Source organism: Pseudoalteromonas sp. SCSIO_11900 (genome assembly GCF_000576475.1).
Taxonomy (GTDB): Bacteria; Pseudomonadota; Gammaproteobacteria; order Enterobacterales; family Alteromonadaceae; genus Pseudoalteromonas; species Pseudoalteromonas tetraodonis.
Map to the genome: position 1 here is coordinate 746,264 of NZ_KK070023.1, position 57,671 is coordinate 803,934.

49 protein-coding genes and 4 tRNA genes (1 of these 53 cut by a window edge) are annotated in these 57,671 nt (G+C 40.3%); 29 read left to right on the top strand and 24 right to left on the bottom strand.

Annotated elements, in window-relative coordinates; translation table 11 throughout:
• A protein-coding gene (gene sthA / locus BG00_RS03500; RefSeq protein WP_016900074.1) for a Si-specific NAD(P)(+) transhydrogenase crosses the window boundary here: on the top strand, positions 1–932 show its 3' portion. 499 nt of this gene lie to the left of the window's left edge; the window shows 932 of its 1,431 coding nt (coding positions 500–1,431); its start codon lies beyond the left edge, outside the window; the stop codon is at positions 930–932.
• A gap of 273 nt (positions 933–1,205) precedes the next feature.
• On the opposite strand, the gene hemE is transcribed toward sthA, so the two are convergent.
• Entirely contained in the window at positions 1,206–2,270 is a 1,065-nt protein-coding gene (hemE, locus tag BG00_RS03505) for a uroporphyrinogen decarboxylase (protein ID WP_036980553.1), read from the bottom strand.
• Between the two features lie 522 nt (positions 2,271–2,792).
• On the opposite strand from hemE, the gene BG00_RS03510 reads away from it, so the two are divergent.
• A complete protein-coding gene (locus BG00_RS03510) occupies positions 2,793–3,263 on the top strand; it encodes an Rsd/AlgQ family anti-sigma factor (RefSeq protein ID WP_013466164.1) in 471 nt (156 codons plus the stop codon).
• Positions 3,264–3,325: 62 nt separating this feature from the next.
• Here BG00_RS03510 and fkpA read toward each other — a convergent pair whose 3' ends face one another.
• A complete protein-coding gene (gene fkpA / locus BG00_RS03515) occupies positions 3,326–4,078 on the bottom strand; it encodes an FKBP-type peptidyl-prolyl cis-trans isomerase (RefSeq protein WP_036980556.1) in 753 nt (250 codons plus the stop codon).
• Positions 4,079–4,273: 195 nt separating this feature from the next.
• Between fkpA and BG00_RS03520 the strand changes: the two genes are divergently transcribed.
• Positions 4,274–5,272, top strand: a complete 999-nt coding sequence (locus BG00_RS03520) for a WD40 repeat domain-containing protein (protein ID WP_036980559.1) — start codon at positions 4,274–4,276, stop codon at positions 5,270–5,272.
• The gene (locus BG00_RS03525) at positions 5,259–5,474 is read left to right on the top strand and encodes a SlyX family protein (protein WP_036980562.1); all 216 of its coding nucleotides are present in this window, start codon (positions 5,259–5,261) and stop codon (positions 5,472–5,474) included. Before BG00_RS03520 ends, BG00_RS03525 begins: the two co-directional genes overlap by 14 nt.
• A gap of 11 nt (positions 5,475–5,485) precedes the next feature.
• On the opposite strand, the gene BG00_RS03530 is transcribed toward BG00_RS03525, so the two are convergent.
• The gene (locus BG00_RS03530; RefSeq protein ID WP_008114218.1) at positions 5,486–5,689 is read right to left on the bottom strand and encodes a YheV family putative zinc ribbon protein; all 204 of its coding nucleotides are present in this window, start codon (positions 5,687–5,689) and stop codon (positions 5,486–5,488) included.
• Between the two features lie 132 nt (positions 5,690–5,821).
• On the opposite strand from BG00_RS03530, the gene BG00_RS03535 reads away from it, so the two are divergent.
• Together BG00_RS03535 and BG00_RS03540 are read left to right on the top strand one after the other, a co-directional pair.
• On the top strand, positions 5,822–7,741 hold the full coding sequence (locus BG00_RS03535) for an ATP-binding cassette domain-containing protein (RefSeq protein WP_036980564.1): 1,920 nt from the start codon (positions 5,822–5,824) through the stop codon (positions 7,739–7,741).
• Complete coding sequence (locus BG00_RS03540; RefSeq protein ID WP_036980566.1) at positions 7,728–8,144, top strand: TIGR02444 family protein; 417 nt, start codon at positions 7,728–7,730, stop codon at positions 8,142–8,144. Before BG00_RS03535 ends, BG00_RS03540 begins: the two co-directional genes overlap by 14 nt.
• Positions 8,145–8,241: 97 nt before the next feature.
• Here BG00_RS03540 and BG00_RS03545 read toward each other — a convergent pair whose 3' ends face one another.
• Both BG00_RS03545 and BG00_RS03550 read right to left on the bottom strand, forming a co-directional pair.
• Positions 8,242–8,463 carry a helix-turn-helix transcriptional regulator gene (locus BG00_RS03545; protein WP_010392331.1) on the bottom strand — a complete coding sequence of 74 codons (222 nt, stop codon included), beginning with the start codon at positions 8,461–8,463 and terminating at the stop codon, positions 8,242–8,244.
• Complete coding sequence (locus BG00_RS03550; RefSeq protein ID WP_010392329.1) at positions 8,456–8,956, bottom strand: hypothetical protein; 501 nt, start codon at positions 8,954–8,956, stop codon at positions 8,456–8,458. Before BG00_RS03550 ends, BG00_RS03545 begins: the two co-directional genes overlap by 8 nt.
• A gap of 588 nt (positions 8,957–9,544) precedes the next feature.
• On the opposite strand from BG00_RS03550, the gene BG00_RS03555 reads away from it, so the two are divergent.
• The 4 genes from BG00_RS03555 to BG00_RS03570 all read left to right on the top strand — a co-directional run bounded on the left by BG00_RS03555 (position 9,545) and on the right by BG00_RS03570 (position 13,113).
• Positions 9,545–10,531, top strand: a complete 987-nt coding sequence (locus BG00_RS03555; RefSeq protein WP_036980569.1) for a hydrolase — start codon at positions 9,545–9,547, stop codon at positions 10,529–10,531.
• Between the two features lie 2 nt (positions 10,532–10,533).
• Complete coding sequence (locus tag BG00_RS03560; RefSeq protein WP_036980572.1) at positions 10,534–10,779, top strand: YheU family protein; 246 nt, start codon at positions 10,534–10,536, stop codon at positions 10,777–10,779.
• A gap of 60 nt (positions 10,780–10,839) precedes the next feature.
• The gene (locus BG00_RS03565) at positions 10,840–12,030 is read left to right on the top strand and encodes a dipeptidase (protein WP_036980575.1); all 1,191 of its coding nucleotides are present in this window, start codon (positions 10,840–10,842) and stop codon (positions 12,028–12,030) included.
• Between the two features lie 174 nt (positions 12,031–12,204).
• Complete coding sequence (locus BG00_RS03570; RefSeq protein WP_036980578.1) at positions 12,205–13,113, top strand: hypothetical protein; 909 nt, start codon at positions 12,205–12,207, stop codon at positions 13,111–13,113.
• A 253-nt stretch (positions 13,114–13,366) separates the two neighbouring features.
• Here the strand turns inward: BG00_RS03570 and tuf are convergent, their stop codons facing one another.
• The 8 genes from tuf to murB all read right to left on the bottom strand — a co-directional run bounded on the left by tuf (position 13,367) and on the right by murB (position 17,914).
• Entirely contained in the window at positions 13,367–14,551 is a 1,185-nt protein-coding gene (tuf, locus tag BG00_RS03575) for an elongation factor Tu (RefSeq protein WP_036980581.1), read from the bottom strand.
• A gap of 135 nt (positions 14,552–14,686) precedes the next feature.
• A tRNA-Thr gene (locus BG00_RS03580) sits at positions 14,687–14,762 on the bottom strand.
• 10 nt (positions 14,763–14,772) lie between these two features.
• Positions 14,773–14,847 (bottom strand) — tRNA-Gly (locus BG00_RS03585).
• 46 nt (positions 14,848–14,893) lie between these two features.
• Positions 14,894–14,978 (bottom strand) — tRNA-Tyr (locus BG00_RS03590).
• A 39-nt stretch (positions 14,979–15,017) separates the two neighbouring features.
• A tRNA-Thr gene (locus tag BG00_RS03595) sits at positions 15,018–15,093 on the bottom strand.
• Positions 15,094–15,219: 126 nt separating this feature from the next.
• Entirely contained in the window at positions 15,220–15,918 is a 699-nt protein-coding gene (locus BG00_RS03600) for a type III pantothenate kinase (RefSeq protein WP_036980583.1), read from the bottom strand.
• Positions 15,915–16,907, bottom strand: a complete 993-nt coding sequence (gene birA / locus BG00_RS03605; RefSeq protein WP_036980585.1) for a bifunctional biotin--[acetyl-CoA-carboxylase] ligase/biotin operon repressor BirA — start codon at positions 16,905–16,907, stop codon at positions 15,915–15,917. Before birA ends, BG00_RS03600 begins: the two co-directional genes overlap by 4 nt.
• Before the next feature lie 5 nt (positions 16,908–16,912).
• A complete protein-coding gene (gene murB / locus BG00_RS03610; RefSeq protein ID WP_036980586.1) occupies positions 16,913–17,914 on the bottom strand; it encodes a UDP-N-acetylmuramate dehydrogenase in 1,002 nt (333 codons plus the stop codon).
• 142 nt (positions 17,915–18,056) lie between these two features.
• Here murB and BG00_RS03615 point away from each other — a divergent pair, with 142 nt between their 5' ends.
• Complete coding sequence (locus BG00_RS03615; RefSeq protein ID WP_036980588.1) at positions 18,057–19,898, top strand: M1 family metallopeptidase; 1,842 nt, start codon at positions 18,057–18,059, stop codon at positions 19,896–19,898.
• 57 nt (positions 19,899–19,955) lie between these two features.
• Here BG00_RS03615 and BG00_RS03620 read toward each other — a convergent pair whose 3' ends face one another.
• Positions 19,956–20,558, bottom strand: coding sequence for a DUF2057 domain-containing protein (locus tag BG00_RS03620; protein WP_036980590.1), 603 nt, complete (start codon positions 20,556–20,558; stop codon positions 19,956–19,958).
• Positions 20,559–20,650: 92 nt separating this feature from the next.
• Here BG00_RS03620 and BG00_RS03625 point away from each other — a divergent pair, with 92 nt between their 5' ends.
• The 3 genes from BG00_RS03625 to BG00_RS03635 all read left to right on the top strand — a co-directional run bounded on the left by BG00_RS03625 (position 20,651) and on the right by BG00_RS03635 (position 24,131).
• Complete coding sequence (locus tag BG00_RS03625; RefSeq protein WP_036980592.1) at positions 20,651–21,022, top strand: histidine triad nucleotide-binding protein; 372 nt, start codon at positions 20,651–20,653, stop codon at positions 21,020–21,022.
• Positions 21,023–21,237: 215 nt separating this feature from the next.
• Positions 21,238–21,894 carry a helix-turn-helix transcriptional regulator gene (locus BG00_RS03630; protein WP_008108518.1) on the top strand — a complete coding sequence of 219 codons (657 nt, stop codon included), beginning with the start codon at positions 21,238–21,240 and terminating at the stop codon, positions 21,892–21,894.
• 80 nt (positions 21,895–21,974) lie between these two features.
• Positions 21,975–24,131, top strand: a complete 2,157-nt coding sequence (locus BG00_RS03635; protein ID WP_036983337.1) for a response regulator — start codon at positions 21,975–21,977, stop codon at positions 24,129–24,131.
• Between the two features lie 89 nt (positions 24,132–24,220).
• Here BG00_RS03635 and BG00_RS03640 read toward each other — a convergent pair whose 3' ends face one another.
• Genes BG00_RS03640 through BG00_RS03650 form a run of 3 tightly spaced genes read right to left on the bottom strand, consistent with a single transcriptional unit; the run spans position 24,221 to position 27,607 of the window.
• Positions 24,221–25,645: a mannose-1-phosphate guanylyltransferase/mannose-6-phosphate isomerase gene (locus BG00_RS03640; protein ID WP_036980594.1), complete on the bottom strand. Its 1,425-nt coding sequence runs from the start codon at positions 25,643–25,645 to the stop codon at positions 24,221–24,223.
• Positions 25,646–25,703: 58 nt separating this feature from the next.
• The gene (locus tag BG00_RS03645; protein ID WP_036980596.1) at positions 25,704–26,477 is read right to left on the bottom strand and encodes an amidohydrolase; all 774 of its coding nucleotides are present in this window, start codon (positions 26,475–26,477) and stop codon (positions 25,704–25,706) included.
• Entirely contained in the window at positions 26,465–27,607 is a 1,143-nt protein-coding gene (locus tag BG00_RS03650; RefSeq protein ID WP_036980598.1) for a methionine aminotransferase, read from the bottom strand. Before BG00_RS03650 ends, BG00_RS03645 begins: the two co-directional genes overlap by 13 nt.
• A 101-nt stretch (positions 27,608–27,708) precedes the next feature.
• Between BG00_RS03650 and BG00_RS03655 the strand changes: the two genes are divergently transcribed.
• Complete coding sequence (locus BG00_RS03655; RefSeq protein ID WP_036980600.1) at positions 27,709–28,344, top strand: methylthioribulose 1-phosphate dehydratase; 636 nt, start codon at positions 27,709–27,711, stop codon at positions 28,342–28,344.
• Positions 28,345–28,359: 15 nt separating this feature from the next.
• Here the strand turns inward: BG00_RS03655 and BG00_RS03660 are convergent, their stop codons facing one another.
• Both BG00_RS03660 and BG00_RS03665 read right to left on the bottom strand, forming a co-directional pair.
• Entirely contained in the window at positions 28,360–29,841 is a 1,482-nt protein-coding gene (locus BG00_RS03660; RefSeq protein ID WP_036980601.1) for an FMN-binding glutamate synthase family protein, read from the bottom strand.
• A 76-nt stretch (positions 29,842–29,917) separates the two neighbouring features.
• Positions 29,918–31,696: a DUF885 domain-containing protein gene (locus BG00_RS03665; protein WP_036980603.1), complete on the bottom strand. Its 1,779-nt coding sequence runs from the start codon at positions 31,694–31,696 to the stop codon at positions 29,918–29,920.
• 334 nt (positions 31,697–32,030) lie between these two features.
• Here BG00_RS03665 and BG00_RS03670 point away from each other — a divergent pair, with 334 nt between their 5' ends.
• The 14 genes from BG00_RS03670 to mdoH all read left to right on the top strand — a co-directional run bounded on the left by BG00_RS03670 (position 32,031) and on the right by mdoH (position 48,625).
• Positions 32,031–32,990 (top strand): GGDEF domain-containing protein, encoded by a 960-nt coding sequence (locus tag BG00_RS03670; RefSeq protein ID WP_036980605.1) that lies wholly within the window; start codon positions 32,031–32,033, stop codon positions 32,988–32,990.
• 107 nt (positions 32,991–33,097) lie between these two features.
• Entirely contained in the window at positions 33,098–33,853 is a 756-nt protein-coding gene (ubiE, locus tag BG00_RS03675; RefSeq protein ID WP_036980607.1) for a bifunctional demethylmenaquinone methyltransferase/2-methoxy-6-polyprenyl-1,4-benzoquinol methylase UbiE, read from the top strand.
• 12 nt (positions 33,854–33,865) lie between these two features.
• Positions 33,866–34,525, top strand: a complete 660-nt coding sequence (locus BG00_RS03680; protein ID WP_036980608.1) for a ubiquinone biosynthesis accessory factor UbiJ — start codon at positions 33,866–33,868, stop codon at positions 34,523–34,525.
• Positions 34,526–34,542: 17 nt separating this feature from the next.
• Positions 34,543–36,144, top strand: coding sequence for a ubiquinone biosynthesis regulatory protein kinase UbiB (gene ubiB / locus BG00_RS03685; RefSeq protein WP_036980610.1), 1,602 nt, complete (start codon positions 34,543–34,545; stop codon positions 36,142–36,144).
• Between the two features lie 79 nt (positions 36,145–36,223).
• Positions 36,224–36,484, top strand: coding sequence for a Sec-independent protein translocase subunit TatA (tatA, locus tag BG00_RS03690; RefSeq protein ID WP_013466200.1), 261 nt, complete (start codon positions 36,224–36,226; stop codon positions 36,482–36,484).
• A gap of 5 nt (positions 36,485–36,489) precedes the next feature.
• Positions 36,490–36,822 (top strand): Sec-independent protein translocase protein TatB, encoded by a 333-nt coding sequence (tatB, locus tag BG00_RS03695; protein WP_036980612.1) that lies wholly within the window; start codon positions 36,490–36,492, stop codon positions 36,820–36,822.
• Positions 36,823–36,871: 49 nt separating this feature from the next.
• Positions 36,872–37,612 (top strand): twin-arginine translocase subunit TatC, encoded by a 741-nt coding sequence (gene tatC, locus BG00_RS03700; RefSeq protein WP_013466202.1) that lies wholly within the window; start codon positions 36,872–36,874, stop codon positions 37,610–37,612.
• Position 37,613: 1 nt separating this feature from the next.
• The gene (locus BG00_RS03705; protein ID WP_036980614.1) at positions 37,614–38,123 is read left to right on the top strand and encodes a hypothetical protein; all 510 of its coding nucleotides are present in this window, start codon (positions 37,614–37,616) and stop codon (positions 38,121–38,123) included.
• Positions 38,123–38,914, top strand: a complete 792-nt coding sequence (locus BG00_RS03710) for a TatD family hydrolase (protein WP_036980616.1) — start codon at positions 38,123–38,125, stop codon at positions 38,912–38,914. Before BG00_RS03705 ends, BG00_RS03710 begins: the two co-directional genes overlap by 1 nt.
• On the top strand, positions 38,914–40,773 hold the full coding sequence (locus tag BG00_RS03715) for a sensor domain-containing diguanylate cyclase (RefSeq protein WP_036980619.1): 1,860 nt from the start codon (positions 38,914–38,916) through the stop codon (positions 40,771–40,773). The genes BG00_RS03710 and BG00_RS03715 overlap by 1 nt, the downstream gene beginning before the upstream one ends.
• 13 nt (positions 40,774–40,786) lie before the next feature.
• Positions 40,787–41,794 carry a porphobilinogen synthase gene (hemB, locus tag BG00_RS03720; RefSeq protein ID WP_036980621.1) on the top strand — a complete coding sequence of 336 codons (1,008 nt, stop codon included), beginning with the start codon at positions 40,787–40,789 and terminating at the stop codon, positions 41,792–41,794.
• 274 nt (positions 41,795–42,068) lie between these two features.
• Positions 42,069–44,732: an ExeM/NucH family extracellular endonuclease gene (locus tag BG00_RS03725; RefSeq protein ID WP_036980623.1), complete on the top strand. Its 2,664-nt coding sequence runs from the start codon at positions 42,069–42,071 to the stop codon at positions 44,730–44,732.
• 337 nt (positions 44,733–45,069) lie between these two features.
• The gene (locus tag BG00_RS03730) at positions 45,070–46,689 is read left to right on the top strand and encodes a glucan biosynthesis protein G (protein ID WP_036980625.1); all 1,620 of its coding nucleotides are present in this window, start codon (positions 45,070–45,072) and stop codon (positions 46,687–46,689) included.
• The gene (gene mdoH, locus BG00_RS03735) at positions 46,661–48,625 is read left to right on the top strand and encodes a glucans biosynthesis glucosyltransferase MdoH (RefSeq protein ID WP_036980627.1); all 1,965 of its coding nucleotides are present in this window, start codon (positions 46,661–46,663) and stop codon (positions 48,623–48,625) included. The genes BG00_RS03730 and mdoH overlap by 29 nt, the downstream gene beginning before the upstream one ends.
• Before the next feature lie 182 nt (positions 48,626–48,807).
• Here the strand turns inward: mdoH and fusA are convergent, their stop codons facing one another.
• From fusA to BG00_RS03760, 5 genes are all read right to left on the bottom strand, one after another.
• Positions 48,808–50,892, bottom strand: a complete 2,085-nt coding sequence (gene fusA / locus BG00_RS03740; protein WP_036983338.1) for an elongation factor G — start codon at positions 50,890–50,892, stop codon at positions 48,808–48,810.
• Between the two features lie 432 nt (positions 50,893–51,324).
• Positions 51,325–51,963: a sodium:solute symporter family transporter gene (locus tag BG00_RS03745; RefSeq protein WP_036980629.1), complete on the bottom strand. Its 639-nt coding sequence runs from the start codon at positions 51,961–51,963 to the stop codon at positions 51,325–51,327.
• A 735-nt stretch (positions 51,964–52,698) separates the two neighbouring features.
• Positions 52,699–53,652, bottom strand: coding sequence for a ribosome biogenesis GTPase YlqF (gene ylqF, locus BG00_RS03750; protein ID WP_036980631.1), 954 nt, complete (start codon positions 53,650–53,652; stop codon positions 52,699–52,701).
• A 761-nt stretch (positions 53,653–54,413) separates the two neighbouring features.
• Positions 54,414–55,979 carry an ATP-binding cassette domain-containing protein gene (locus tag BG00_RS03755; protein WP_036980634.1) on the bottom strand — a complete coding sequence of 522 codons (1,566 nt, stop codon included), beginning with the start codon at positions 55,977–55,979 and terminating at the stop codon, positions 54,414–54,416.
• Positions 55,980–55,983: 4 nt separating this feature from the next.
• A complete protein-coding gene (locus tag BG00_RS03760; RefSeq protein ID WP_036980635.1) occupies positions 55,984–57,576 on the bottom strand; it encodes an ATP-binding cassette domain-containing protein in 1,593 nt (530 codons plus the stop codon).
• Positions 57,577–57,671: the final 95 nt, after the last annotated feature.

The window sequence follows — 57,671 nt, forward strand, 5'->3', positions numbered from 1 at the left end:
TCACCCACTCACGAATTTACGAAAGTGACACTATTTTAGGCCTTGAACATGACCCTCATCGCGTACTTATATACGGCGCGGGTGTAATTGGTTGTGAATATGCATCTATCTTTAAAGGGCTAGGTGCCAAAGTCGACTTAGTGAATACTCGCGATCGCTTATTGGCGTTCATGGATGCTGAAATATCTGATGCATTAAGCTATCACTTTTGGAATAGCGGTATTGTAATTCGTCATAACGAAGAATTTGATCGCATTGAAACCCGTGATGACTGCGTTGTTATGCATTTAAAATCGGGCAAACGTGTTAAAGCTGACTGTATTTTATTTGCCAATGGCCGAACCGGTAACACTGACACCCTTAATTTAGAAGCCATTGGCTTAAAAGCAGATAGCCGCGGACAGATAAAAGTAAACGAAACCTACCAAACAGAAGTAGACAATGTATACGCGGTAGGTGATGTTATTGGCTATCCAAGTCTTGCTAGTGCTGCCTTTGATCAAGGTCGAATTGCCGCAGATGCCATCGCGTGTGGTAATTGTGATGAAAAGCTGATTATTGATATTCCAGCCGGTATTTATACTATTCCTGAAATGAGTTCTGTCGGTAAAACAGAGCAGCAATTAACTGCTGCAAAAGTACCGTATGAAGTGGGACGTGCGCAATTTAAACATTTAGCCCGCGCGCAAATTGCAGGCACAGATGTGGGCAGTTTAAAAATATTATTTCATACAGAAACCAAAGAAGTACTCGGCGTGCACTGCTTTGGTGAGCGTGCCTCTGAAATTGTACATATTGGCCAAGCTATTATGGAACAAAAAAATGGTGGCAACACCATCGACTACTTTGTAAATACCACGTTTAACTACCCAACGATGGCAGAAGCCTACCGAGTTGCGGCGTTAAATGGCTTAAATCGCTTGTTTAAGTAATATTAAGCACTAGGTAACAAAAAGCCCGCTTGAATCAAGCGGGCTTTTTTAATAACTCATCATTATTTAGAAACTATTTAACCTGAACTTTGATTAAGAGACTTACTAACATATTGAATCAAAATTGATATTTATATTTATTTTCTCTAGCCAGAGATTTCCAGTGAAAACAAGGCGAAATTACGCGTCAATAGCTCGTCTATTGCAAGTAAATTCAACGTAGTTAGCGCTGTAAATAGCTGCTTGAGATAGATTTATTATCCAGAGTTCAGGTTATTTATGATATTGCGCACTTAATTCATGCACGGCGTTAATGAATACACCGGCATTTTCTGGATCAACATCTGGTGTAATGCCGTGGCCTAAATTAAATACATGGCCATTGCCAGTACCAAAGTCTTCTAAAATAGTACCAACCTCTTGGCGAATACGATCAGGCGTACCATGAAGCATTGATGGGTCCATATTACCTTGCAGTGCTACTTTATCGCCAACACGACGTTTAGCATCACCAATGTTAATAGTCCAATCCAAACCTACTGCGTCACAGCCCGTTGCGGCAATCGCTTCAATCCACTGACCACCATTTTTGGTAAATAAAGTAACCGGTACTTTACGGCCATCGTATTCACGAATTAAGCCATCAACAATTTTATGCATGTATTGCAATGAAAACTCATTGTAATCACGCGGGCTTAGTACACCGCCCCATGAGTCAAATACCATTAGCGATTGCGCACCCGCTTTAACTTGCGCGTTTAAGTAATCTATCACCGAATCAGCTAGTTTATCGAGTAATAAATGCAGTGTTTGCGGCTCAGCAAACGCCATTTTTTTGATTTTACCAAATACTTTACTGCTACCACCTTCAACCATGTAAGTTGCAAGTGTCCAAGGCGAACCTGAAAAACCAATTAATGGCACTTCGCCTTTAAGTTCACGACGAATAGTGCTCACTGCGTTCATTACATAGCCAAGCTCATCGGTAGGATCGAGTTTAGGAATTTTTTTAACATCAGCTAGTGACGAAATTGGGCGTTCAAACTTAGGGCCTTCGCCTGTTTCGAAGTACAAGCCTAATCCCATTGCATCGGGAATAGTTAAAATATCACTAAACAAAATAGCTGCATCTAATGGGTAACGGCGCAAAGGCTGTAATGTTACTTCACAGGCTAACTCAGCATTTCTACACAGGCTCATAAAATCGCCCGCTTGTGCACGTGTAGCACGGTATTCAGGTAAATAACGTCCTGCTTGACGCATCATCCATATCGGCGTGACATCAACAGGTTGCTTGGCAAGGGCACGTAAATAACGGTCGTTTTTTAATTCGCTCATAGCGTATAGAGTCCTAGGGCTTTTAGAAATTGTGCAAGATTGTACCACCATATTCACGACCCCTCTATCGCTAAGCGATTAAATCGCTACAGAGTAGCGCTAGATCAAGTAATTTTTAATTTTCATGTTGCTTTGTACATAAAAAAACCAAACAAACGTTAATAATAAAAACTTTTCATTAAACTATTTGCAACACCTAAAAAAGCTTGATATTGTATCTCCCGCGTTAACAAAACAATAACAAAAATTGTTAATATAAAAATAATAAAAATCTCTAATAAAAATAAGAATGCTTGTTTAAACAAGTCTAATAAAGAAATTAAACCACCGTAATAGGTGGTTTTTTCTTGCCTGGAATAAACTACTTACAACTTATGCCCTTAAACAAAATTCCCTCTGGTATTACATCTATTTTACTTGTTGATATACACGCCAATTAAATATATCTTGGATAACATAAGTTTTATTTTTATAAGTTTTATTTTTAATTTAAAAAATCCAACCCAGCTTAGGAGAAGAATTATGCTGAAGCGTGTAGAAAAAGCTCAACAAAAGTGGGGGGGTAGCCATACGGTCATCGATAATTGGTTAAACGAACGCCAAGAGCTGATTGTTCTTTACTGTAAAATTGCAGGCTTTTCACCTTATGAGAAAAAAGATCAGTCTTTGCCTGAACCATCACAAATTCAGGCATTTTGCCAAATTTTAATGGATTATTTATCGGCCGGCCACTTTGAAGTGTACGACGATATTGCTAAAGCCTGTGAAAAGAAAGGCCTAGAAAGCCAGCAACTCGCTAATACGATATACCCTCGTATTTCAGATACCACTGACATCGCTCTGGATTTCAACGATAAGTACGCTGAGGTAGATGCTGAAGATTTACTAGAGGGCTTTGATAACGATCTTTCAGTAATGGGTGAAGCACTCGAAGCGCGCTTTGCACTTGAAGATGAGCTGATTGATAACTTATTTTCTAATCACACTGACTAATAATTAGTTATTCAACGTAATAAAAAAGGGACCTAAGGTCCCTTTTTTATTATCTATAACGCTTATTCTGCAGCGGCAGCTTCTGCATCATTTTGAATTTCTAATAATTCAACTTCAAAAATAAGTGTTGAATTAGCAGGAATTTTACCTAAGTCACGATCGCCGTAAGCAAGGTCTGAAGGAATAGTAAATTTGTACTTAGACCCTACAGACATAAGTTGTAAACCTTCAGTCCAACCAGGAATTACACGGTTTAGTGGGAACGTTGTTGGCTCGTTACGTGAGTAAGAGCTATCGAACTCAGTACCGTCTAACAATGTGCCTTTATAATGAACTTTAACCACATCAGTTGCTACTGGTTTTGCGCCTTCGCCTTCGCTCATTACTTCGTACTGTAAACCAGACTCAGTAACCATCACGCCTTCTTTTTTAGCGTTATCAGCTAGGTATTTTTCACCTTCAGCTTTGCTTTTTTCAGACTCTACTTTTGCTTTTTCTTCTTGTTTAGTGCGCACTGATTCGTCTAATGCTGTTAGTACTTCACGAATTTTCTCTTCGTCAATTTTTGCATTACCCGCAAGTGCATCTTCAAAGCCTCGCATTAATAAAGCTTGGTCTAATTCAATACCAATTTCTTTTTTATCCGCTAAGTCTTTATTTAAAAAGTTACCTACAGATGCACCAATACCGTACGCTTGTTGTTGCGCTACAGTATCTAGTTTAACGTCTGCTTGCTCTTTTTTTGCTTCTTGATTACAAGCTGTAAGCGCTAAAACTGACGCTGCAATCAATGACAATTTAATCGTCTTTCTCATTTTAAATCTCCGACACACTTTGCAGTTGCCATTTATTGTAATATTACTAGTTAAAGATTAACGGCCTACATGGTAGGCTGCTTGTTTAATAGCTAAACTAAAAACATATCCAGTGATTAGACAAACAACCTAGGCGTTTAACGAGACCTAGTCTAACCTCTCAGTCACGAAGAGTTAAGAGGAAATACCTGTAATATGTCGTTATTTCGTACTTTTTTAGTCGCCACTTGCTGTTTATTAACAATTGCATGTAGTGATGAAAAACAACAAGCAGTGGCCAGTTTTGAGCACACAGCACAGGGCGCCTTTTCATCTGCGTTATCGCACGATGGTCAATACAGCTTAGTATCTTCTATTCATCATGGGGTCGCACTTTGGGATAATCAACAGCAAGCCCTTAAATACCAATGGTTTCAACAACAAGCGCAAGACAGCCTTGTTTACGCTGTAGCCATTGCTTTTGATAATAGCGTGGCTGTTACCGCCGAAAAAGCCACCTTTGCGGTCTGGGATATTGCCACCGGCAAAAATAAAGGCTTTTATAAAATACAAAAAGCCAGTATCCGCGATATTGCCATTAGTAACCAAGGCCAAAGTGTTGTTTACGGGCGTAGTGATGGCGTTGTAGTATTTATAAACCTTAATACTGGCAGACGCATTGAATTTTTAGGCCACCAAGATAAAGTAAACACCGTAGACCTATCACCTAATGGGCGCTATGCATTGAGCGGCTCTAACGATTATGTGGCCTACTTATGGGATACCCAAAGTGGACAAGTTATCCATCGCTTTAATCACCCAACCCGAGTAACCCAAGTCGCTTTAGATCCTCAAGGTCGTTATGCTTTTACCGCCGACAGTATGGCACAAGCAAATGTATGGGAGCTGACTACAGGTGACCTTGTTAGTAAACTAAAGTATATTGCGCGTCAGAAAATTTTTACCGCAGTGCGCTTTAACGATCAAGGCACTTTATTAGCAACCGGTTCACCCAATAAACGAGTTGATTTATGGCAGCTAACCAGTGGTGAAAAAATTCAAACATGGCAAGTCACTCCGCGAGAAGGCAGTAAGCCCAAATCGGCAGTGGTACTTGATGTGGCATTTACAGATAACGGTAAATCATTGTTAACTGAAAGCTCGAGCGGAATCGCTGAGCGCTTTATTATACGAGAACCAAATGAACACAATTGAACATCGGCTAATGGAACTTGAGGCTAAAGTGGCTTTTCAAGACGAAACAATTGAAATTTTGAATGATGAAATAAAAGTTCACCAGCAACAGTTGGCAAAAATAAAGCGCCAAACCGAGTTGCTGGCTGAAAAACTTAAAGAGTCGCAAGCATCGCAACCTATGATGTCGAATATACCGGAGCCTCCGCCACCGCATTACTAAACTGTTTAGGTTTAGTCGCCTGGATTAAACACGCCAATGATCTGTTCAAATTGGCGTGTTGATGCCTGCACAGCCTGCTCTGGTTGAGCCATTTTATGACCACACTGCATACATTCAACTTTTTCTACGTCATGCTCTTTGTAGAGCATTAACATATCCATGGTTTTACACTCAGGACACGTTGCTCCAGCAATAAATCGTTTTTTATGTTTCACTTCGTTTTTCCTACCATTTTAACTGACGTTATTTTATCGCAATATTTGCCTACTTGATACGATTGATATAGCTAATAAGATCCGTGTTATAATGGCCGCAATTCAATCAAGGCACAGTAAAGTAACGTATTTATGATCCAAATCTCAGAAATAGAACTGCTTCGCGGTGGCAAAGCTTTATTAAAAAATGCATCGGCTACACTATTCCCAGAGCACAAAGTAGGCCTTGTTGGTGCCAATGGCTGTGGTAAGTCAACGTTATTTAGTTTATTAAAGTCTGAGCTTTCGTTAGATGGCGGTAATTGCAGTATTCCTAAAGATTGGTCACTGGCCTCAGTAAAGCAAGAAACCCCCGCCCTTGAAATAAGCGCTATAGATTACGTACTACAAGGCCACCCTGAATATTATGCACTACGTATAGCGCTACGTGAAGCCGAGCAAAATAACGATGGCGACACCCAAGCTAAAGTGCATATTCAGCTTGAAAATATTAAAGGCTATAGCATTGAAGCCAAAGCAGGTGAGCTGTTACATGGTTTAGGCTTTGCTAATAATCAAATAGAAAACCCGGTAAGTGCATTTTCGGGTGGTTGGCGCATGCGCTTAAACTTAGCCCAAGCGCTTATTCGCGATGCCGACTTACTATTACTGGATGAGCCAACAAACCACCTAGATTTAGATGCCGTGTATTGGCTCGAGCGTTTTTTACGTGCCTACACCGGCACGCTAGTACTTATTTCTCACGACCGTGAGTTTTTAGATGCTGTGGTTGATCAAATTTGGCATATAGATAAACAACTTATTAATGTGTACAAAGGTAACTACTCGCAGTTTGAACGCCAAAAAGCTGAGCGCCTATTACAGCAGCAAGCCATGTTTGAAAAACAACAAGAACAAATAGCGCATCTTGAGCAGTTCATTACCCGCTTTAAAGCCAAAGCTAGTAAAGCCAAACAGGCACAAAGCCGTGTTAAAGCGCTAGAGCGAATGGAAAAACTTGCCCCAGCACATGTTGACTCGCCATTTGATTTTGAATTTGCCGAGCCAACAGCCCTGCCTAACCCGTTAATGACACTCGACAAAGCCAAAGCCGGTTATCGCGATGTCACCATTTTAAACAGTATTAAGCTGAACTTAGTACCAGGCAGCCGTATTGCACTTCTGGGCAGAAATGGCGCAGGTAAATCAACACTAATTAAGCTGCTCTCTGGTGACTTACAACCTCAAGCAGGTGAAGTGTTTCAGCATCAAGGCTTAAACATTGGCTACTTTGCGCAGCATCAACTGGAGTCTCTAGATTTAAAAGCCAGTGCCGTCACTCACCTGCAACGCTTAAACCCTAAAGCCAGCGAACAATCATTGCGTGACTTTTTAGGCGGTTTTGCCTTTGTAGGCGATAAAGCACTCGACCCTGTAGCTCCCTTTTCTGGCGGTGAAAAAGCCCGTTTAGTACTAGCTATGTTGGTTTATCAAAAACCAAATTTATTACTACTCGATGAGCCAACCAACCACCTTGATTTAGAAATGCGCCACGCTTTAGTTATGGCATTACAAGGCTTTGAAGGCGCTATGGTCACGGTATCGCATGACCGTCATATGCTTAAAAATACCGCCGATGAATTTTATTTAGTTGATAATGGCGAGGTCACCCAATTTGGCTACGACCTAGATGCATATTATCAGTGGCTGCTTAATGCTAATAAAGAAGCCGCTAAAAACGACACCGACGAAGAGCCAAAAGCCCATTCACAAGTTAACCGTAAAGAACAAAAGCGCTTAGAGGCCGAGTTTAGAAAAGCGATTCAACCGCTGAAAAAGCAAATTGAAAAGCTTGAAAAACAATTGGATAAATTTGCTGCAGAATTAGCTGACGTTGAAGAGGCGCTAGGCGATAACACACTTTATAACGATGAAAATAAAGCTAAGCTTAAAGAGTTAATTACTAAACAAGCCACACTTACGCCTAAGCTTAACGATGTTGAAGAAGAGCTACTTATGGCCCTTGAAGAAATGGAACAGAAAGAGCAGGCATTCGCCGATGAACTTGCTTAACAGCAACGATTTTTGGCAGTTTGCATGTAACCTTTATAGCAAAGGTGACATGCAAACGCGCCTGTTGGATTATCAAAACCAGCTAGGTAAAAACGTAAACCTGTGCTTATTGCTTTACTACTTAGATTCTCTCAATCTAACAATTAGCCAAGCACAGCTAAATAAGCTTGAACAATCAATTAGTGAGCTTGATAAGCAGGCATTGAAGCCACTTCGAGCCACACGTGCCTATTTAAAAGCCAATAAAACCGAGGTTACAGATTACGCCGCAATTCGAAAAGCGCTTCTAGGTGCCGAGCTAAAATTAGAAAAGCAGCAACAAATAATATTGATTGATGAAGTTAATAGTATGAATTTAACACCTTGTGCAACGCCCAATAACAGCGATAAATATTTGGCATAATTTTTCACTATTAATTTCATCAGATCATAAAGCCATTTATATTATGAATATTAGCTCTTATATACATGGTTACTTTGGTTTACTTTTATACACCAAGCTATATATCTTTAGTTTTGTATTGAAATACCTCTTCTAAAGGTAAGTTAAAAACTAAAGAAATTTTAAAAGCCACCTCTAAAGTGGGTGAATATTTATTTGCCTCAATTGCCATTACCGTTTGCCGCGTTACGCCAATAGCATCTGCTAACTGCTTTTGCGTCATTTCATCGCGTAAAAAGCGTAATGTTCGAATAGAGTTAGTTATTGCATACTCACTCATAGATATCACCCGTTCTGCCTTTATAAAGCTGCGCTATGTAATTGACTATTTCGGCAATCAAAAAAGCGCCTACCATGATATGCATTGGTAAATATGGAATATTATATTCGATAGCTGGGCCCCAGTTATTAGCTTCAATTTGATATTGAAAAATAGCAACACAAATTCCCGCCTGTAAGATTATGGCCTTGTATTTATAACCCACTAAATTTATTTGCTTTTCTCTCACATCAGGTGGCTGATTTAATTCATTATCACTGATAAATGTAAGTAATAAATAGCTCAATACTATAAGTATCACAGAATAAATTAACACCTGTAGCAATAAGCCAGATAACCAAGAAACAGAACTAAGCTGCTGCGTACTCGCATTCATTAGGCTGTTTACATAAAAGTAAGATATGTACACACTTACTAGTAAATCGATACTCAGCGTCAGTTCTCTAAAACTTATGCTTTGTAAAAGCTCTTTAAAGTGCTCTGAACGAGTCATATAAAGCTAACTCCAAGTAAAATATTTTTGACTTTTAAACTATAAGTTCACTTTTTAGCCATGTCAAATATATTTAACACCAGGTTTATTTTATTTAACCTAAAACAAAGCAACGGTTATTCAAAGCTGAACTTTGCTGACCATCTTTATTATAAAAGTGATTAAAAAATCGCAGATAATTTACTAAAAAGTGCAAAATCGACTTAACTTTATTGATCAAAATCAACATCTGCATTGCCCATTTTATAATCTGTAAAATAGCTTGATCTGGATCATATCAAGTACCACTGAGCCAGCCTATGATTACCCCATAGACATCAGGAGGCAATTATGGACGTATTCTTTAGAGATTTTTTTAGCGACCCAGTACTATTTTTATCATTTGGATTTTTAGGCGTCGTTATTAGTTTATGCCTCTTCTTTGTGTATTTTTTCATGAAAAAAGTACACGATGCAGATATTAAAGAACAGCATTAAGCACGACGCACAAAGCGCCTTATTAGTTTACTGATTAGGCGCTTTTTATTTTTAAATATAAAAAATTTGCTACACTAGCGCTTCGTTAATTGCAAAGTGCGTAGTACAGACATGATCCCTAAGTTCAAACCTGCATGGTGGATGACCAACCGACACGTTCAAACCATAATACCGCGTTTTTTCCGCCCTTTTCATCATACTCGCTACGAACTTGCGCAACTTGATACGCCCGACGGAGACTTTATTGAGCTTGCTTGGTCACTCCCGCATAACGAAAAAGCACCACTCGCAGTGGTACTTCATGGACTTGAAGGCAATATCAACAGTTTTTATGCCAAAGGCATGATGAAGGCATTAAAAAAGCAAGGCTTTGCTGTCGTATTGATGCACTTTAGAAACTGCTCAACCGAAGTAAACCGCTTACCAAGAGCCTACCATAGTGGCGACACCGCCGATTTAGCTTTTTTTATAAATCATTTAAAACAACAGTTTCCAAATCGCCCTATTGTAGCGGTGGGTTTTTCATTGGGTGGTAATGTACTGGCTAAGTATTTAGGCGAAGAAAACATTCACTGCCCGCTTAACGCAGCTGCCGTGATATCTGCGCCCTATGATTTATCATCATCTAGTGATGTTATTCGTAAAAGCTTAGGTAAAATTTATCAAAAATATTTGCTCGATCGAATGAAAAAATCGATGCAACGTAAATTACCGCAAATTAAACAGCAGATACCGATCACCACTGATCAATTAATGGAAATTGACGATTTATTAGAGTTCGATAACCAGCTTACAGCACCGTTGCATGGCTTTGAGAATGCACACGATTACTACAAAAAAGCCAGTGCGATGCCGTATTTAAAAGATATTGCGACACCTACACTAATTATTCATGCCAAAGACGACCCTATGCTGTCGATTAAAGCAGTTCCAAGTAGTCAAGATGTAAGTGAGCATGTTACGCTGCGTATCTCTGAAAAAGGCGGCCACGTAGGTTTTATTAGCGGTAACAACCCATTTAAACCCGTGTATTGGCTAGAGCAAGTAGTGCCTGACTATTTTAAGCAATGTGTATTTAATAACACCGATAATGAGTGACTATGATTATTCCTTTTGAACAACTTGATAAAGACACACTGTACAACCTAATTGAAAGCTATGTACTGCGTGAAGGCACAGATTATGGCGAACAAGAATTCAGTATTGAAAGTAAAGTGGCGCAAGTTAATCAGCAATTAAAAAGCGGCGAAGCTATGGTGTTTTTCTCTGAACTGCATGAATCGGTCACCATAATCTCTAAACGTGAATTCAAAGCACTGCAAAGTGAAGCGCAATTCGACGAGTAAACTTGTCAGACACGACGTAAAAATAGACAATGGTTTTTTTAACTCAAAGAGCCATTATAAATGATAAAACTAAGCTCACTAGTTGCTGCAATGTCGATTGCATTAACCGGCGCAGTCAGCGCTGAAATAACCCCCTCGGATAAAGCAATCAAGCTTGCTCACGATACCATTTTAATCGACACCCACATTGATGTGCCTTACCGCATTCATGATAAATGGGCGGATGTAACTAAAGCCACTGAGGGCGGCGATTTTGATTACCCTCGTGCAGTAAAAGGCGGCTTAAACGCGCCATTTATGTCGATTTATATTCCTGCCCATTTAGAGTTTGAAGGCAAAGGAAAAAGCTTTCAATTAGCGAATCAACTGATTGATGGTATGGAAGCGATTGCACAACGTGCACCTGACAAGTTTGCCATTGCTGACTCAACACAAGATATTGAGCAACAGTTTAAGGACAATAAAATATCAATCGCCATGGGTATGGAAAACGGATCGCCTATCGAGGGCGAAATGAAAAACCTACAACACTTCTTTGATCGTGGTGTGCGCTATATCACCCTTGCTCACTCACAAAGCAACCATATATCTGACTCATCATACGATATTCGTCGCAAGTGGAAAGGCTTGAGCCCATTTGGTAAAGAGCTAGTAAAAGAGATGAATAATATCGGCATGCTGATTGATGTATCGCATATTTCGGACGATGCATTTTATCAAGTAATGGAATTGTCTAACACACCCGTTATTGCGTCACACTCTTCACTACGTAAATACACGCCGGGTTTTGAGCGTAATATGAATGACGACATGCTGTTAGCCCTTAAAAAGAACGGTGGTGTGATTCAAATTAACTTTGGTTCAAGTTTTGTTACTTCAAAAGCCGGAAGTTGGTACGATCAATTCAAAAGTAAAAAACAAACAATTACTGAAGAAGGCAAAAAAGTAGCTAAAGATTTTGATGCGATGTACCGCGATAAAAATCCATTTCCATTTGCTAGCCTTGAGCAAGTTCTTGATCATATTGATCACGTTGTGAAGCTAATTGGTATCGAACATGTTGGTATTGGCTCTGATTATGACGGTGTAGGTGACTCACTGCCTATCGGCTTAAAGGATGTATCTAGCTACCCTAACCTAGTTCAAGGTTTGATGGACAGAGGTTACAGCGACAGCGATATTAAAAAGATTTTAAGCGGTAATACACTAAGAGTGTGGAAGCAAGCTGAGCAATACGCAAAATCGCATTAAGCTTTACGCGCTAGGCTTAGGTCTAGCGCTTATAGCCAATTTAAACACCGTATTTTGCCACTCACGCCCCGCCTTCTTAATTAACCCGTATATTTCATCCTCGTTTAACACATTTTTTAACAGACTTATATTTCGAAAACAGATGAATTACCCATTTTAGAGGCAGATTATTTTATGACTATAAACAAAGGAACTATTGCGATTACTATAGCAACACTTGCCTTGGTAATTTCATGCTACGGAACATTTTTTAAAGATCAGCCCAGTTCACTTAATAAACCCAAGCAACAGCTAAGCCCCACAGTTTCTAATAGTACTCCTGCAGAATATCAGCAATCAAATGAAGCCTTAATTGACGAACTAAGCAAGAAAGTAAGTTCGCTACAACGCAAAGTAGCAAACTTAACACTGCACGCTAATGGCTCTTATCAAGAACAAGATACCGACGAATTTAAGGAACTTGTTCTTGACGTACTAGAGGAAAAACAGCAGCAAGAAGATGAAAAACGACGTGAGCAAAATCCTCTTTATAGCTTTTATGCAGACTTACCAGAAGACTATGATTTAAGGATCAAATCAGAACCTGATTATGCTAAACAAATAAACTCTCAATTAAGAGAGCAAACTTTAGATCCAAGCATCTCTGATTTAAATAGGTTAGCTGCACTGAGCCAACTGCAAATGAATATGTATATTCTAAATAAATCTACTATGCCCGAGTATGACTATGAAGTAGTAGGTAACATGTTAAATTTAGCGAACAACAGTAGTGACGAAAAATTTAAAATTCAAGCTGTTGAGTTAACAACTCAGACACCGGTACTTGATTACCGCCTTGCAGAGCAATTTACAATCTTGTTAGAACAAGACACGAATGATTATATCCGTCGCTTAGCTGCACAAGGGTTGATGGCGCAATACTACCAAGCTCAAAATAAACAAGATGGCTATACAAAGCAAATGGCACAGCATCTACTTTCAGTTTATGACAATACCTCTGACAATGCAGTCAGGGCAACGCTTGACGAAATGATGGGTAACCAAGATATGCTTGATGAATTACGTAAGAATGCTGGTTACTAACTGATTAAGTTCATGCTCCTACTTTGTTACAGCGATAACATTAATACTTTTACTTCAGACATTAAAAAAACCCGAGACTGAGCTCGGGTTTTATTAATGCTTAATGCATTACAACTAATGATTACTCTACGATAGTTGCTACAAAGCACCTACGCCTAAGGTAACTGCGCCACCTTCACATGATGTAAATCGCAGCCATTAAAAAAGGCCACCTAAGTGACCTTTTTCTAACAATTAACTTAAACGTTAATTATTACTCTACGATAGTTGCTACAACACCAGCACCTACAGTACGGCCACCTTCACGGATAGCGAAACGAAGACCTTCGTCCATCGCGATTGGCGCGATTAGTGTTACTGTCATCTTAACGTTATCACCAGGCATTACCATTTCTACGCCTTCTGGTAACTGTACGTCACCTGTTACGTCAGTTGTACGGAAGTAGAACTGTGGACGGTAACCTTTGAAGAATGGAGTATGACGACCACCTTCATCTTTCGAAAGTACGTATACTTCTGAAGTGAATGTAGTGTGTGGCTTGATTGAACCAGGCTTAGCTAGTACTTGACCACGTTCAACGTCTTCACGCTTAGTACCACGTAAAAGTGCACCAATGTTCTCACCAGCACGACCTTCGTCAAGAAGCTTACGGAACATCTCAACACCAGTACAAGTAGACTTAGTCGTCTCTTTGATACCAACGATTTCAACTTCGTCGTTCACGTTGATGATACCAGCTTCAACACGGCCAGTTACAACAGTACCACGACCTTGGATTGAGAAAACGTCTTCGATAGGCATGATGAATGGCTTATCGATGTCACGCTCTGGCTCTGGAATGTAAGAATCTAGTGCTTCTGCAAGCTCTACGATTTTAGCTTCCCATTGCTCTTCGCCTTCAAGTGCTTTAAGTGCAGAACCTTGAATTAGTGGTAAGTCATCACCTGGGAAGTCGTATTCAGAAAGAAGTTCACGAACTTCCATTTCTACTAGCTCAAGTAGTTCTTCATCATCAACCATGTCACATTTGTTCATGAACACAACGATGTAAGGAACGCCAACTTGGCGAGAAAGTAGGATGTGCTCACGCGTTTGTGGCATAGGACCGTCAGTCGCAGCAACTACTAAGATAGCGCCGTCCATTTGAGCAGCACCAGTGATCATGTTTTTAACATAATCGGCGTGTCCAGGACAGTCTACGTGTGCGTAGTGACGAGTTGGTGTATCGTACTCAACGTGAGAAGTTGAGATTGTGATACCACGCTCGCGCTCTTCTGGAGCGTTATCGATTGATGCGAAATCTTTAGCAACACCGCCGTATACTTTTGCAAGTACATTAGTGATTGCTGCAGTTAGTGTAGTTTTACCGTGGTCAACGTGGCCAATTGTACCAACGTTTACGTGCGGTTTTACGCGTTCAAACTTTTCTTTTGCCATGACGGAACCTATCAGTTTTGTGTATCTAGATTACATATGAAAATAATCCACCATAGGTAGATTAAGTTAATTTTTTCAAATTTCAAATAGTTTTTTCTGACAGATAAAGGAAGTGTTTAAGGCGATTCGATTGACTGGTGCTGATAGGCAGATTTGAACTGCCGACCTCACCCTTACCAAGGGTGCGCTCTACCAACTGAGCTATATCAGCATCATCAAATTGGAGCGGGCAGCGGGAATCGAACCCGCATCATCAGCTTGGAAGGCTGAGGTAATAGCCATTATACGATGCCCGCTTTAAGGAACCTGTTCTTAAACTACCTCTAACCGTCTAGAATAAAGTGGTGGAGGGAGCTGGATTCGAACCAGCGAAGGCTGAGCCGTCAGATTTACAGTCTGATCCCTTTGGCCGCTCGGGAACCCCTCCACGATAATTCTTTACTAAGCACTTCCGGTAAAAGGAAAGTGGTGCCGACTAACCGAGTCGAACGGTTGACCTACTGATTACAAGTCAGTTGCTCTACCAGCTGAGCTAAGTCGGCACTGCTTTAGTACGGGGCGAGATTCTAGAGTAAGGTTTATTGGGATGCAACCAAAAAATTAAAAAAAATGTGATTTAATGCTTCAAATGCTCACTATTCGCGCAAAAAGCTATTTTTTTGTTGTTTTTAACTCTTTTTAGCTAACTCATACCAGTAATTTAAGCCTTTCATTACTAGCATTGGGTCGAAAATACTCTGTGAAAAATGCCCTTGTAACAGCTGACCATAACCACCCGCAAAAATTAAAAGGCTATTTTTTGTCTTTAAATGCAATCTTGCTTGCTCAATGGCACCCATAGTTGCCACTAAGGCTCCGTTTTTTAACCCATTAGGGGTGTTTTTTCCAAGCTCATTAGCAAATGGCGTGTTTGCATCATCAAATACCCGCTGAGTATTTTGAGTGAGTGATGAGGTCATTAAATCAAGCCCAGGTAATATCCAGCCTCCTAGATGCTGCCCATCATTATTGAGAACGTCTATAGTGGTAGCCGTACCAGCATCAACAACAATAGCGGCCATATTAGGGTAAAGCGTATAACCGCTAATAAGCGCCAACCATCTATCTATACCCAAATTACCTACTTGCTGATACGCGCAGCGCAACCCACCAAGCTCACTACTAACCGTAGCCTCAAAACAATCAATATTATGCGATTTGGCTTGCGCTAATAATTGTTTAAGTAACTCGCTACGACCAACACAAGCGTAAATAACAACCGTAATTTGCTGCCATAAAATATTATTAATATCACATGGCTGTATTTGCCCGTTTTCCCACAATACGGCTTTGAGTGAAGTATTACCTACATCAATTAACAATCTCATGCTTGCGCCTTTCTTAATGAAATCTCGCCGCCATAATAACTTTTTACTTCGCCGTCTTGGCGAATACGTACACCACCGTGCGCATCTATACCTTCACAAATGCCACGCCAACTACGATGCCCAGTATTAAGCTCTACCTGCTCGCCTGCAAACGCATTTAATGCATTCCATTGATGATACATAGTTTGTAAGCCGTTCTCGCGATATTGCGCTAAGCGCTGCTCTAACCAATAAGTTAATGAAGCTACTAGTTGATTTTTATCTAGCTGCTGAGTGTGCTGACTTAAATCTGTCCATGCTTGGTCAATGTGCTGACTGGCACTTTGTGGCATATTTAAATTAATACCAATTCCTATCACCAACTGACACGGCCCTTGTGGTTGCCCGTCTAATTCAACTAATACGCCAGCGAGCTTTTGTTTGTTTATGTAAATGTCGTTTGGCCACTTTAACTCTACATCAATACCATAAAGTGCTTTTATCGCATCATACACCGCTAAACCAACAGCAATCGATACACCCATAGCGGCTTGTAAACCATCATCTAATCGCCAAAAATAGCTGTAGTATAAGTTGGCACCAAATGGCGATTGCCATACACGCCCTCGACGCCCGCGCCCTGCTTGCTGCATTTCGGCAACGATTACCGTGCCCGACTGAAGTGGTGTTTTAGCCTGAATGCGGCGCATTAGTTCGCTGTTGGTTGAATCAATGAGCGGCTGCACTTCAATATTAGCGGTATTTTGCCCTAACTCAGCATAAAGCTGTTGTATTTTTTCCTGATTAAGTAACCCTACTTGGTTATTTAAGCAATAGCCTTTACCTGTAACTTTAAATACATCTAAGCCCATAGCTTGTAGGCTTTGAATGTGTTTACTAACAGCGGCACGACTAATTCCTAATTCCTCTCCTAAAGCTTGCCCAGAGACAAACCCGCCTTTATTAAGCTCATTTAAAATAGCCAGCTTGTTTCCATCAGGTGCTTTCATGTTAATTACTCCAAAGAGATATGGCATTCATTGTGTTGATCAATTAACCGCACTTCGTGTTCTAAGCTTATGTTATAGCGCGCTAAAACAGTGTTTTGAATATGGGTGATCATGCTGATCAAATCATCCCCTGTACTGTGGCCATGGTTAACGAGCACCAAAGCTTGCTGCTGATGCACTTCAATACCGGCAATCTTATATCCCTTTAATCCCGCTTGTTCTATTAACCACCCCGCTGCGACTTTATGATGACCGGCTCCGTGTGGGTAATGAGGTAACTCAGGAAACTGCGCAAGTAACGGCACTAACGCAGCATTGGTAATAATTGGGTTTTTAAAAAAACTCCCAGCATTAGCTAGTTTATAAGGGTCTGGGAGTTTGCTATTGCGTGTTTGTATCACCTGCTCACATACTTGCTGTGGCGTCGGGTTTTTTAGTTGTTGTAGCGGTCCATAACTGAGTACTGGTTGCCATATTTTTGGCAGTTTAAAGCGCACTTGGGTGATCACCGCTTTATTTTTTAACGCGTGTTTAAAAACCGATTCACGATAAGCAAAGTGGCATTGCTGATTAGTTAAAGATTTGAAGCAGTTGCTATTAATATCAAAATAGTCAATAGCTTCTACAAATTGCGCAATCTCTACACCGTAGGCACCAATATTTTGCACTGGCGCAGCACCGACAGTGCCTGGTATGAGTGCTAAATTTTCAAACCCTGCTATGCCTTGCTCAAGCAAGTAAGTCACTAATTGATGCCAATTTTCACCGGCAGCCGCACTGACTAAAAAATCATTTTCCCGCTCAGTAATATTAATTCCTTGGGTCGCCATTTTAATAACCGTGCCAGCATAATCATTTAAAAAAATGGTATTACTGCCCTCCCCTAACAGACAAAAAGGCGCGTTAAAGCTCTGAGTTTGAAGCTGCGCTGAGTCGGTGATCTCAATAAAATTTTGGCATTGGCTACTTAATGCAAATGTATGTAGGGGTTGTAATGAGTGCGCCACAAGGGTCCTAAAGGTACCAGTAATTAATCGCTCTAGTTTAACTCATCGTCGCAAATTGCGCATCAGCTTGTAAAAATTGTTCAACCCACTGTGGCAATCATGTTATAAAACGGGTACTTTTTTATTTGTACTCAAGGTAATTATGAAAATCAAACCTCTTTTTTTAAGCCTCGTTATGGCCGGTATGTGCTCGCAAGCAATGGCTAGCGCTATTGATCAAAATTCCTACGCCAACCTTGATGATGTTATCACCACGCATTTAAACCTTGATTTAGACATCGACTTTGCCGACAAGCAATTAGAAGGTTTTGTTGAGCATACGCTACAATGGCAAAACGCGAAAAGCACAAAGCTAGTACTTGATACCCGCGATCTTGATATTGATAAAGTGATGTATCAAACAGCCAATGGCAATTGGCATAAAGCCAGTTTTAACCTTGCTAATCGCGACGATGTTAAAGGCTCAAAACTAACCATTACATTTAAAAGCCAAGCTGAAAAAGTCCGTATTTACTACAACAGTCGCCCAGAAGCGTCGGGCTTACAGTGGTTAACGCCAGAGCAAACAGCCAGTAAAACGCACCCGTTTATGTATAGTCAATCGCAAGCGATACATGCACGTAGTTGGATCCCTGTGCAAGACACACCGGCAATGCGTGTGACTTATTCTGCACGTATTCATACCCCTGAAGATGTGCGTGCGGTAATGAGTGCCGATAATAAAGATGCCCTTTATAAAGACGGTGATTACCACTTCAATATGCCACAAGCAATTTCGCCTTACTTAATTGCGATTGGTGCTGGTAACTTAGAATTTAAAGCGATGTCTAAACAAACCGGTATTTTTGCTGAACCGACTATTTTAGATGCCTCAGTTGCTGAATTTAATGACACCCAAGCGATGATCGACAAAACCAATGCGATGTATGGTGAATATGCTTGGGGTCGCTATGACTTACTTATGCTACCGCCTAGCTTCCCATTTGGTGGCATGGAAAACCCGCGTCTATCATTTATTACCCCAACCGTTGTTGCTGGCGATAAAAGCCTCGTTAACCTGATTGCACATGAGCTTGCTCACTCTTGGTCTGGTAACTTAGTAACCAATGCCACATGGGAAGACTTATGGTTAAACGAAGGATTTACCTCTTATGTTGAAAACCGCATTATGGAAGAAGTATTTGGTCGCGACCGTGCAGTAATGGAGCAAGCGCTTGATGCAGCTGGCCTGCGTGCGCAACTTAAAACCATTGATGCACCAGACACTCGCCTTAATTTAAAACTTAATGGCCGCGATCCAGATGATGCGTTTAGCTCAGTGCCTTACACAAAGGGTCAGCTATTTTTAATCTACCTAGAAGAAAAATATGGCCGTGATAAGTTTGATGACTTTGTTAAAACTTACTTTAATGAATTTGCGTTTAAGTCACTAACCACTGCGCAATTTGTGACTTACATCAAAGCTAACTTAATTGAAAAGTACCCTGGTGTAGTGAGCATGGATAAAGTGAACGAGTGGATTTTTGAGCCTGGTTTACCAAGTGATGCACCTAACCCTACCTCTGATGCGTTCGATAAAGTAGATGCTGCAACACAAGCATGGTTAAAGGGGGATACAACTGCCGCACAATTACCTACTGCAAATTGGACAGTGCATGAGTGGCTGCACTTTTTAAATAACCTACCGCGCGATTTAAGCATTGAAAAAATGACTGAATTAGACGGCGAGTTTAACTTAACCCAATCAACTAACGCAGAACGCGCATTTGCATGGTATATGCTAGCAGTGGGTAACGGTTACCAACCGATTTACCCTGCGCTAGATAAACACTTATCGGGTATTGGTCGTCGTAAGCTAATAGTGCCACTTTACAAAGCACTTATTACACATGGTAAAAAAGACTGGGCACAAAGCGTGTACTTAAAAGCACGTCCAGGTTATCACCCACTTGCACAAGGTACTATTGACGCGTTATTTGAATAAATAATAGCGTTACCAATAAACTAAAAAGGGCCAATTTGGCCCTTTTTTAATGCTTAATTATTTTGTTACTTTATCTAAAAAAGCCTGCCTTTCAGCGAGCGTTGCTTGTTGCCACCAAAAGTCGAGCATATTTGCCGCACTTGGCATGCCTTTTCCATTAATTGGCGTAATCGGTTTAATGGGACGACTCGGTTTTTGCGGGCCCGCTGGGGTTGCTATTGTTTGCTGGTTAAACTGTGCGCTTTGAACTTGTCGTTCGGCAATAATATTTAATGGCTTAGCTAAGGTGCTGCCTTTTGCTTTTAAACTCACTTGCGGTGCTTCAGCAAATACTTTTGCCGCTACCGCATTTTCAGCACGATTAAATACTAAGGTGTAATCTTTACCCGCTTCAATGGTTACATTCACCCAAAAAGGTTCTGATTCAATCACTTCATGATCGTCATAACCTAAGTCATATAAATCTGTGTATTTAAGTTTTAGCTGATAAGTACCCGGTGCTAATTCAACATCATCAACACGACTAAAAAGCGAACTTTCAATTATTCGGTCACCCACTTGCAAAGGAACAAATTCCTCAGGAAAGTGAATATTTTCTGCCAAACTCGATGCACTCACTAAGAGCGCCGCTACACTGCCTAATAATATTGATTTACGCATAATTACTCCTTTAGTTGATTTCAGTTTGACACTGCTAGCAAAATTTGTCATTAGTGACACATATATTAATCAAATAAATTAGAGTCATCATTATGAGCCAAGAGACTATTTTTACTAAAATTATTAATCGCGAAATTCCAGCCGATATTATTTACGAAGACGATGACACGCTAGCGTTTAAAGACATTAATCCTCAAGCGCCATTTCATATATTAATTATTCCCAAGCAACCAATTGCCACTATAAATGATATAAATAATGAAAACTCACATTTAGTTGGTAATTTATACACGGTCGCCGCAAAACTGGCCAAGCAACACAACTTTAGCGATGACGGCTACCGCGTTGTGATGAACTGTAATGAACATGGTGGCCAAACTGTGTATCACATACATTTACATATGCTCGCAGGTAAAGAAATGGGCTGGCCTCCATACCAAGAAACTAAAAAAACGGCGCTATAGTGCTTAGTTAAATCTTAGATTAGTTTAAAAAAATCAAAAATACGGCGTTTTTCTTACTACACGAAAAAAAACAATTACTTATTTGCAACATTTTATGTTTAAATAATCGGAAATCGCACCTTTTCTCCAGTGAAATAACGATTCTCTAATACAAAAGGTGTGTAGGGATTGTGGTAAAATTAATTAGCCAGCTTTATAAAAGAGTAAAAAAAAACATGAGCAGTTCAGCCTTTTTGTTGTTAGATGAAGAACCAATTAACACTATTGGTATTAACGTTTTAGAGCCATTGTTAAAAACACAAGGCCTTGACGTTACTACGGGTACAAATATTTTAGATGTTCCGGTAGGTACTCGCTTATTGTTCATTGAAACATCAAGTAAAGACGCATGGACAAAGCTAAAAGAGCAACTCGTTAATTTACGCATCAAGTGCGATATTGTGTTGTTCAATTTAGATGAAAACCCAGAGCTTGCTAATCGCGCACTACTCAGCGGTATTCGTGGTGTATTTTACACCACAGATAATGCCGATGTACTCATGAAAGGGATTCGTTTATTACTCGAAGATCAGCTTTGGTATCGTCGTGACATTATGTGTAATGCACTTAACCGCATGCTGCAATTTAATAAAGATGCGCTGCATAAGCTAACTGATGGTGATATTGAACCAATAAAGCTAACGAAGCGTGAAAAAGCAATTATCTCGTTAATGAGTAATGGTTCTAAAAATAAAGAAATTGCTGAAGAGTTAAGTATTAGCCCGCATACGGTTAAAACTCATTTATACAGTGCATTTAGAAAAACTAAATGCCGTAACCGTATTGAATTACTTTCTTGGGCACAACAAAACATTCCTGACGAAATTCGTTAACGTTTGTTTGAATAAATACCATACAGGCACTTTAAGTGCCTGTTTTTATATCTTCTTTAAAAAACGCTGTTGGGGTCTTAATGCTCGACTCATTTACGCTTTATTTTGCCAGTATCGCCGTTATAACAGTGATGACGCTACTGAACTTTTTAACCTGGCGTACCAATAAGCATGTTCCCGGCACGTTACTTTATATTTTCTATCCTTTACTGCTATTAACTGCCATTGTTAGTTTTGCACTAATAGGCAAAATTCCTGATCAGATTGCCATTACCCTTGCTAATAACATGATGTTTTTAGCTTCTATTGTGCATTGTTTGTCACTGAGTCAATTTTTAAATTATCATGGTCGTGGCCTTAAGTTTGTTTGCCTATTTACAGCGCTCAGCGCTTTGATGCTTGTTTATTTCACATTTTTACAGCCTTCAATGCGCTCGCGGGTATATATTTCTGATTTGCAGCATATTGTAGAGGCCACTTTTTTATTATTTATATTTATAAAATATGCGCGAAAACCCTACCCTAACGCCAGCATTGTTTACATAATTATTTTAACTTTAGTTGCAGCAAGTTTTATTACCCGAAGCCTATTTATGGATGACATTGCACAACAGGATGCCATTTTAAATTCATGGTTTAACTCACTGTTATTTTTAAACAGTGTTATTGCCCCCATGTTTTATGCTGCAGGTATGGCGTTGTTATGTAATGAGCGCAGGGAATTACGACTTAATAAGCTCACTGAAAAAGCTCATAAAGATTTAGAAATTCGCGGACTGTTTTTATCCACCATCAGCCATGAAATACGCACACCACTAAACGGCATATTAGGCAGTGCACAACTGATATTAAATCAAACCAGCGACAGCCGCAATAAAGCCTATTGTGAGGCAATTATCAATTCAGCAGAGTCACTCAACTTACTGGTAGATAAAGTGCTGGAATACGCAAGCTTAGATCAGCACGACGAAGCCCTGTACGAAGAAGACATAGAGTTTAAAACATGGCTGCAAAACTTATGTTTGCTGTTAAGCCCTCTGGCCGAACAAAAACAACTTAAATTTGAGCTTGCCTGTAATATCCCCGATAAAGCCTGTTACTACTGCGACCAACAAAAACTCAGACAAATTATTATTAACCTTGTAGGTAATGCGATTAAATTTACCGATAACGGTATGGTAAAAGTACAAATAGATTTAGTTAATGAAACCCAGCTAGATCACACTCTTAAAGTAAGTGTACTCGATTCAGGCCCCGGTATTGAAAAAGATGAAATTGATTATTTAACTGAGCCCTACATTCAAAGCAGTGCCGGTAAAGAAAAAGGCGGAACAGGCCTCGGACTTGCTATAACTAGTCGCCTTCTCGATAAAATTAATAGCCAGCTAGAAATTACCAGTGAGCTGGGAGTAGGTAGTGTCTTTAGCTTTAACATGACGTTAGCCATTGGTGAGCTTAGTCTCGTCGAGCAACGCCATCAAAGTAAAGACTATTTAACCGGACTCGATGTATTACTTGTTGAAGATTTAGATCTGAACCAAAAAATTGCCGTTGAATTTATGGCAGACGACGAGCATAAAATTAAGCTCGCTAAAGATGGCAAAAGTGCGATTGAGTTGATGAAAAAATACCACTTTGATGTGGTGCTACTTGATATGAACCTACCCGATTTAACAGGGCAACAGGTACTAAAAACACTCAAACGGGTGGAGCATAAAAATCAGCGAACGCCGGTGCTGGCCTTTACTGCCAGTTTAAGCCCTGATGAAATAAAAGAATACTTAGCATTGGGTATTAAAGACATTGTTGGCAAGCCATTAAAGCAAGAAAAACTACGCCAAGCATTGAGTGATTCACAGTCAACACAAACAGCTAATATTGCCATCGAGCTGATTGATACGTTATACGATGAAACCGCAACAGAAACCCTTACAAGCTCTTTTAGTATTGATGAAGTGTCTTCTATTTATAATGAATTTATTCTTTCTGCTCGTAATAAGCTGAGCCGTTGCCAAGCTTTATTAGAGCAAGACCCCGAGCAATGCATTAAGTTATTACATCGCCAAGCAAGCACCGCCATGCAACTTGGCTTTAATAGCTATGGATTAGCCCTTAAAAAAATTGAGCGACGCTTACTAGATAAAAAACCATTAAATAACTCATTAAATGAAGCCAGCACACTGTGGCAACACAGTTTAGAGGCGTATTTAAAGTATGTACGGCAAGGGCTAGGGTAAAAACGGGCTACGGGCTACGGGCTACGGGCTACGGGCTACCAAGTTTTACTGCAGTGACAAATAATCAAGTATTTTCACTATTTATACTGTTACTTTCTACCGTATATATCGTCAAATCGCTCTATATCGCTTTCATCTAAAATGGCACCCGTTTGAACTTCAATAACAACTAAGGGCTCGGGCTGATTATTCGCTAAACTGTGCAGCTGTTTTGCAGCAATATAACAAGATTGGTCGTGGGTCAGCGTTAAGCTTTGCTGGTCAATACATATATCTGCAGTGCCTGATACTACCACCCAATGCTCAGCGCGATGCTGATGACGCTGCGTTGAGAGCCTAGCCCCACTATTAACGGTTATTTTTTTTACTTTAAAACCGATACTTTCTACCAGCGTACGATAATTTCCCCAAGGGCGGTAAACCACCTGATGGTGTGTCAGTTTGTTATTATGTGTTGTTGCCAGTTGCTTGAGCAATAACGGGAGGGCATCAAGCGCATTTTGATCAGCAATTAAAGTGGCGTCGTGGGTATGAATAATTGCTAAATCGCTTACTCCTAATGTCGCTATTGTGTGTCCATCTTCGCTAATAACTAAGTTGTTACTACTGTTTTGGGCGATATGTTCTTGGTGTGGGTTATTACCCTGTGGCTCTTTTTTACTTAGCGCTGCCAGTGCAGAAAAACTACCCACATCGCTCCAATTTAATGCAACGGGCATTACCACCACATTATTGCTGCGCTCTAAAATAGCATAATCAATCGAGTCACTTGGGCAAGATTCAAGTGCATGAGTATTTGCTCTAGTAAACGCTAAGTCTTGTTTAAAATCAGTGGCACTAGCAACACTTTTAGCTATTTTTGGCGCAAAGCGTTCCAGCTCTTTTAGATATGCCGCGGGAGTAAATAAAAACATGCCACTGTTCCAACTATAACCGCCCTCAGCTAAATAAGTTAATGCAGTTGCTAAATCAGGCTTTTCTTTAAACTGGTCAACTTCAAAACAACAGCTATCTTTAATGGCTGCGCCCTGTTTTATATACCCATAACCTGTGTGTGGCTCTGTTGGTGTGATTGAAAATGTAACTAATTTACCTTGCTCAGCAAGTTTAATCGCATCAGATAACTGAGCAGTTAATGCGGTAAAATCTGCAATATGATGATCGGCAGGCATCACCAACAAAGGACCTGTAATATTATTTTTTAATGCATAGTGCGCGGCAAGGGCAATAGCTGGTGCGGTATTTTTGCCTTCTGGCTCAAGTACTATGGCATGAGGTTTTGCAAATGCTGCCTGCTCCGCGGCAATAAATCGATGCTGCTCATTACAGACCAAAATAGCGGGATTAAAGCCCTCAGTTGCAACACGCACTAACGTACTTTGCAATAACGACTGCTGGTTTTTATTATCAAGCAAAGATAAAAACTGCTTTGGCATTGCTTGGCGCGACAGCGGCCAAAGCCGTGTGCCAATACCGCCAGCTAAAATTACCGGTGTAATAAGGGTTGTATTCATAAAGCCGCCAATAAAAATATCAGCGGCTATTTTAGCACTTTATCGGCTGGGCGCTAATTTATACCAATGTAAAAGCATCGGCATCTAAATGTGCCGGAAATTTAGCTCTAAACTCATCAAGCGGCGCTTTATTTAATGTGATTGTTAATAATGCTGGCTGGTCATCATTCGCTTTAATCAGTGGATCACCTTTAAAGTCATACACTGCGGTTCCACCGCTGTGGTCAATACCATTACCATCTTCGCCAACCCGATTTACGCCAACCACGTAGCACAGGTTTTCCATTGCTCGCGCCATTAATAAGGTATCCCACACATTACGCCTTGCAGCTGGCCAGTTGGCAATATTTATCATCACGTCGTAGTCATTGTTATTGCGCTGAAACACCGGAAAACGTAAATCGTAGCAAACTTGCGGTAAAATTTTAAACCCATTTAGCTCAAACAATTCACGCGTTTGCCCTGGCACTACAAACTCGCCTTCGTTACCCAAACAAAATAAGTGGCGTTTATCGTAATAACGCACATCACCACTTGGTTTTACCCAATAAAACCGGTTGGCCTTTTTGTCTTCTTGGGTTACCAATACTGAGCCAGCAATCACTGCATTATGTTTTTTAGCTTGTGTTTTAAGCCAACCCAGTACTGAGCCATTTTCAGGTTCGCCACAATCAAGGTTAACCGCAAATCCAGTGGCAAAGGTTTCGGGCAATACAATTAAATCAGGTTGATTGTTGATGTTAGCAAGTTGTTGTTCAAACATAGCTAAATTGGCTTTTTTATCGAGCCAATGTAGCGAGCTTTGCAATAATGTAAAAGTTAAAGTTGACATAAAATGCGCGCCGCCTCTATTAAGGTTTGATCGTTTTTAGCAAAACATAAACGAATAACTTTATCGTTATTTGGCTGCTGGTAAAATACACTCAGTGGAATGGCTGCCACGCCTGCTTGTTCTGCTAACCATTGGCAAAATTCTACGTCATTTAAATCCGATACATCACTGTAATCAAGCAGTAAAAAGTAGGTGCCTTCACTTGGTAAAATGCTAAAACGGCTGTCTTGTAGAGCATTACTGAGTACATCGCGCTTTTGTTGATAAAACTCACTTAACTGGTCAATGTGTTCAGCGTGTTGCTCTAACATATCTGCTAATGCATGTTGCGCAGGCGTAAAGCTTGAAAAAGTAACATACTGATGAATCTTTCGAAATTCTTCGCATAAATCAGTGGGCGCAATACAGTAGCCCATTTTCCAACCGGTGCTATGAAAGGTTTTACCAAAGCTTGAAATAACAAAGCTTTTTGCCAGTAGTTCCTCGTCACCTAGTGCACTTAAGTGTGGTTGTTGATCAAACGTTATATGCTCATAAACCTCATCACTTATGACATATAAATTGTGAGCGCTCACAAGCTTTTTTAGTTCGTTGATATCTTGCTGCTTTAATACTTTACCGCTTGGGTTATGCGGAGTATTAATAATAATTGCACGAGTATTTACTGTGATAGCTTGATTTACCATTTGCCAATTTATGGCGTAATCTGGGGCGGCTAACGCAACATGCACTGACTTGCCGCCTGCCAGTTCAATAGCGGGCTGATATGAGTCGTATGCAGGATCAAATATAATAACTTCATCACCCGCGCGCACGATTGTTTGAATCGCTACAAATAGTGCTTCAGTTGCTCCTGAAGTTATAGTTACTTGGCTTGTTCCATCAATTTGCGCTTTGTATTTGCGCTGAACTAATGCTGCAATTTGCTGCTGCAGTTTAGGTACACCGCTGGAAGGCGAGTATTGATTAACCCCTTGCGTTACATACTGGCTTAACTGCGCTTTTAAATACTCAGGGGTATCAAACTCAGGAAAACCTTGCGAAAGATTAATTGCCGAAAACTTATTAGCCAAGCCACTCATTTGGCTAAATATACTAATACCTAAATTGGGGAGTTTACTGTCAAACACGAAGTCTCCTGATGATGGTTTTGTGTACAGAGCAGTGCTATGATTAAAAACGGAAGTTTAGCCGTCTAAACTGTACTTTAATTGTTATTTGTGAGGAAAATATGCAAAACAACCATACCGCTATTTCAAACCTTATAGAAGCCGCAAAATGGATTAGCCAACAAGGTTGGGTTCCTGCCTCGGGTGGAAGTTTATCAGCTCGCACCCAAAATGGCTTTGTTATAACGACTAATGGCTGCGATAAGGCCCAACTTACCCATGAGCATTTTTTACAGTTAGACCAGCAAAACTTAAATACTCCTCAGGCGTTATCAAGCGAAGCGAAATTACATTTAAGTTTGTATCAGTTAATTCCTGAGGCGCAATGTGTATTGCATACTCAATCTGTTGCAGCAACGGTGCTTTCACAAGTAACGCAAGCTCATCAGCTTGATTTAAGCGGTTACGAAATGCAAAAAGCGCTCAGTGGTTTTACCTCACATTTAGAAACCTTAAGCATTCCTATTTTTGATAATGACCAAGATATTGATCGTTTGAGCTTATTAGTCAGCGATCACCATTTGCACTCACCGATTAAATTTGGTGTATTAATTCGCGGTCATGGCTTATATGCAGTTGGCAAAAATATTGCTGAAGTGCGTCGCCACCTAGAAGCACTAGAGTTTTTGTTTAGCTGCGAATTAGAGCGATTAAAAATCACCGGCATTCAAGCGAGCAATACACTTCATCATCAATAATTAACAAGCAAGTATTTAATGATAATGCTCGTACATTTTATCTAGCGGCTCAGAAAGGCCGCTTTCTTGCACAATACGCACATGTTTGCGTTTTAATTCGCGAGCACTGGTAACGCCACAAGAATGTGCAATAAGCCCTGCACCGTAATGAATGTATTTATTATAATTTGCGACCCGCTGCGCTTTATCTTCAACATTTAAACCACGTTGCAAACGTTCATTATGCGTAGTAATTCCTGTTGGGCAGGTATCTTTATTACATTGCATAGCCTGAATGCAGCCTAGTGCAAACATATGCCCTCGCGCAGAAACCACAAAGTCGGCTCCTAGTGCTAGTGCCCATGCGACTTTGGAAGGAACAATTAACTTACCCGAAACAATAATTTTAACTCGCTCTCTAAGCCCATGTTTCTTTAATAGCTGTATCACTAAAGGAAGGCTTTCTTTAAGCGGTAACCCCACAGAATCTAATAAAGATTGTGGTGCTGCGCCTGTACCGCCATCCGCACTATCAATAGTAATAAAGTCGGGTGCAGACTCAATACCACGATGATTAATCTCGGCAAATAAACTTTCTAACCAAGTATGCTCACCAATAACCGCTTTAAAACCTGTCGGTTTACCGGTTGTAGTCCTGATGGTGGTAAGCATGTCTAGAATATCGTTTGGATTTTTTATTTCTGGGTGCCCATTTGGGCTAATAGAATCCTGCCCTTCGGGTATGCCTCTTATTTTGGCAATTTCAGCATTCACTTTTCGCCCAGGTAACATGCCGCCTTTGCCTGGCTTGGCACCTTGGCTCATTTTCAGTTCAAACATTTTAACTGTTGGGTGTGCAGCAACGGCTTTTAGCTTTTCTGTACTTAAATTTCCCTGCTCGTCGCGTACACCATATTTAGCCGTACCAATTTGAAACACGATATCGGCACCACCTTCTAAGTGATACGGACTAAGTCCGCCTTCCCCCGTGTTCATCCAACAACCGGCTAATTTTGCTCCCTTTGAGAGTGCACGAACAGCAGGGCTAGATAGCGCACCAAAGCTCATGCCCGATATATTAAATAACGAATTTGTGGTGTAAGGAAATTTACAATAAGGCCCAAGCGTTACGTTGCTAGGCGCTAAGGCTTCTTCATCTAAGGTAGGAAATGCGCAGTTCATAAACATTACGGTGCCTGTCGTTTCTAAGCTTTGGGTTGAACCAAAAGCAGCCGTATGATCAACATCTTTAGCAGCCCGATATACCCAACTGCGTTCGGCGCGATTAAAGGGCATTTCTTCACGGTCGAGAGCAAAAAAATACTGACGAAAAAACTCACCTTGGCGTTCAAAAAAGTAGCGAAAACGTCCAATTACCGGATAATTACGCCTAATAGCATGCTTTGTTTGGGTAATATCTCGAACATAAAAAATAGCAATTAATATAACCAGCAATCCAAATACAACAATAAATAAGCTGGCAAACACATCGATACTAAACATTATAAATTGACTCATTACTTATCCTTAAATGCTAAAAAGCGTGATGTCATTAAATAACACCACGCTTTTATAGTTTCAAAATAATACGCTATTAGCTATCTGTTTTTGCTAATTCTTCTTGTATATATAAACGTATTTGCTGCTCAAGCACCGATAAAGGCACTGAACCATGGCGCAATATTTGATGATGAAACTCACGAATATCAAACTGCTGACCTAATGCTTGCTCGGCCTCTGCACGCAGACGTTTAATTGTTAACTCACCAATTTTGTATGACAACGCTTGTGCAGGCCATGAAATATAACGATCGGTTTCTGTTTTTACATTGTGTAATGAAAGCGCAGTATTATCGGCCATAAAGTTCATTGCACGCTCACGACTCCAGCCGTACATGTGCATCCCCGTATCAACCACTAAACGTGCAGCACGCCACATTTCGTAGGTTAAACGACCAAAGTTGCTGTACGGGTCTTGATAAAAACCCGCTTCAATGCCTAAGTACTCTGAATACAGTCCCCAGCCCTCACCAAACGCTGATAAATACGCATCACGGCGATAGCTAGGTAAGCTTTCAAGTTCTGCATTGAGTGATATTTGTAAATGATGACCCGGAACAGCTTCGTGCAAAGTTAATGCTTCTAAAGCATAGAGTGGTCGTTTATCTAAAGCGTAGGTATTCACCCAATAAAAGCCGGCTTGATCATCACGGCTCGAACCCGAATAGCGCCCAGTAGTGTACTTAGGAGCAATATTAGCAGGCACCGGCGCTACGCCATAAGGTTTACGCGGTAAGGTATGAAATAATTTAGGTAACTGTGCATCCATTTTTTTTGCAATATACGCGGCCTCTTTTAATAATTGCTCAGGCGTTGTGGCGTAAAACTGCGGATCTGTTCGTAAAAAGTGGATAAATTCTGCAAATGTGCCTTTAAAACCGACTTCTTTAATAACCGCTTCCATTTCACTACGAATGCGCGCAACCTCCGCTAAACCCAGCTCATGTATTTCTTTTGGGGTCATTTGTGTGGTGGTGTAATATTTAGCACGATTTGCATAAAAGGCCTCACCATTCGGTGTTGACGAAATACCAATATCACTACGTGCGCCTGGTAAGTATTCGTTATTAAAAAAAGTTAAGTAGTCTTTGTAGGCATTAATAACTTGACTGCTAATAATAGCTTTAGCTTGTTGTTGCAAATCTGCAAATTCACTATCACTTAAACCCGCGGTATTGTTTAAAAAAGGCTTATAAAATTCAGATTGTGTGACGTCATCAACAATGTAAGCAGTAATCGAGTCTTGATAACCAATTAACACCGCTTTGGGTTGAGTTAAACCAACCTCTAATCCTTTGCGCATCCAACCTATATTTTGCTCAAAAAAGCGCGGAACTTGCTTTAATCGCTTTAAATAGTGTTGATAATCTTGTGCGGTTTTATAATCAGAGCTATTAACAATAAACGATAAGCTTGAATGAAAGCCATATTCTGACGTTAAAGGCATGTAGTGCGTATTAAATACATATTCATCAACACTATTTTGCACTTGCGCTCGAATAATACTGTAGTTAATTTGGTTTTCATCACTGAGCTTACTTACATCTATGGCATCTAAATCTGCTAATAACTGCGTGTTTTTTTGATATTGCTGTGCTAAAAATTCAGCTGACAAATTAGGTAATAAGTAGCCATCAACGCCTTCGGGGTTACTATACGGGCTTACATTTTGGCGGTGCTGTACGATATTTTCAGCCGTTTGCGTAAATTGCTGATCGGCGTTAATTGCGGTGAGCTGACACGCGCTTAATGAGCACACTAAGGTGACACTTAATAAGGAAATACGCATTTGTTTTGAAAGAGATAAATTCATAGTGATTGATCTTAGTAATATTACAGATGTGATAAACCTATCGTAGCCTAGATAAATAGCAAATAGATATACGACCAACTGCGCAAAATATACGCCCGTGAGATATTGTATTAACTTAAGTTAATACTTAACAATTAGAGTAATTGCTCAAAAAAGCAACGGTTATTGAATTTATAGCGCCATTTTAGCCAACTACGACTCATTTTACTTTTAAATCACAGATATAATGATTATTGTATCTGCGCTTGGAAGCAAATTGCCTTATCGGACGAGTTTTATAAATCAGCATTTATGCGTATTTGGTTGGTAATTGCAAATGATGTTCCATGACTCCATGGCTATAGCACAAGAAAAAATGACAAAAGTATGTATGTTTTTAGAGCATCATGTTTTGCCTCCTACCCCCTTAAATTTTCAAGTTGTGTATACATACACTAGTAAAATCCATTTTGCGCTTAACAATGCTATTGATGATGCCATAGATGCCCATCAAAATATTGATGAGCTGTTTATTGAACAACTCTATTTTGAATATTTAAATCAAGGGCATAAAACCGAAGTAGCCATGATTGAAAACGTCAATGGCGTGATCAATTCACTATCGCAAAATGCTCAACAGACCGAAAAAAAGCTAAACGACTTTGCAGGTCATGTTAATGACTGTATGCACTCTCTAGATGAAAATAATATTGCCAACAGCCGTATTGCTTTAGAAAGGCTTAATGAACAAACTCAGCTTTTATTAACGCAACAAGCTCAATTTAAACACCAACTAAGTCAGGCCAAAAAACTACACGAAGCAACTAAAAAACAACTTAATACCCTACGCAAACAACATGTGATTGACCCACAAACTGGCTTATACAAACGCCATTATTTAACCAAACAAACACAGTTATGGTTAAAACAAGACAAATCAATCTCAGCTATTGCCATTCAAATTGATAATTTAGAGCATTTTATTAATAATTTTGGCGATGCCATTGGCGAAGTGATTTTAAATAAAGTGGCTAAGCAAGTGCAAAAATATGTTTCGCAAAGTGGCTTAGCCGGACGCTCTGCAAAAGATCAATTCATCGTTTTACTTGCTAACATAGAACCCGAAACCGCTAACCTTATTGCACAAAAAGTGATAAGCGGAGTTGAAAAACTACGCTTTATAAGTTCAAAAAGCGATCTAAAACTCCCTCCCATTTCTCTCTCTCTAGGGATTACGGAACAACAACAAGGCGACTTTAACCAACTTGTTAAAAGTGCCTCAAACGCGGCCTTTAAATCACGCACATCTCAATAGCCAATTACACTGTTCACACAATAAATTAGCTGATAAATCATATTCAAATTGCACCCTTGGTGCACAATCAAGTACACTAGTCTTTATTACCACGATAGAGATTAATCATGAACGAGAACCCTGAAAATACCACGCATTTTGGCTATAAAACTGTTGCCGAAACCGAAAAAGCTTCTATGGTTGCTGATGTGTTTCATTCTGTTGCGACAAAATACGATGTTATGAATGATCTCATGTCTTTTGGTATTCATCGCTTATGGAAACGTCAAACAATCGCTAGTTCAGGCATTCGTAAAGGCCATCATGTATTAGACTTAGCCGGTGGTACTGGCGATTTAACCGCAAAGTTTAGTCAACTTGTTGGCGATACCGGCCAGGTTGTTTTAGGTGATATAAACTCTTCAATGCTAAAGGTTGGCCGCGAAAAGCTGCATAACTTAGGCCTTGTCGGTAACATTAATTATGTGCAAATGAATGCTGAAGCATTACCTTTTCCTGATAATAGTTTTGATTTAATTACGATTGCTTTTGGCTTACGTAATGTTACCGACCAAAATAAAGCGTTGCGCTCTATGTACCGTATTTTAAAGCCAGGTGGTCGTTTACTCATTCTTGAGTTTTCGAAACCAGAGCAAGAGCTTCTCAGCAAAGCGTATGATTTTTACTCTTTCAACATTTTACCTACTATGGGTAAGCTAGTTGCTAACGACAGTGAATCGTACCAATACTTAGCCGAGTCAATTCGTATGCATCCAGATCAAGAAACGCTTAAATCGATGATGGTCGAAGCGGGATTTGAGCAAACGACTTATCAAAATCTAACAGGTGGCATTGTTGCGCTTCATCGTGGATTTAAATACTAAGGTTAGTAATTTATGGCGCTTGAAGAAAACAATAAAGAACAACCGGCTACAAGCAGTTTTTTTATGCTACCGAGTTTTGTGCTTTCGCTTATTGAACAAATACTAAATCAAGCGCTTAAACTCGACCCGAGCTTACACGATAAACTAAATGTAGTAGAGCATCAGCGTTTATTGGTTGAAGTTAGAGACTGGCAGCAAAAAATAGTCATTACCTATGCCAATCAGCAGCTACATCTTTACACTGCATTAGAACATGCTGACGCTGATTGTATGATCAGTGCCACCATAGATACATTGTTAGCACTGAAAAACCCTGCCATGATGACTCAACTTATTCGCCAAAATAAACTTGATTTAGAAGGCGATTTAAATATAGCTCAAAATTATAGTTCCGCCTTTTCAAGTGTAGACATTGATTGGCCAGAGCAACTAGCAAAGCATATTGGCGACGCGCCTGCACAACAACTTTATTTACATTTGCAGTCGCTTAAGCAGCAAGGTAAAAAAGCAAAGTCTCAGCTAGACAGTACTTTTATTAGTGTATGCCAAGATGAATTGGCAATCACCATTCATCCATTAGAGCTTGCGCAATTTAAACAACAAAATAGAGCACTAAAAGGCCAAGTTGCCGCCATTGAGCAACGTATTAACGCCTTAATTAAAGCTCTTTAACGCGCTAAGGATTTTTTGTGTCAACTGCCCGACTGTATTACATAACTAAAACTCTGCTTAGCTACGGACTCGATGAGCTTATTCCAAAACACAAAGCACCTTGGTTTGCTAAACTTGCACGAGGAAGTTTGTTTTGGTTGCGCAACCAACACAAAGATAAACCACCTGGCTTAAGACTTCGATTAGCACTGCAACAACTTGGCCCGGTGTGGATAAAATTTGGCCAAATGCTTTCAACTCGACGCGATTTACTGCCTCATGATATCGCCTTGGAATTAGCCTTTTTACAAGATCAGGTAGAACCGTTCGAAGGTGAGCTAGCCCAGAGGATTATCGAAAAAGCATTAGAAATAGATGATATTAGCCAGCTATTTAGCGAGTTTTCACAAACCCCCTTGGCATCGGCCTCAATTGCTCAAGTGCATACTGCCACCCTCGTTGACGCGCAGGGTGAATCGCAAGATGTTGTTATTAAAGTTATTCGCCCTAATATTGAGCAACAAATCAACGCTGACTTAGCACTAATGGAAAAATTAGCTAAGGTTGTCGGTAAATTAATTAACGAAGCCAAGCGATTACGCCCTGTGGAAGTGGTTAAAGAGTATAAAAAAACATTGCTCGATGAGCTCGACTTAATGCGTGAGGGTGCTAACGGCATTCAATTAAAGCGTAACTTCGAAGGTTCAGAATCTCTTTATATCCCCACTGTATATAGTGATTACAGCCGCAATAATGTATTAGTTATGGAGCGAATTTACGGTATTCCTGTTTCGGATACTGAGGCGCTCATGGCACAAAATACCAATATGAAGTTATTAGCAGAGCGCGGAGTGGAAGTGTTTTTTACTCAAGTATTCCGCGATAGTTTTTTTCATGCAGATATGCACCCTGGCAATATTTTTGTGTCGCGCGAAAACCCGCACAATCCTAAATATATTGGTATAGATTGTGGTATTGTGGGAACACTTAACAAAGAAGATAAACGCTATTTAGCTGAAAACTTTATTGCCTTTTTTAATCGTGACTACCGCCAAGTAGCTCAGCTACATGTTGATTCAGGGTGGGTGCCGCCCGATACCAGCATTGAAGAGTTTGAATTTGCCATTCGTACCGTTTGCGAGCCCATTTTTAATAAACCACTGGCTGAAATATCATTTGGCCATGTACTGGTTAATTTATTTAATACTGCACGTCGTTTTAATATGCAGGTTCAACCACAACTCGTATTATTACAAAAAACCTTGTTGTATGTTGAAGGCTTAGGTCGCCAGCTTTATCCACAACTAGATTTGTGGAAAACCGCAAAACCGTTTTTAGAAGACTGGGTAAAACAACAGGTTGGCCCGCTTTCTGTACTAAAGCAAATGTATGCAAACTTGCCGTTTTGGGCAGAAAAAATGCCTGAGTTGCCTGATTTAATTTATCAAAATTTAAAACGAGCACCGCACGCACAACCTCCAACATCAACGGTTTCACATAAGCCCTTGGTTTTAGGACTTTTTAGTAGTGCAGCGATGATTGTTTCAGCATTATTTTATTTACAACACAACTTAATGGCTGCTGGCGTTGTCTTAGGCTGTGCTGTAGTTGGCTTTATAGCGGCTTGGCGCCGCGCATAAACTAAGTGCTATTTACCGCTGCGAGCGTATAATCAGCATTTAATCTTAATATTAACGGCTTTAAAAGCAGGAGAAAACCATGGGGTTTGGTGGTATTAGTATTTGGCAGCTATTAATTGTACTTGCAATCATTGTACTTTTATTTGGTACCAAAAAGCTACGCGGTATCGGTGGTGATTTAGGCGGTGCAGTTAAAGGTTTTAAAAAAGCGATGTCGGATGAGCAAAGCGCTGAAAAACAAGCCAGCGAAAATAAAACAGAACACATTGAAAAATCAGCAGAATCAACACCTATCGATTCAAGTACAACTAGCAAAACTAAAGACAACGACAAGGTTTAACCAGCATGGGAATGTGGGAGCTTGTTGTTGTATTTATTGTCGGTTTGGTGGTGCTTGGTCCTGAGCGTTTACCTGTCGCTATTAGAACTGTGAGCCGTTGGGTTAAAACAGCAAAAGCAATGGCCAATTCCGTAAAAGCGGAGGTGAGTGAGGAGCTTCGTGTGCATGAGCTACACGAAAATCTAAAAAAAGCAGAGCAACAAGGTCTTAAAGATTTAAGTCCTGACCTACAAAATTCTGTTTCTGAGCTACAACAAGCGGCGCAATCAGTCACCCGTAGCTATAAAAAAAGTCAAACGCCAGCATCAAATAGCCAACAAACAGATGACTCAAAGTGAACATAGCACTCTCTTTTTTTCATGCACTTAATACACGGTATAAAACACAATGACTGAGGAAGTAAAATCAGGGTTTGTCGCTCATTTAATTGAATTGCGTGACCGGCTAATTAAATCGTTATTGAGTATTTTAGTGATTTTTATTGGCTTAATTTACTTTGCAAACGATATTTATACCTTTGTAGCCGCTCCGTTAGTTGCTCATTTACCTAGTACAGCCACTATGATTGCAACGGATGTTACTGCACCGTTTTTTGCCCCTTTTAAGCTGACGTTGTTTGTTGCTTTATTTGCTGCCATTCCTTGGATTTTGCATCAAATTTGGGGGTTTATAGCCCCGGGTTTATATCAACATGAAAAAAAAATGCTGATGCCCATATTGGCTTCCAGTATTATCTTATTTTATAGTGGCATTGCTTTTTGTTATTTTGTGGTGCTACCTATAATTTTAGGGTTTTTCACTAGTGTAGGGCCGCAAATGATGACACTTGCGCCCGATATAAGTAGTTATTTAGGTTTTGTGCTCAAGCTGTTTTTTGCTTTTGGGATCGCATTTGAAATCCCAGTTGCAATTATGTTGCTCTGCTGGAGCGGTGCAACAACCACACAAAGTCTAAAAGAAAAGCGTCCCTATATAGTGGTTGGCGTATTTGTAGTGGCAATGTTTTTAACGCCTCCTGATGTGCTTTCACAAACCCTATTGGCACTACCTATGCTGCTTTTATTTGAGCTTGGTTTAATTTTAGCTAAATTTTATACCGCAAAACCACAACAAGAATCTAAGGAATAATATGAACAAGTATTTACTTTCTTTACTCACTTTAGTCAGCGTACCGGTTTTAGCCGCTACTCCTATTAATGAGCAAGCTTTGCAAGCCTGTAGTTTTATTGAAAACGACTTTAATCGTTTACTCTGCTACGACAACACCATTGCCGGAAAGTCATTAACACAACCAGCGCAAAGCCAGCTAAGCAAATCGGCACAAACAAATGTAAAAGCTGAGGCTCTCGCTGCAACAGCGCCTGTGGCCACTAAAACAAAAGAGTTTGGTTTAGAGCATAAAGAAATTGCTGAAAATGGTGAAGAGTCTATTACATCAATGATTTCATCTGTTAAAAAAGCTCCTTATGGTGAGCTAATCATTACCTTAGAAAATAACCAGCAATGGCGTCAAATTGGCTCAGATAGCTTAAAATTAGACGAAGGTGATACTGTTATCATTAGCCGTGGCGTATTTAACTCTTTTTTACTTAAAAAAGCAGATCAAAACCGTTCAATTCGTGTAAAACGTACTCAGTAATGCAATACACGTTAATTGATGCTGGCGTAAATTTAACTAATCATCAATTTGATGGTCAGCATCAAGAGGTGCTCGCCAGAGCAAAAGATGCGGGCGTAAACAGGATGCTGATTATTGGCTGTGATATAACCTCCAGTGAAGAATCATTAGCACTTGCTGCGCACTATAATCAATATGCTACCGCTGGTATTCACCCTCATGACGCTAAAACAGCAACCCCTGAGCTTGAGCAACAACTTACTCAGTTCGCTCAAAATGAGCATGTTATTGCCATAGGTGAATGCGGACTAGATTACAATCGCGACTTTTCCCCTAGAGATATACAACGTGCTGTTTTGCGTCGTCAGCTCGCATTAGCTGAAAAACTCAACTTGCCTGTTTATTTGCATGAACGTGATGCCAGTGAGGATATGCTCACTATTTTAAAAGAATTTACTGTTCGCGGTGTACTGCACTGCTTTACAGGCAATGCGCAAGCACTCTCAGGTTACTTAAGTTTAGGACTTTATATTGGTATTACCGGCTGGGTATGTGACGAACGACGTGGCGAGGAGTTACAGCAACTTATACCGAGTATTCCTATTGAACGTTTATTAATAGAAACCGATTCGCCATTTTTAATTCCTCGTATTGTTAAACCAAAGCCAAAGCCAAAATCAAGACGAAACGAGCCAGCATTGCTGCATTATGTGTGTGACACGCTTGCTCAGCTTTACGACATTCCAGCATCTGAAGTGGCAAAACATACTCGTGAAAACTTTAATCGCTTATTTGGATTAGAGAAAAAATAATGCGCATCTACAGCACCTTGCTGGCATTCATTTTGGTGTTTTTTACATCCTGTTTCCCTGCAACTGCAATTGATATAAATAGCGAATTTAGCTCAAAAAAAATAGAGTCGATTCATTATTCGTTTACCCCCAACTCACTAGAAGATGCACAACAAAGCAACTTACAACAATGGCAGTCACTTAATAATAAACCGCTTAATTTAGGTCTTGAAACTCGCCCTGTGTGGATTCAATTTCAACTAAATAATTATCTTAATAAGCCAACAGAGCCAATTTTATCGTTAGATAACCCACTTCTAAACAATGTATACCTGTACCACTTTATGGGTGAGAAGCAACTAAAATCGGAACATTTTGGTGATGCTCTTCCTTTATCTGATAGAGCGATTAAAAGTGAGTCTTTGTTGGTTAAATTAACACTTCCCGCTAACAGCGAAACCACCGTTTATCTTAACGTTAATAATAATGCAGGAGTCGGGCTTCGTGTCCCCCTCACCTTATGGCAACAAGATGCATTATTAGCCCATAAAAGTATGCTTAACTTGCACTATGGATTACTGATTGGATTTATTTTTTCTTTGGCTATCAGTAGCTTGGTTTTATTTGCTTTTTCACGTAAACATTATTTTGCCTATGCCGGTGTGATTACACTGATGCTTAGCCTATTTTTAGCATATTTAGGCGGATTTGGGTTTCGTTATGCCCCCCCAAACATAGCAGCCTTACAGCAATTAATGCTGCCTATTTTGCTAATGCTGATCACGGTGTTGTTTCTTCCTTTACAGCGCCATGTTTGCATACCCATTAAATCCAACTTAGTTAAAGGGCAAACAATAATTACCACCTTATATGCATTGGTTATTGTACTTATAGGGTTGCTGCCTACTCCAAGCGTGGCTTTGTTTGCTATTTTAAGCATTCCTGTCATTTTAAGTTATCATGTTGTCACAACATTATTTTACTTACGAAAAAACCCCACGAGCCCCAATAAATCTCTATTAATGGCACTCGGGTTCTTTTTAATTGTAGTCATTCATTTTTCCGTTGCGTTAACAGGCCTGTATACCGTCACTAGATCCAGCTTAATACTCACCTTCGCGGCCTCTTTAAGCTGCTCATTTTGTTTAAGCTACACCGTCATAAAATTATTTATATTACAACGTGATGAGCAAGTCACAACACAACAGGCATTGATTGCAAAAAGTGCAGCGCAAGACGCGTTGTTAAATGAACGAATTGAATTACAAGATCGCACTCGTCATGAACTTGAAAACCAAGTTGATGAGCGCACCTTTGAGTTACAAGTCACGCTTAGGGAACTTGAAGATAAGAACCGTGAGCTTGAACAACTCAATATGGAAGATGCTCTAACAGGGGTAAAAAACAGGCGCTTCTTTGATAAAAAAATAATCATGGAAATTCGCCGTTCACGCCGTGAGCAAACACCCTTGAGCATCATTATGCTTGATATAGATAAGTTTAAAGAAATCAACGATACCTATGGCCACTTAACCGGCGATCAGGTAATTCGAGCAGTCTGTGATGTTATTAAACAACAATTAAAACGTCCCCTTGATGAAGTGGCGCGTTATGGTGGTGAAGAATTTGTCGTCCTGCTACCCAATACTAATAATCAAGGTGCGTTAACTATTGCCGAGCAAATACGGTGCGCAGTAGAAAAAAACACTGTCAGTGTTGCAGGTACTACGATTAAATACACCATTAGTGCCGGTGTTTATACTCATATTGCCGATGATGTTCATAACCCTGAAACATTTACTGAGCGTGCCGATAAGGCACTCTATCTAGCAAAACAACATGGCCGCAATCAAGTGGTTAATTTTCCAATCTCACAGTAGGAGCGTATAACTTATGGCCCAATCTGGACTAGACCTTTTCCCATATACTCGCATGCGTAGAATGCGCCGTAATGATTTCTCTCGTCGCCTTATGGCTGAAAATCAGCTGAGTGTTAATGATCTTATTTACCCTGTTTTTGTGCTTGAAGGTAAAAACCGTCGTGAAAGTATTGAATCGATGCCCGGCATTGAACGTTTGTCAATTGATTTACTGCTAGAAGAAGCTAAAGAATTAGTTGATTTAGGCGTCCCTGCGCTTGCTATTTTCCCTGTTACCCCTGCAGATAAAAAGTCTCTACTCGCTGAAGAAGCGTATAACGATGATGGCTTAGCACAAAGAACTGTTCGCGCATTAAAAGAAACCTTTCCTGAGCTTGGCGTGATCACCGATGTTGCACTTGACCCATTTACTGTGCATGGTCAAGACGGCATTCTTGATGATGTAGGTTATGTAATTAATGACGTCACTACCGAAATTTTAATTAAGCAGGCGCTATCACACGCACATGCAGGTGCTGATGTTGTTGCCCCATCAGACATGATGGATGGGCGTATTGGTGCAATTCGTGAAGCCCTTGAAGCCGATGGCTTTATTCACACTCGCATTATGGCCTATTCAGCAAAGTATGCATCAAGCTACTATGGCCCATTTAGAGATGCTGTCGGTTCAGCAGGAAACCTAAAAGGCGCTGATAAAAAAACTTACCAAATGGATCCTGCCAACTCTGATGAAGCTATTCGTGAAGTAGCTCTTGATTTGCAAGAAGGCGCCGATATGGTAATGGTTAAGCCAGGTATGCCTTATTTAGACATTGTACGCCGCGTTAAAGATGAATTTGGTGTACCAACATTTGCTTATCAGGTAAGTGGTGAGTACGCGATGCACAAAGCCGCTATTGATAACGGCTGGCTGAGTGAGGAAGCCACTATTATGGAGTCTCTATTAGCATTTAAACGTGCAGGTGCTGATGGCATTCTGACTTACTTTGCAAAGCAGGCTGCCCGCTATTTAAATAAGTAATAAAAGCATATTGATATAAAAGGGCTTTATTGCCCTTTTTTTATGTTTAAGAACAACACATAGTTGGCATTTATGCAGCGTTACCCCCTATTTTTATAGATAGTAATCACACTACACAGGCTCTGCCTTACCTAAAACCAAACACACAACTGTACGTTCTACCTCAAAAAATAACAAAACTTAATATTGTTAACATTCTGTATTCTATTTGTAATCATTTTTCATTACACTAAGCGTCCCATTTGGGGAAACAAAAACACGGGAAAAAATAATAATGTTGAAAACAAAAATAACGCCATTGGCGCTTGTGTTAGCAAGCCTCAGTGCACCCGCTACCGCAAACCTCGTTATATCAGAATACGTAGAGGGCAGTAGCTATAATAAAGCAGTAGAACTATTTAATAATTCGACAACCCCACTGTCATTGGATGGCTACACCCTAAGCCTCTATTCAAATGGCAATACAGAGGCGAACAATACGCTCGATTTAACCGGTGAACTTGCTGCTAATAGCACGTATGTCATTGTTAATGGTAATGCTTCAGTTGAATTAAAAGAAAAAGCAGATCAACTCAGCGCCGTCACTAACTTTAATGGTGATGACGCACTGGTACTTACGCAAGGCTCAACCGTTATTGATAGCTTTGGTCAACGCGGCGTAGATCCAGGTTCATTTTGGTCTGAAGGTGGCGTACAAACGCAAAATAAAACACTGCGCCGTAAAGAAACTCAATTAAACGGACGCACTGATGCCGATGGCGCTTTTAATCCAAGTGAGCTATGGCTGCAATTTGATCAAGATGATTTTAGTGATCTAGGTATCTTTGCAGGGAATTCTTCACCTAATCCAGATCCTGAGCCAGAACCTGAAGATCCTTTACTATGTGGCGCTGATAAAACATTAATTAGCAGTATTCAAGGTGAAGGCGCAAGCAGTCCACTGGTTAACACTGTGGTTGAATTTGAAGGCGTTGTGACGGCTGATTTCCAAGCAGATGATCAGCTCAAAGGCTTTTTTGTAAATTCACTTAATAGTGATGAAGATGCAAATCCCCTTACTTCTGAAGGTGTATTTGTTTACTTTACCAATACTGATGTTAATGTTGGCGACCATGTTCGCGTACAAGGTACTGTTGAAGAGTACTTTGATGCCACCCAAATTGGTAATGTTAGCCAAGTTGCTATTTGTGATATCGGCCTTTCAGCTTATCCTACTAAAATCACTTTACCCGTTATCGATCAAAGTGAGTTAGAAGCATTTGAAGGTATGTTGGTGACCCTAGAGCAGCCATTAGTTGTCACGAATAACTATGGTTTAGGTCGTTACGGTGAATTAGAGCTTGCCACCGAACGTTTATATCAAGGGACACAAGTTGCACTTCCTGGTGCGGCAGCAAATGCGGTTGAAGCGCAAAATCTAACTAAAAAAATACTCGTAGATGATGGCTCAACTCGTCAAAATCGCGACCCTATTGCTTACCCTGTACCTGGATTATCGGCAGAGAATACGCTGCGTACTGGCGATACAGTAAATACCGTAACTGGCGCCCTAGCGTACAGTTTTAGCACTTACCGTATTCACCCAACGGTCACACCTCAGTTTATAACTACGAATCCACGCACCGATGCGCCAGAGTTAAACCCTGACGCTGATTTACGTGTTGCCAGCTTTAACGTGCTTAACTACTTTAATGGCGATGGCCAAGGTGGCGGTTTCCCAACTAGCCGAGGTGCTGACTCAGAAGTAGAATTAATTCGTCAACAGGCCAAGCTAGTTAGTGCTATCAGTGCTATGCAAGCTGATGTGATTGGCTTAATGGAAATTGAAAATGACGGCTTTGGTGAATTTAGTGCTGTTGCAAGCTTAGTAAATGCACTTAATGATGCCGACAGTCAAAATCACTATGCATTTGTGGACTTTGGCGTTGATAAAATCGGCACCGACGCCATTACTACCGCGCTTATTTATCGTGCTGATAAAGTACAGCAGGTAGGAACAGCAGCGATTACAACTGACGCGCCTTTTGACTACAGCAATCGCGCACCTATTGCGCAAAGCTTTAAATCTTTAGAGACAGAAGAAGTCTTTACTGTTGCCGTTGCCCACTTAAAATCTAAAGGTGGTTGTGGAAGTGCAACTGGTGGAAACGCTGATCAAAATGACGGCCAAGCATGTTGGAACGAAATTCGAACTGCTGGCGCCAATGCATTTGCTGATTGGTTAAATAGCAAACCAACAGGGGTTGATGATGAAGATATCATTCTTGTTGGCGACATGAACGCCTATGCAATGGAAGATCCTATCCGTGCATTTGCTGATAAAGGCTTTAAAAATGTGGTTGCTGAGCTAGATGGCAACACTTTAGGTTACTCTTATAGCTTTTCTGGCCGAGCGGGTAGTTTAGATCACGCCCTAGTCAGCCCAAGCTTATTAAATAAAGTAGTCAGTGCAACCGATTGGCACATTAATGCCGATGAGCCTATCTCGCTTGATTATAACGTTGAATTTAAATCTGACGCACAACAATCAACCTTATATGCTCAAGGTCCTTACAGAGCGTCAGATCATGACCCTGTTATTGTCGATATTCGCTCGACCATTATCGCGCCACCTGAGCCAGAACCTGAAGTAATTATTGGCGAAATTAATAATATTGGCGGGTGGTTTTGGTGGAAAAGCTACAGCTTTGAAATCCCACAAGGTTATGACGAGCTAACGGTTAGCCTTGACGGTGGCTGGGGTGATGCAAACTTATTTGTACGCCATAAAAGAAACCCGACTCTTTTCAGAAAAGATTGCGCCTCAATAAGCTTCGGTAATAGCGAAAGTTGTTCATTTACCAACCCTAAAGAAGGTAAGTGGCGAGTGCGTGTAAACGGCGCCATTCCTTTTGGTAATGTTAAATTAACGTACAAAGCAACAAAGTATGCTGATTAAGCTTAATTAGTCGGTTAACAATTAGGTATTGTGACCTAAAATATCTATATAGTTACTCAAAAGCCGCTTTCGCGGCTTTTTTATTTTTTATTTTTTATTTTTTATACAAATGTAATTCAGACAAGCTTCAGCAAACATTGCTTACTATCTATGCAAACCTTGATATGGCATTTATCAAATTTCACACCTTTCATTTATTGTTCAATAAATACAAAATGTGAAGCTGCGTTACTACACCAGCGCTAAAACGATAATTGCCCAGTCCTGCTAACCCATATAAAAACCATTGAGATAGACGTTACTCTCGCTGTAAATATATTTTTATAAAGGATTCAAAATGAAAGAACGCATTCACCTTATATCAACTTGTCAAAGGGCTTTTAAACCTTTGGTAGGGATGTTGATAGTTTTTTCACTGTGGGGAACGAACAACGCCATTGCAGCAACCTCATTAGAAGCGGCAATACCACAAGGCAGCTTATTTGATGTGATAAGTGCGCGTGCTAAAAAGCTTGCTGAGCAAGATTATATTGCACCTAAAAACATACAAATAGAAGCGCTCAATAGTATTGATTATCAAGACTACCGCTCAATCCGCTTCAAACACGATCAATCGGTATGGAAAGATGAAGGGCTTTATGAGCTGCAACTGTTTCACCCAGGTTTTTTATATAAAACCCCAGTCAAAATCAATATCGTTGATCACGATGCCAAGCTTAGCCGCCTCCCATTTAGCACAGACTTTTATCAATATGATGGAACAGCAGCACACCTAAAAGATGAAATAGCGAAAAGTGTTGAAGGTACACAGTTAGGGCATGCTGGTTTTAGATTGCACTACCCACTAAATAACGATGACTATAAAGATGAAATTATGGTGTTTCAGGGCGCTTCTTATTTTCGCCTAGTTGGACCTAATCAAGTTTATGGCTTATCAGCACGCGGATTGGCAATTGATACCGCACAAACATCTGGTGAAGAGTTTCCTTCATTCAAAGAGTTTTGGTTAGTAAAACCAACACCAGAGCAAACTAATATTACTATTTTTGCTTTACTCGATAGCCCATCGGTAGCGGGAGCCTATAAGTTTGAAATAGACCCAAACACACAGACACGTGTTAACGTCGACATGCAAATTTTTGCGCGTAAAGATGTTAAAAAGCTAGGTATAGCGCCATTAACGAGCATGTTTTATCACGGTGAAAATAGCACTAAGTTTTTTGATGATTACCGCCCTGAAGTACATGATTCAGATGGTTTGCTCACGCAGTCACAAGAGAGTAATTGGGTATGGCGTCCGCTTAATAATCCATCCCAACTCAGTGTAACCTCTTTTTCATATGAGAATCCAAAAGGCTTTGGCCTTGTGCAGCGTGACCGTGAATTCAATAACTACTTTGATATCGAAGCGCATTACCACAACCGCCCTAGCCTTTGGATAGAACCACAAGGTGAATGGGGCAATGGCCGTGTTGAGCTAGTAGAAATTCCAACAGATACTGAAACAAACGATAATATTGTAAGTTATTGGGTTCCTGAAAAGCCGTTCAAAGCAGGAGAGGCATTAAAGTTTAGCTATAAAATGACGACGTTTAATGATTATCTAAGCCAAAATAATTTGGCCAAAGTAGCTAGAACGCGTATTGGTAGTGCCGCATTACCTGGTGAAGATAATCCACCGCCAAAAAGCCATCGTCAATTTACTGTTGACTTTACCGGCCCTGATATCAATCAGTTATCAGCAAAATTAGCACTTAGCGCAGATCTTCAGCTTACTACCGGTGAAGCCCGCGATATTACAGTGCAAAAATTACCAAAATCATTAGGTTGGCGTGTTGCTTTTAAAGTCGCTCCCCAAGGTAGTGATCCTGTAGATATGCGTTTATCGCTAAAGCTACGTAATAAAGAAGTGAGCGAGGTATGGAGCTATGTTTGGTATCCAAATGACATCAAGTAAACAAAGCGCAGGCACGCCGATGCCTTTTAAAACACTTCGTGTGTGGTTATTTGCTATCGCTGCTATTGGTCTTTCAGGCTATGGCATTTCAATTATGTTTGAAATTTTAAATTCAAATGGCATGACCTTACTTGAGTATGCACTTCTTGCTTTATTTTCTATTACTTTTGCGTGGATAGTCACCGCATTTTGTAGTGGTTGTATTGGTTTTATACTGCAGCTATTTCGGATAGATCCACTCACACTTAAAAAAATAAAGCCGGTCTCTATTAACAGTGAAGCATTGTCACAGCAAAAAACGGCTGTGGTTATGCCTATATATAACGAAGATACGCACAGAGTGATTGCAGGCTTTGAAGTCAGCTTACAATCATTAAAAGCGACAGGGCAATTAAAACACTTTGATTTTTATTTACTAAGCGATACACAAGACGCAACTATTGCTAGTAATGAATTAAGTGCATGGCATGCGTTATGTGAGCGCTTAGGTGATACTGCAAAGCAGGTATTTTATCGTCGCCGTGAAGATAACAAACATCGTAAAGTGGGTAACTTAACCGACTTTTGCGAGCGCTGGGGTAGCCAATACGAGCATATGATTGTATTGGATGCTGATAGTGTGATGACGGGTCAGTGCATGCTAGAGCTCACTACCAGTATGCTGAATAATCCACAAGCGGGATTGATTCAGACTATCCCTATTCCTGTGCGCCAAGATACCTTTTTTGGACGCTTTTTACAGTTCGCTTCAATTCTTTATAGTCCAATGTTAGCTACCGGCTCTGCTTTTTGGCAAACCGATAAAGCCAATTACTGGGGCCATAATGCCATTATTCGCGTTAAAGCATTTATTGATTGCTGTGGCTTGCCAACACTAAAAGGTAAAGCGCCTTTTGGTGGTGAAATTTTAAGTCATGATTTTGTGGAAGCCTCTTTATTACATAGCGCGAATTGGGACGTATTATTACTTGCCGATATTGAGGGCAGTTACGAGGAAGTTCCGAGCAACATATTAGATTATGCTGTACGCGACAGACGCTGGGTTCAAGGTAATATTCAACATCTTGGCTTATTATCATCAGCAAAATTAAAGCTAATGAGTAAGCTGCATTTTTTACTGGGTGCAACCGCGTATATATCATCACTCATTTGGTTATCTATGCTGGCGTTAAGCACCATAGACGCGGTAACACGCGCTTTAAATAGCGATGTCTATTTTAATCGCGCCTATCAACTATTTCCAACTTGGCAAATAGCCAAAACAGAGCTCATTGACTCATTACTTTACTTAACTATCATTATTTTATTATTGCCTAAACTCATGGGCGTGATTGTTACCTTAGTGCATAGAAAGCAGCGCTTTGGTGGTGCATTAAAACTTACTTTAGGGTCTATAATTGAAACCGTGTTTGCCATTATTGTGGCACCATTAATGATGGTTTTTCATGCGTATTTTGTAGTCTGTGTATTTTTAGGTAAAAAAGTAAAATGGGACGCTCAACCGCGTGAAGGCAGAATGGTGCCATGGAAAGAAGCATTTAGTTATACATTGCTTTCTTCGCTGGTTGCCATTGTATGGGGTAGCGTTGCTTATTACTTTACGCCAGTCTTTTTTTGGTGGTTATCTCCTATTTTATTAGGGCTCATACTCGCTGCACCTATTGTGCGCTATTCAAGTAGTATCAAGCTAGGCGTTAAGCTCAGGCAGTGGGGAATTTTTCTCTGCCCGAGTGAAGTCGATAATGATGCAACATTAGCGGCACTTAAAGTACACCTTAAAGAGATAAGCGTTCCACCTGCAGGGCGTTATTCAACAGCAATACCGCTGTTACCACAAGAACATAAAGTAACCATGCCTATTCAGAGCTTTAGTGGTGAATCACATCGTAAGAAGTTTAAAGCGCTCATCAAAAAAACAGCTAATAAGCTAAATTAATACCAATTCGCTTAATTAAGTCAGCTATTTTGAAGATTTGTATAGCCATAATAAATAAAAAAGGAGCAACTAACTGTTGCTCCTTTTTTATGACCGCACGTTTTTATTTTCGAGCTTAATAACCTTCAGACAATAAAAAACCCGCAACACGTGCGGGTTTTTTTAAAGAGTTAAAGTGCTAATTACTTAGCTGCTTTTTTCTCTTTTTCTGCAGCAATTACTGTGTCAGCTACGTTTTGTGGACATGGTGCGTAGTGTGAGAACTCCATAGAGAACTGACCACGACCTGATGTCATTGTACGTAGTGAACCGATGTAACCGAACATTTCTGATAACGGTACGTCTGCTTTAATGCGAACGCCAGTTAAACCAGCTTCTTGGTTGCTTAACATACCACGACGACGGTTAAGGTCACCGATTACGTCACCTACGTGATCTTCTGGCGTGAACACGTCAACTTTCATGATTGGCTCAAGAAGTTGTGCACCCGCTTTAGGGATAGACTGACGGAAAGCGCCTTTAGCTGCGATTTCGAATGCGATTGCTGATGAATCCACGGCGTGGAAGCCACCGTCGAAAAGTTCAACTTCAACGTCAAGTACTGGGAAGCCAGCTAGAACACCTTCGTTCATCATTGACTTAAAGCCTTTCTCAACTGCAGGCCAGAATTCTTTAGGTACGTTACCACCAACAACTGAAGATGTGAACGTGAAACCAGAACCCACTTCGCCAGGCTTGATACGGTAATCGATTTTACCGAATTGACCAGAACCACCAGATTGTTTCTTATGCGTGTAGCTATCTTCGACTTCACGAGTGATAGTTTCACGGTAAGCAACCTGTGGTTGACCAACGATAAGGTCTACACCGTAAGTACGCTTAAGGATATCTACTTTGATATCTAAGTGAAGCTCACCCATCCCTTTAAGGATAGTTTCACCTGAATCTTCATCAGTTTCAACTTGGAAAGATGGATCTTCTGCAACCATTTTACCGATAGCAACACCCATTTTCTCATTACCGCCTTTATCTTTAGGCTGTACAGCAATCGAGATTACTGGAGTTGGGAATACCATTGGCTCAAGTGTTACTGGGTGCTTAGGATCACAAAGAGTGTGACCAGTTTGCACGTTCTTCATACCAACGATAGCGATGATATCGCCCGCTTGTGCTGAAGTAAGCTCTTTACGATCATCTGCTTGCATCTCAACCATACGGCCAACACGCTCAGTTTTACCCGTAAATGCATTAAGGATAGTGTCACCCTTGTTAAGCTTACCAGAGTAGATACGTACGAATGTTAATGCACCAAAACGGTCATCCATGATTTTGAATGCTAACGCTTTGAAAGATTCGTCTGCAGATACAATTGCATGCTCGCCGTTTTCGTTACCTTCTTCATCCATAAGAGGTTGAGGATCAACTTCTGTAGGGGCAGGTAGGTAATCTACTACTGCGTCAAGTACAAGTTGCATACCTTTGTTTTTGAATGCAGAACCACAGAATGTAGGGAAGAACGCAAGGTCACGAGTACCTTTACGGATACAACGCTTGATGTCTTCAATTGAAGGGATTTCACCTTCCATGTACGCTTCCATTAGGTCATCGTCTTGCTCTACAGCAGTTTCGATAAGCATTTCATGGTATTCATCAGTTTTCTCTACCATGTCAGCTGGAACGTCAACAATTGAGTAGTTCTCAGGAAGACCTGTCTCATCCCAAACGTACGCTTGTTTGTTTAAAACGTCTACAACACCTATGAATTCGTCTTCAATACCAATTGGTAAAGTCATAACTAATGGAGTAGCACCAAGTACTTTTTGTACTTGCTCAGTTACACGGTAAAAATCAGCACCCATACGGTCTAATTTGTTTACGAAGATGATACGTGCAACGCCTGACTCATTCGCATAGCGCCAGTTAGTTTCTGATTGTGGCTCAACACCACCAGAACCACAGAATACACCGATACCACCGTCTAGTACTTTAAGTGAACGGTAAACTTCAACGGTGAAGTCAACGTGTCCAGGAGTATCGATAACGTTAAAACGGTGATCTTTCCAGAAACAGCTTACTGCCGCAGACTGGATAGTAATACCGCGCTCAGCTTCTTGCTCCATGAAATCGGTAGTAGACTCACCATCATGTGTCTCACCGCTTTTGTGGATTGTACCTGTAAGCTTTAGGATACGCTCAGTAGTTGTGGTTTTACCCGCATCAACGTGCGCGAAAATACCAATGTTTCTGTACTTCGATAAATCTGCCATTAATTTTACTCTTAATAAAGTCGATAAATTATTCGGCGGGAGTATAGCATTACTTAAAGCGAACATCACCATAGAAGTCGCTTAAAATGCAATCAATTTATAAAAAACTTGCTTTAAAGATATTTTGAGGTATGAGATGGGCTTAAAAGAGGCACATTATAAACTGTATTTAAACGACTTAAGTCTTTATCAGCGTCATTGTTGAACATCAAAAGCGCAATCGGATGATGACATGAAGCAAACACAATTATTTTGCCCATACAAATCGTTAGTAAAATCACTCAAAACTCATAGTTTTGAATTTGTCGCTAATAACTAAATTACCCGCAGTTTTGGCTTTGATTTCATCAATAGTCACACCGGGTGCACATTCTAATAAATGAAAAGCGCCATGTTTTGCAGCGATATAAGCCGACTTATATTTAGAGGCGATCAAATATAGAAAAACACACACAAGCCCACCGCAATAAAGGCAAGTAACTTAACAATCGATTCAAAGGCAATACTGGCAATTAACCCGGGGTTATGCTCACTGGGCTTAAGCCTGCGAGCGCCAAATAAAATCGCAAATAAAGCCAGTAATAACGTAATATAAAACGTACTATCAGCCCACACTTGGTTACTTTGAGTAGGGGCTCGGCCGGTGACTAAGTTGATGCTCTGCGCAGTTGCACTTAGCTGAAGAGAGATATACGCCACAATCGCTATTACTGAAATAAGTGAGATCAGCCCTGACAAACTCGACGATTGCCCATATCGCGTAGCAATAAAATCAGCTAATGACGTGAGTTTTTGTTGTCGACAAATATGTGCAATGCGGCAATACAGCTGCCAGCCAAAAATAAATAATATAATCGTGCCCGCATAGGTAGGCGCCAACCACCAGCCATTACTAGCCGCTTGTGCTGTGGTGCCATAAAAATCCCATGAGGTACAATTAACACCCAATGATAGGCCATAAATCATGCCCTTGAATGGCAGCACCTTACGCCTATCTGCCCACCCCGCCACTGCAAATAATACTCCTAGGTACACCACGGCAATAAGGCTAATAAACCAAATAGAAAACATATTTTTGTTCTTGTTATTATAATACTTAACTTGGCATAAGGAGAACTGCAGCAAAAATCAGCCCTTACTTTAGTGCTATAAATGAACAAAAAGTTAAAATAAGAATTATTTGCATTTAGGTGTTGACAGTTATTTAAATCTAACTGATAATCAATCTCAACAAGAAGGAAGTACATTGCTTTTTGTGACGGTAAAGTTCATTTGTTTCTCGACCTGAAACAAACGTGTGGCGCACGCTAACAGCTATGGAAACCTGTTATAAACCACAACGCCCCTTGCTGTTTATGACCTGTTTCCGCCCTACTCATTTACTTGCTACATTGCTCATATCGGTGACGGTAGATATGAAACTAAAAAGCCCTTACGGGCTTTTTTTATGCCTATAATTTAATATAAAACCCCCAAAGTTAATGAGAATCATTTTCATTAAGGTGTTGACTACCACTCAAATCTAACTGATAATCACTATCAACAAGAGGGAGTGCATTGCTTCTTGTGACTGAAAAATTCATTTGTTTCTCGACCCTGAAACAAACGTGTGGCGCACGCTAACAGCTATGGAAACCTGTTATAAACCACAACACCCCTTGCTGTTTATGACCTGTTTCCGCCCTACTCATTTACTTGCTACATTGCTCATATCGGTGACGGTAGATATGAAACTAAAAAAGCCCTTACGGGCTTTTTTTATGTCTGTAATTTAACGCGTAAGGCCTTAACCTAAGCTTTTATAAATTAACGGCGGTTTTTTCGTGCACGTGCTCGGCGTTGTTTTTTCTCTTCTTCTTTGGCTTGCTTTTTCGCCTCTGCTGCCGCGCGCAATCCAGCTACCATTATCTCTTCTTCTTCACGCATGGTAGGTGTTTCCATGGTAATACGACCGATAATGCCATCTCGTAATTCATTAATTAGAATTTCCGACATTTTATACGTATCGATTTGGTTACCACCGCGAATACAGCCGCGCTTTTTACCCGCCATTTCAACAAACTCCCAATCGCTTTCTGGCAGTTCATCTAATTTATAGCGCGCTTTTAAAAGCTCAGGATAAGCATGCAATAAATACTCGGCGGTGTAACTTGCCACTTCTTCGTACTCAATAGCGGTATCACGTATCGCACCGGTTGCGCCTAAACGATAACCTGAGTTTTCGTTCTCTACTTTTGGCCACAGCATCCCTGGCGTATCGTAAAGCATAATGCCATCATCAAGTTTAATACGTTGCTGCGCCTTAGTAACTGCAGGCTCGTTACCGGTTTTAGCCACTATACGCCCAGCAAGCACATTTATGAGCGTCGATTTACCTACGTTAGGAATCCCCATAATCATGGCTTTAATTTGCTTATCGGCACCGACTTTATGCGGCACTAACTTTTTACACAGTTCATTAATTCGATGCACTTCTGCGGCTTTATCGTTACCAAACGCAATGGCTTTTACGCCATTTTCTTGCTCAAAATAGTCTTTCCAGATTTGCGTCATTTTAGGATCAGCTAAATCGGCTTTATTGAGAATTTTGATGACCGGCTTACCTTCACGCAGGGTAGCCACCATCGGGTTTTCGCTACTGTAAGGAATGCGCGCATCTAGCACTTCAATGATCACATCCATTTGTGGCATTATTTCTTTAATTTCATTTCGGGCTTTATTCATGTGCCCAGGGAACCACTGTATTCCTGTTCTACTCATTTGATTTTCAAACCTTTTAATTCAACCCATAACGCCATGGGGCACTGTGTGGGGTACTGGGTGAATAATTTCGATTTATCACCTCAACTAATAGTACATAGTTTACTACAGAAGCAAGCTATAGTGCTTCTAAAACTAAAAAGAGTTCACTTCAAGTTTTCTTAAGGCCAATCTCTGAGCGCACAAAATAACCGAGCACCCAAGTATTTTCCTATTTTTTAATAATGTATATTCTCTACAGTGTGAGCAATCTGGAGAGCTTCAGCCTCGTCCAGAAAACATCGAAAGTTCGAAATTCCATCACATGCTCCTGCGCTTACTTTGCCCCTGTCTTTTTCATGGCGTAACCGAACTTTGTATTAAGATCTGCAAGAGACCAAAGCCTGTCGAATATTTTGCAACTTTATCCATAACATCATCTAAGGAATGAACAACTCATGCCTCCATGGCTCAAGAACCGCACTCAAAAAAATGAATCAAAATCCCATTAACACCAATTAGGCTTGGCGACCCCTCTAAAAATAATAAAAACCAAACACAAGAGAAGATTATGAAAAACACATTTTATAGACAGCCAGTTCCTCGCTATTTTGAAACAAGTCAAAATCAATGTGCCAGCCTCTGAGCTTCTCAAGGTGTAGAGGAGTAATTAATCTATGAATCGCTCAGAACTTTTTTGCGATAAGCAGCCTGAATGACTGTGAAAAGTATATTGGACACGTTACATAACAAATAGATAACACGCCCATTAATTTAAACTTTCAATTAGCCAGCGTTATGGTTTTGTGCGCTTGCCATATCGCTGGGTTACGATGAGAAACAACAATGATTGTGCAGTCTAATTGCATTAGTTCCTTGGCAATAATAGCTTCTGTTTCGGTGTCTAACGCTGCAGTTGCTTCGTCTAAGATAAGAATAGGCGCTTTTTTTAATATTGCTTGTGCTAGGCCTATTCGTTGTTTCTCACCTCCTGATAACTGCCCGCCACCATCGACCACAGGCTGATTAATACCCAGTGGAGACTGAGATATTACGTTTGTTAACATCATTTTTTGAGCTATATTTTCTACTTCTTCATCGCTTGCAGTTGGGTTACTCATACGGATATTGCTCGCAATAGTGCCATTAAATATAACTGGCGACTGTGGCACATAAGCAAACAATGTTTCACGCTGAGTGCTGGTGATTGATGATAATGATGTGCTACCGATTTGAACACTACCACTTTGAGGTACATCAAAGCCCATTAAAAGATGGAGTAAGGTGCTTTTACCTACACCACTCTCTCCGCGGATCAATACCCTAGTACCTGATTCAATTTCCGCTGAAAAACAACTAAATGCAGGTTGATAAGTTAGTTTGTCAATTCTCATATTGTAATTATGGAGTTGTTTAGGCTGCTTATTTATTGGCTCTTGCAATTGGGGAGCTTCTAGCACATTAAAGTAACTTTTTATTGCTGAGGTATGCTCATTTACACTTAAAGCGGCTAAAGCAAGCGCCTCCATTGGAAAGGTTGCACGTAATGCCAGTAACATGACTACAAAAACATACTCCCCTGAGTAAACGCCTGCTGCCAACATATAAACCAGCACCCCTAGGCATGGTAAAGCACCTGCTACAACGGCATAAAATGTCGATTTTGCCGCAGCCTTATTGGTGCAAGCTAATGCTTTACTTTGTGCAAGCCAAGCTTCTTCAGCTCGCTTACTTGCATTGATGCAACCCGTTGCACTGCGTAGCAGTTCAATATGATCAACAAACTCTTGCCCCGCATGCTTAGATTTTTGTTCTAACCCACTACGCTGTTGATCTGATTTTAAAAGTGCCCGCTGAGAAATTAACTGTATGTACAAAGCAATCATTAATAATCCAGCCAAGATTAAAGCAACCTGGTATCCAGCAACCCAAGTCATACCTATAGTGATCACTATTGGAATTAATGGTGCATGGATAAACTGTTGTAGCTGATGGGCAGGTATCGCCATAAAACTAGGAATATGTTGACCCATTAAAGTGATTAACTTGGTTTGGTTTTGCGCCTTAAACCAACGCACTTTAATATGAGCCATGCAGTTTATTATTTCACTATAAAGCGCATCAATTAAGCTTACCGCTACATTAAAGCCTGAACGAGAGACTAAAATAGTCATTATAATGGTCACACAGCCCAGTAATAAAACTGTGTATGTAGGCCACACACCTAAAATAGCCAAGGCAATTGCTATGTAACTCAGAGATTCTAAAACAGCCACAGCCCCCCAACCGATTGTCACGGGCAGCAACACTTTAAATGCAGACTTAGTTAATATTGATGGTTTACGCATATTCTTAACCTACACCTTGATTACTTTTTAAGATAAGCTCATCATCAGCTAATAAGCTAATTTCGGGGTCATGACTCACTATGATTATGATTTTATTGTATTTTAATGCGTGTTGCTGCAATGCTTGGATAATTAGCATGGATGTTTCGTCATCTAACGCGCTAGTAGGCTCATCAAGTAGCAAAATTGCTGCTTCGCTTAAAAAAGCACGAGCTAAATTTAAGCGTTGTTTTTCACCACCGGAGAGTGCGCTCGCCTGCTGAGATAAATCGACATTAAGTTGGGCGCTCTGTAGCGCACTCAGGTATTTATTTGCAGCAGCCCTGCCACCTGTTAGAGCTAAATTATCTTGTACCGTTGCATCTAATACACTCAATCCTTGTGGCAACAACATAACCAATTTATTTAATGAGTGTTCGGTAAGATGTTTTATATTTTCAGAATTAATATAAATCCTCCCCGAATAGGCCGGTTCAAAGCCAGCTATTGCACGCAGTAAGCTTGATTTGCCAACACCGCTTTGTCCAGAAATAACAAATAGTGAACCTGATTGAGCCGATAAGTTAATACTTTGCTGGCGTAATTCATTATTAATTTGTAAGCTCAGATCACTAATAACAAGCTTGTTAGATTCAATAGGCTCACACTCTTTTTCACCAAACACCAGCGTGGGTATATTTAAAAACTCCTCAATATCTTTCGCCGCCATTTTGCCTTTATAAATGTAATCAAGCCCGTGACCTAATTTAAGTGCTGGCGCTACAATCACTAAACTAAAAAGCATTAACGGCGCAAGCGAATCAATTTCCCATTGACTGCCAATCCAGTAAACCAATGTATATGTCGCGACCGCTTGCAACATTGCCGTTGCTAGCGCCACGATGGTTGCTACTCGTTTAACTCGATTTTTCATACCGTGAGTAAAACTTGTTGTTGCGCTTTTTAAGCGAGCAAGTGGGCCAGCCGCCGCTGGAGTTGTTCGACAAACTAATACTCCTTTGCTGTACTCAGTCACACTGCCTGTTATTTGAGCCATCACATTAGTGCTCTCTTGAACCTGCTTTTTTGCTAATCTCGGAATAATAAAGAGATAACAAAGTATTGCTAACCCGCCCGGAATAAGAGCAACAAGCGCACTTATATGCGTGGTATAGAGCAATACCCCTAATGTAATAACCGGTATGATGAACAATACAGTCAATTCAGATGGTAGGTGAGCTATCATGTAATGCAAATTAGCTACATCGTCATTAATTAATTTCTTTAACTTATCACTGCGGTATTTTACCAAGCTATAAACTGGTAAAAAGCTAAGTTGGCGAGCGATATCAATGCGCAATTGGGCGGAGAACTTAGCTTCTGCATTATGGCTAAGCCATGCACTTATTCCTGCAAAAGTAGCTGCAAGCAACCAACTTATACATGCTATCAATAACCATTTATCAGCATCCCCTAAAAGTAGCTTAACCACAGATAAAAGTGCAAAAACCCCTGCTATACCACTACATACCGAGAATAAAGTGCCTATAAGCAACTCAGTTGAAATGGGCTTTACCGTGCGCTGCAACCTTTTGTACTTTGCAAATCCTAACAACATAAACAACCCAAACGATAAAGTTAAATGATAAAATTAATTATCAACACAGTGTTGATAATCAGTTCAGCAAAGAGTAATCTAAATAATAATTATTA

Coding starts and splice junctions, on each gene's coding strand:
- hemE (WP_036980553.1), bottom strand. CDS start 2,270: ATGAGCGAATTAAAAAACGACCGTTATTTACGTGCCCTTGCCAAGCAA.
- BG00_RS03510 (WP_013466164.1), top strand. CDS start 2,793: ATGCTGAAGCGTGTAGAAAAAGCTCAACAAAAGTGGGGGGGTAGCCAT.
- fkpA (WP_036980556.1), bottom strand. CDS start 4,078: ATGAGAAAGACGATTAAATTGTCATTGATTGCAGCGTCAGTTTTAGCG.
- BG00_RS03520 (WP_036980559.1), top strand. CDS start 4,274: ATGTCGTTATTTCGTACTTTTTTAGTCGCCACTTGCTGTTTATTAACA.
- BG00_RS03525 (WP_036980562.1), top strand. CDS start 5,259: ATGAACACAATTGAACATCGGCTAATGGAACTTGAGGCTAAAGTGGCT.
- BG00_RS03535 (WP_036980564.1), top strand. CDS start 5,822: ATGATCCAAATCTCAGAAATAGAACTGCTTCGCGGTGGCAAAGCTTTA.
- BG00_RS03540 (WP_036980566.1), top strand. CDS start 7,728: ATGAACTTGCTTAACAGCAACGATTTTTGGCAGTTTGCATGTAACCTT.
- BG00_RS03545 (WP_010392331.1), bottom strand. CDS start 8,463: ATGAGTGAGTATGCAATAACTAACTCTATTCGAACATTACGCTTTTTA.
- BG00_RS03550 (WP_010392329.1), bottom strand. CDS start 8,956: ATGACTCGTTCAGAGCACTTTAAAGAGCTTTTACAAAGCATAAGTTTT.
- BG00_RS03555 (WP_036980569.1), top strand. CDS start 9,545: ATGATCCCTAAGTTCAAACCTGCATGGTGGATGACCAACCGACACGTT.
- BG00_RS03560 (WP_036980572.1), top strand. CDS start 10,534: ATGATTATTCCTTTTGAACAACTTGATAAAGACACACTGTACAACCTA.
- BG00_RS03565 (WP_036980575.1), top strand. CDS start 10,840: ATGATAAAACTAAGCTCACTAGTTGCTGCAATGTCGATTGCATTAACC.
- BG00_RS03570 (WP_036980578.1), top strand. CDS start 12,205: ATGACTATAAACAAAGGAACTATTGCGATTACTATAGCAACACTTGCC.
- tuf (WP_036980581.1), bottom strand. CDS start 14,551: ATGGCAAAAGAAAAGTTTGAACGCGTAAAACCGCACGTAAACGTTGGT.
- BG00_RS03600 (WP_036980583.1), bottom strand. CDS start 15,918: ATGAGATTGTTAATTGATGTAGGTAATACTTCACTCAAAGCCGTATTG.
- birA (WP_036980585.1), bottom strand. CDS start 16,907: ATGAAAGCACCTGATGGAAACAAGCTGGCTATTTTAAATGAGCTTAAT.
- BG00_RS03615 (WP_036980588.1), top strand. CDS start 18,057: ATGAAAATCAAACCTCTTTTTTTAAGCCTCGTTATGGCCGGTATGTGC.
- BG00_RS03620 (WP_036980590.1), bottom strand. CDS start 20,558: ATGCGTAAATCAATATTATTAGGCAGTGTAGCGGCGCTCTTAGTGAGT.
- BG00_RS03625 (WP_036980592.1), top strand. CDS start 20,651: ATGAGCCAAGAGACTATTTTTACTAAAATTATTAATCGCGAAATTCCA.
- BG00_RS03630 (WP_008108518.1), top strand. CDS start 21,238: ATGAGCAGTTCAGCCTTTTTGTTGTTAGATGAAGAACCAATTAACACT.
- BG00_RS03635 (WP_036983337.1), top strand. CDS start 21,975: ATGCTCGACTCATTTACGCTTTATTTTGCCAGTATCGCCGTTATAACA.
- BG00_RS03640 (WP_036980594.1), bottom strand. CDS start 25,645: ATGAATACAACCCTTATTACACCGGTAATTTTAGCTGGCGGTATTGGC.
- BG00_RS03645 (WP_036980596.1), bottom strand. CDS start 26,477: ATGTCAACTTTAACTTTTACATTATTGCAAAGCTCGCTACATTGGCTC.
- BG00_RS03655 (WP_036980600.1), top strand. CDS start 27,709: ATGCAAAACAACCATACCGCTATTTCAAACCTTATAGAAGCCGCAAAA.
- BG00_RS03660 (WP_036980601.1), bottom strand. CDS start 29,841: ATGAGTCAATTTATAATGTTTAGTATCGATGTGTTTGCCAGCTTATTT.
- BG00_RS03665 (WP_036980603.1), bottom strand. CDS start 31,696: ATGAATTTATCTCTTTCAAAACAAATGCGTATTTCCTTATTAAGTGTC.
- BG00_RS03670 (WP_036980605.1), top strand. CDS start 32,031: ATGGCTATAGCACAAGAAAAAATGACAAAAGTATGTATGTTTTTAGAG.
- ubiE (WP_036980607.1), top strand. CDS start 33,098: ATGAACGAGAACCCTGAAAATACCACGCATTTTGGCTATAAAACTGTT.
- BG00_RS03680 (WP_036980608.1), top strand. CDS start 33,866: ATGGCGCTTGAAGAAAACAATAAAGAACAACCGGCTACAAGCAGTTTT.
- tatA (WP_013466200.1), top strand. CDS start 36,224: ATGGGGTTTGGTGGTATTAGTATTTGGCAGCTATTAATTGTACTTGCA.
- tatB (WP_036980612.1), top strand. CDS start 36,490: ATGGGAATGTGGGAGCTTGTTGTTGTATTTATTGTCGGTTTGGTGGTG.
- tatC (WP_013466202.1), top strand. CDS start 36,872: ATGACTGAGGAAGTAAAATCAGGGTTTGTCGCTCATTTAATTGAATTG.
- BG00_RS03705 (WP_036980614.1), top strand. CDS start 37,614: ATGAACAAGTATTTACTTTCTTTACTCACTTTAGTCAGCGTACCGGTT.
- BG00_RS03710 (WP_036980616.1), top strand. CDS start 38,123: ATGCAATACACGTTAATTGATGCTGGCGTAAATTTAACTAATCATCAA.
- BG00_RS03715 (WP_036980619.1), top strand. CDS start 38,914: ATGCGCATCTACAGCACCTTGCTGGCATTCATTTTGGTGTTTTTTACA.
- hemB (WP_036980621.1), top strand. CDS start 40,787: ATGGCCCAATCTGGACTAGACCTTTTCCCATATACTCGCATGCGTAGA.
- BG00_RS03725 (WP_036980623.1), top strand. CDS start 42,069: ATGTTGAAAACAAAAATAACGCCATTGGCGCTTGTGTTAGCAAGCCTC.
- BG00_RS03730 (WP_036980625.1), top strand. CDS start 45,070: ATGAAAGAACGCATTCACCTTATATCAACTTGTCAAAGGGCTTTTAAA.
- mdoH (WP_036980627.1), top strand. CDS start 46,661: ATGTTTGGTATCCAAATGACATCAAGTAAACAAAGCGCAGGCACGCCG.
- fusA (WP_036983338.1), bottom strand. CDS start 50,892: ATGGCAGATTTATCGAAGTACAGAAACATTGGTATTTTCGCGCACGTT.
- BG00_RS03745 (WP_036980629.1), bottom strand. CDS start 51,963: ATGTTTTCTATTTGGTTTATTAGCCTTATTGCCGTGGTGTACCTAGGA.
- ylqF (WP_036980631.1), bottom strand. CDS start 53,652: ATGAGTAGAACAGGAATACAGTGGTTCCCTGGGCACATGAATAAAGCC.
- BG00_RS03755 (WP_036980634.1), bottom strand. CDS start 55,979: ATGCGTAAACCATCAATATTAACTAAGTCTGCATTTAAAGTGTTGCTG.
- BG00_RS03760 (WP_036980635.1), bottom strand. CDS start 57,576: ATGTTGTTAGGATTTGCAAAGTACAAAAGGTTGCAGCGCACGGTAAAG.